42 protein-coding genes, 1 tRNA gene and 2 pseudogenes (2 of these 45 running past the window's edge) are annotated in these 57,671 nt (G+C 52.3%); 36 read left to right on the forward strand and 9 right to left on the reverse strand.

Annotated features, from left to right (window positions below):
- The 4 genes from EH206_RS20225 to EH206_RS20240 all read left to right on the forward strand — a co-directional run.
- Positions 1–867: the 3' portion of a carbohydrate porin gene (locus tag EH206_RS20225; protein WP_009114643.1), read on the forward strand. 696 nt of this gene lie to the left of the window's left edge; 867 of the gene's 1,563 nt are visible here — the last part of the coding sequence; its start codon lies off the left edge, out of view; it ends in the stop codon at positions 865–867.
- Positions 868–954: 87 nt separating this feature from the next.
- Complete coding sequence (locus tag EH206_RS20230) at positions 955–2,325, forward strand: sucrose-specific PTS transporter subunit IIBC (protein WP_009114644.1); 1,371 nt, start codon at positions 955–957, stop codon at positions 2,323–2,325.
- Positions 2,325–3,734, forward strand: coding sequence for a glycoside hydrolase family 32 protein (locus tag EH206_RS20235; protein ID WP_040343475.1), 1,410 nt, complete (start codon positions 2,325–2,327; stop codon positions 3,732–3,734). The genes EH206_RS20230 and EH206_RS20235 overlap by 1 nt, the downstream gene beginning before the upstream one ends.
- 34 nt (positions 3,735–3,768) lie before the next feature.
- Complete coding sequence (locus EH206_RS20240; RefSeq protein WP_009114646.1) at positions 3,769–4,791, forward strand: LacI family DNA-binding transcriptional regulator; 1,023 nt, start codon at positions 3,769–3,771, stop codon at positions 4,789–4,791.
- Positions 4,792–4,813: 22 nt separating this feature from the next.
- Here EH206_RS20240 and exbD read toward each other — a convergent pair whose 3' ends face one another.
- The 5 genes from exbD to pepA all read right to left on the reverse strand — a co-directional run bounded on the left by exbD (position 4,814) and on the right by pepA (position 11,553).
- Positions 4,814–5,236 (reverse strand): TonB system transport protein ExbD, encoded by a 423-nt coding sequence (gene exbD, locus EH206_RS20245; RefSeq protein WP_009114647.1) that lies wholly within the window; start codon positions 5,234–5,236, stop codon positions 4,814–4,816.
- 3 nt (positions 5,237–5,239) lie between these two features.
- Positions 5,240–6,307 (reverse strand): tol-pal system-associated acyl-CoA thioesterase, encoded by a 1,068-nt coding sequence (exbB, locus tag EH206_RS20250; RefSeq protein ID WP_009114648.1) that lies wholly within the window; start codon positions 6,305–6,307, stop codon positions 5,240–5,242.
- 329 nt (positions 6,308–6,636) lie between these two features.
- Entirely contained in the window at positions 6,637–9,492 is a 2,856-nt protein-coding gene (locus EH206_RS20255; RefSeq protein WP_009114649.1) for a valine--tRNA ligase, read from the reverse strand.
- Between the two features lie 12 nt (positions 9,493–9,504).
- Positions 9,505–9,954 carry a DNA polymerase III subunit chi gene (locus EH206_RS20260; RefSeq protein WP_009114650.1) on the reverse strand — a complete coding sequence of 150 codons (450 nt, stop codon included), beginning with the start codon at positions 9,952–9,954 and terminating at the stop codon, positions 9,505–9,507.
- An 87-nt stretch (positions 9,955–10,041) separates the two neighbouring features.
- Positions 10,042–11,553, reverse strand: coding sequence for a leucyl aminopeptidase (pepA, locus tag EH206_RS20265; RefSeq protein WP_009114651.1), 1,512 nt, complete (start codon positions 11,551–11,553; stop codon positions 10,042–10,044).
- Between the two features lie 283 nt (positions 11,554–11,836).
- Between pepA and lptF the strand changes: the two genes are divergently transcribed.
- The 7 genes from lptF (at position 11,837) to EH206_RS20300 (ending at position 18,385) form a co-directional block, all read left to right on the forward strand.
- Positions 11,837–12,937 (forward strand): LPS export ABC transporter permease LptF, encoded by a 1,101-nt coding sequence (gene lptF / locus EH206_RS20270; RefSeq protein WP_009114652.1) that lies wholly within the window; start codon positions 11,837–11,839, stop codon positions 12,935–12,937.
- Positions 12,937–14,007, forward strand: coding sequence for an LPS export ABC transporter permease LptG (gene lptG, locus EH206_RS20275; protein ID WP_009114653.1), 1,071 nt, complete (start codon positions 12,937–12,939; stop codon positions 14,005–14,007). Before lptF ends, lptG begins: the two co-directional genes overlap by 1 nt.
- A gap of 219 nt (positions 14,008–14,226) precedes the next feature.
- Positions 14,227–14,311, forward strand: a tRNA-Leu gene (locus tag EH206_RS20280).
- A 218-nt stretch (positions 14,312–14,529) separates the two neighbouring features.
- The gene (locus tag EH206_RS20285; RefSeq protein WP_009114654.1) at positions 14,530–15,774 is read left to right on the forward strand and encodes a tyrosine-type recombinase/integrase; all 1,245 of its coding nucleotides are present in this window, start codon (positions 14,530–14,532) and stop codon (positions 15,772–15,774) included.
- 396 nt (positions 15,775–16,170) lie between these two features.
- Positions 16,171–17,148: a toll/interleukin-1 receptor domain-containing protein gene (locus EH206_RS20290; protein ID WP_009114655.1), complete on the forward strand. Its 978-nt coding sequence runs from the start codon at positions 16,171–16,173 to the stop codon at positions 17,146–17,148.
- Positions 17,149–17,816: 668 nt separating this feature from the next.
- Positions 17,817–18,089 carry a type II toxin-antitoxin system RelE/ParE family toxin gene (locus EH206_RS20295; protein ID WP_009114656.1) on the forward strand — a complete coding sequence of 91 codons (273 nt, stop codon included), beginning with the start codon at positions 17,817–17,819 and terminating at the stop codon, positions 18,087–18,089.
- A gap of 8 nt (positions 18,090–18,097) precedes the next feature.
- Positions 18,098–18,385: a HigA family addiction module antitoxin gene (locus EH206_RS20300; protein ID WP_232216550.1), complete on the forward strand. Its 288-nt coding sequence runs from the start codon at positions 18,098–18,100 to the stop codon at positions 18,383–18,385.
- A gap of 131 nt (positions 18,386–18,516) precedes the next feature.
- Here EH206_RS20300 and EH206_RS20305 read toward each other — a convergent pair whose 3' ends face one another.
- The gene (locus EH206_RS20305) at positions 18,517–18,936 is read right to left on the reverse strand and encodes a GNAT family N-acetyltransferase (protein WP_009114658.1); all 420 of its coding nucleotides are present in this window, start codon (positions 18,934–18,936) and stop codon (positions 18,517–18,519) included.
- 350 nt (positions 18,937–19,286) lie between these two features.
- Here EH206_RS20305 and EH206_RS20310 point away from each other — a divergent pair, with 350 nt between their 5' ends.
- Positions 19,287–20,462: an STY4528 family pathogenicity island replication protein gene (locus EH206_RS20310; RefSeq protein ID WP_009114659.1), complete on the forward strand. Its 1,176-nt coding sequence runs from the start codon at positions 19,287–19,289 to the stop codon at positions 20,460–20,462.
- Between the two features lie 508 nt (positions 20,463–20,970).
- On the opposite strand, the gene EH206_RS20315 is transcribed toward EH206_RS20310, so the two are convergent.
- Positions 20,971–21,213: a hypothetical protein gene (locus EH206_RS20315; protein ID WP_136163964.1), complete on the reverse strand. Its 243-nt coding sequence runs from the start codon at positions 21,211–21,213 to the stop codon at positions 20,971–20,973.
- 308 nt (positions 21,214–21,521) lie between these two features.
- Between EH206_RS20315 and EH206_RS20320 the strand changes: the two genes are divergently transcribed.
- The 4 genes from EH206_RS20320 to dbpB all read left to right on the forward strand — a co-directional run bounded on the left by EH206_RS20320 (position 21,522) and on the right by dbpB (position 27,248).
- Positions 21,522–22,385, forward strand: a complete 864-nt coding sequence (locus EH206_RS20320) for a phage integrase N-terminal domain-containing protein (protein ID WP_009114660.1) — start codon at positions 21,522–21,524, stop codon at positions 22,383–22,385.
- A gap of 1,459 nt (positions 22,386–23,844) precedes the next feature.
- Positions 23,845–24,801, forward strand: a complete 957-nt coding sequence (locus EH206_RS20330) for a hypothetical protein (RefSeq protein WP_009114661.1) — start codon at positions 23,845–23,847, stop codon at positions 24,799–24,801.
- Between the two features lie 72 nt (positions 24,802–24,873).
- On the forward strand, positions 24,874–26,124 hold the full coding sequence (dpdA, locus tag EH206_RS20335) for a tRNA-guanine transglycosylase DpdA (RefSeq protein WP_009114662.1): 1,251 nt from the start codon (positions 24,874–24,876) through the stop codon (positions 26,122–26,124).
- On the forward strand, positions 26,121–27,248 hold the full coding sequence (gene dbpB, locus EH206_RS20340) for a DGQHR domain-containing protein DpdB (protein ID WP_009114663.1): 1,128 nt from the start codon (positions 26,121–26,123) through the stop codon (positions 27,246–27,248). Before dpdA ends, dbpB begins: the two co-directional genes overlap by 4 nt.
- 262 nt (positions 27,249–27,510) lie before the next feature.
- Here dbpB and EH206_RS20350 read toward each other — a convergent pair.
- Positions 27,511–27,756 (reverse strand): annotated as a pseudogene (locus EH206_RS20350) (ATP-binding protein); the annotation flags it as partial.
- A 74-nt stretch (positions 27,757–27,830) separates the two neighbouring features.
- On the opposite strand from EH206_RS20350, the pseudogene EH206_RS20355 reads away from it, so the two are divergent.
- The 9 genes and pseudogenes from EH206_RS20355 to dpdD all read left to right on the forward strand — a co-directional run.
- Positions 27,831–28,010 (forward strand): annotated as a pseudogene (locus EH206_RS20355) (transposase); the annotation flags it as partial.
- A gap of 584 nt (positions 28,011–28,594) precedes the next feature.
- Complete coding sequence (gene dpdE, locus EH206_RS20360) at positions 28,595–31,762, forward strand: protein DpdE (protein ID WP_009114664.1); 3,168 nt, start codon at positions 28,595–28,597, stop codon at positions 31,760–31,762.
- Complete coding sequence (gene dpdF, locus EH206_RS20365; RefSeq protein WP_009114665.1) at positions 31,759–34,323, forward strand: protein DpdF; 2,565 nt, start codon at positions 31,759–31,761, stop codon at positions 34,321–34,323. Before dpdE ends, dpdF begins: the two co-directional genes overlap by 4 nt.
- Positions 34,307–35,215: a protein DpdG gene (gene dpdG, locus EH206_RS20370; protein WP_009114666.1), complete on the forward strand. Its 909-nt coding sequence runs from the start codon at positions 34,307–34,309 to the stop codon at positions 35,213–35,215. The genes dpdF and dpdG overlap by 17 nt, the downstream gene beginning before the upstream one ends.
- On the forward strand, positions 35,215–38,286 hold the full coding sequence (gene dpdH / locus EH206_RS20375) for a protein DpdH (RefSeq protein WP_009114667.1): 3,072 nt from the start codon (positions 35,215–35,217) through the stop codon (positions 38,284–38,286). The genes dpdG and dpdH overlap by 1 nt, the downstream gene beginning before the upstream one ends.
- Positions 38,283–39,068: a hypothetical protein gene (locus EH206_RS20380; protein ID WP_009114668.1), complete on the forward strand. Its 786-nt coding sequence runs from the start codon at positions 38,283–38,285 to the stop codon at positions 39,066–39,068. Before dpdH ends, EH206_RS20380 begins: the two co-directional genes overlap by 4 nt.
- A 14-nt stretch (positions 39,069–39,082) precedes the next feature.
- Positions 39,083–43,612, forward strand: coding sequence for a protein DpdJ (gene dpdJ / locus EH206_RS20385; RefSeq protein ID WP_009114669.1), 4,530 nt, complete (start codon positions 39,083–39,085; stop codon positions 43,610–43,612).
- Positions 43,609–44,151: a phospholipase D-like domain-containing protein DpdK gene (dpdK, locus tag EH206_RS20390; RefSeq protein WP_009114670.1), complete on the forward strand. Its 543-nt coding sequence runs from the start codon at positions 43,609–43,611 to the stop codon at positions 44,149–44,151. The genes dpdJ and dpdK overlap by 4 nt, the downstream gene beginning before the upstream one ends.
- Positions 44,148–46,409, forward strand: coding sequence for a protein DpdD (gene dpdD, locus EH206_RS20395; protein WP_009114671.1), 2,262 nt, complete (start codon positions 44,148–44,150; stop codon positions 46,407–46,409). Before dpdK ends, dpdD begins: the two co-directional genes overlap by 4 nt.
- 48 nt (positions 46,410–46,457) lie before the next feature.
- Here dpdD and queD read toward each other — a convergent pair whose 3' ends face one another.
- A complete protein-coding gene (gene queD, locus EH206_RS20400) occupies positions 46,458–46,820 on the reverse strand; it encodes a 6-carboxytetrahydropterin synthase QueD (protein WP_009114672.1) in 363 nt (120 codons plus the stop codon).
- 336 nt (positions 46,821–47,156) lie between these two features.
- Between queD and EH206_RS23700 the strand changes: the two genes are divergently transcribed.
- From EH206_RS23700 to EH206_RS20460, 11 genes are all read left to right on the forward strand, one after another.
- Positions 47,157–47,432 (forward strand): AAA family ATPase, encoded by a 276-nt coding sequence (locus tag EH206_RS23700; RefSeq protein ID WP_071778496.1) that lies wholly within the window; start codon positions 47,157–47,159, stop codon positions 47,430–47,432.
- Between the two features lie 414 nt (positions 47,433–47,846).
- Positions 47,847–48,167 (forward strand): DUF4276 family protein, encoded by a 321-nt coding sequence (locus tag EH206_RS20410; RefSeq protein WP_050815627.1) that lies wholly within the window; start codon positions 47,847–47,849, stop codon positions 48,165–48,167.
- Between the two features lie 668 nt (positions 48,168–48,835).
- Positions 48,836–49,060, forward strand: a complete 225-nt coding sequence (locus EH206_RS20415) for a CopG family ribbon-helix-helix protein (RefSeq protein ID WP_009114673.1) — start codon at positions 48,836–48,838, stop codon at positions 49,058–49,060.
- A gap of 443 nt (positions 49,061–49,503) precedes the next feature.
- The gene (locus EH206_RS20420) at positions 49,504–50,760 is read left to right on the forward strand and encodes a tyrosine-type recombinase/integrase (protein ID WP_009114674.1); all 1,257 of its coding nucleotides are present in this window, start codon (positions 49,504–49,506) and stop codon (positions 50,758–50,760) included.
- 14 nt (positions 50,761–50,774) lie between these two features.
- Positions 50,775–52,055 (forward strand): hypothetical protein, encoded by a 1,281-nt coding sequence (locus EH206_RS20425; RefSeq protein ID WP_009114675.1) that lies wholly within the window; start codon positions 50,775–50,777, stop codon positions 52,053–52,055.
- A 266-nt stretch (positions 52,056–52,321) separates the two neighbouring features.
- Positions 52,322–53,484, forward strand: a protein-coding gene (locus EH206_RS20435) for an IS3 family transposase (protein ID WP_136163966.1) whose coding sequence is annotated in 2 segments (ribosomal slippage) — positions 52,322–52,580 and positions 52,580–53,484 — 1,164 coding nt in all. Because the reading frame shifts where the segments join, the coding sequence is not laid out codon by codon here.
- Positions 53,485–53,488: 4 nt separating this feature from the next.
- Positions 53,489–53,761 (forward strand): hypothetical protein, encoded by a 273-nt coding sequence (locus EH206_RS20440; protein ID WP_136163967.1) that lies wholly within the window; start codon positions 53,489–53,491, stop codon positions 53,759–53,761.
- A gap of 266 nt (positions 53,762–54,027) precedes the next feature.
- On the forward strand, positions 54,028–54,819 hold the full coding sequence (locus EH206_RS20445) for a class I fructose-bisphosphate aldolase (protein WP_009114679.1): 792 nt from the start codon (positions 54,028–54,030) through the stop codon (positions 54,817–54,819).
- Between the two features lie 14 nt (positions 54,820–54,833).
- Complete coding sequence (locus EH206_RS20450) at positions 54,834–55,385, forward strand: glycerol-3-phosphate responsive antiterminator (protein ID WP_009114680.1); 552 nt, start codon at positions 54,834–54,836, stop codon at positions 55,383–55,385.
- 20 nt (positions 55,386–55,405) lie between these two features.
- Positions 55,406–56,944 (forward strand): FGGY-family carbohydrate kinase, encoded by a 1,539-nt coding sequence (locus EH206_RS20455; RefSeq protein WP_009114681.1) that lies wholly within the window; start codon positions 55,406–55,408, stop codon positions 56,942–56,944.
- Between the two features lie 11 nt (positions 56,945–56,955).
- On the forward strand, positions 56,956–57,671 hold the 5' portion of the coding sequence (locus tag EH206_RS20460) for an SDR family NAD(P)-dependent oxidoreductase (RefSeq protein ID WP_009114682.1). The gene runs 46 nt beyond the window's last position; only the first 716 of its 762 coding nucleotides appear in the window; its start codon is at positions 56,956–56,958; its stop codon lies off the right edge, out of view.

Raw genomic sequence — 57,671 nt, forward strand, 5'->3', positions numbered from 1 at the left:
GGCGGGATCTATGACGTGAAGTGGACGGACAGCTTCAAAAGCAACTTTTCCCTTTACGGCCGCAGCCTGGGTGAAATCACCGCGCTGGACAACGATATTAAAAACTACGTCCTGACCGCCAATAACTATGTGGGTCCTTTCCAGTTTATGTTGAGCGGGTTAAAAGCGAAAAACAACGATGCGCGCGAAAACACGGCAAGCAACAGTGCCAATGCCGTCACCAATACCAATGCCGGCGATAAAGGCTATCATGCTATGGCCGCCTGGCATGGCGACAGCTTCTATGGGCTGCGTGAAGGTAGCTCGAAGGTGGCGATTCTCTACGGTCACGGTTTAGGCGCGGAAGTCAAGAATGTCGGTTCGGACGGTAACCTGAGCAATGAGGCTGATACCTGGCGTCTGGCTGTTTACGGCGCCACGCCATTGAGTAAAAACTGGACGTTCGCCCCTTCTATTCTTGCTCAGGCCAGTCAGGATCGCTACGTCGAGGGCGACAGCTATAAATGGATAACCTTCAACACCCGTCTGGTTCAGGAAATCACCGAAAACTTTGCCCTGGCTTATGAAGCCAGCTACCAGTATATGGATCTCGACCCTCAAGGCTATACGATAAGAGTCGATGGCAGCGACAGAAGATTCAATCAGGTCAGCGGCGGCTTCTATAAGCTGACCTTCGCGCCCACCTTCAAAGTGGGTGATATCGCCAATATTTTCAGCCGCCCGGAACTGCGTGTATTCGCCAGCTACATGGACTGGGACAAACGTCTGGATAACTACACCAGCGATAACTCCGACACCTTTGGCACCACCGGCTTTAAAGCGGGCGGCGAGTGGAACTTTGGCGTTCAGATGGAAACCTGGTTCTGATAGCCGGATAGCATCATCGCGCCGGTTACCTAAACCGGTGACCGGCGCTGAGGATACCGCGTATCCCAATAATAAATGAGGAATAAAATGGATATTAACGCCACAGCGACAGCACTTATCCCCCTGTTGGGCGGAAAAGAAAATATCGCCAGCGCCGCCCACTGCGCTACCCGTTTGCGTCTGGTGCTTAACGACGATAGTCTGGCCGACAAAAAAGCGATTGAGAATGTCGAAGGGGTCAAAGGCTGCTTTCATAACGCCGGGCAAATTCAGATAATTTTCGGCACCGGCCTGGTAAATAAAGTCTATGCCGAATTTATCAAAGCCGCGGGTATCAGTGAATCCAGCAAGTCCGAGGCCGCCTCTCTAGCCGCCCAAAAATTGAACCCGCTGCAACGTCTGGCGCGTCTGCTGTCAAACATTTTTGTGCCCATTATTCCGGCGATCGTGGCATCCGGCCTGCTGATGGGGCTGCTCGGGTTGATTAAAACCTATGGCTGGGCCGATGCCGGCAGCGCGATTTTCATTATGCTGGATATGTTCAGTTCCGCCGCCTTTATCATCCTGCCCATTCTTATCGGCTTCACCGCGGCGCGGGAATTTGGCGGCAACCCCTATCTCGGCGCCACGCTGGGCGGCATCCTCACCCACCCCGCCCTCACCAACGCCTGGGGGGTCGCCGGCGGTTTCCAGACCATGAGCCTGTTCGGTCTGGATATCGCTATGGTGGGTTATCAGGGCACGGTATTTCCGGTGCTGCTGGCCGTATGGTTTATGAGCATGGTGGAAAAGCGCCTGCGTAAAGTGGTGCCCGATGCGCTGGATATCATCATTACCCCATTTCTGACCGTGGTCATTTCCGGCTTTATCGCCTTGTTGATCATCGGCCCGGCGGGCCGTATGCTGGGCGACGCTATTTCCTTCGTCCTGAGCACCCTGATCACCCACGCCGGCTGGCTGGCCGGGCTGCTGTTCGGCGGGCTTTACTCCGCCATTGTCATCACCGGCGTGCATCACAGTTTCCACGCCATTGAAGCCGGTTTGCTGGGCAATCCCAACATCGGCGTGAACTTCCTGCTGCCGATTTGGGCGATGGCCAACGTGGCGCAAGGCGGCGCCTGTCTGGCGGTGTATTTCAAAACCAAGGATGTGAAGATCAAGGCGATCGTTATCCCCTCCTCGTTTTCCGCACTGCTCGGCATCACCGAAGCGGCGATATTCGGTATCAACCTGCGCTTTGTAAAACCGTTTCTGGCCGCGCTGGCCGGCGGCGCGCTGGGCGGCGCCTGGGTGGTCTTCAATCACGTCAGTATGACGGCGGTAGGATTGACGGGCTTTCCGGGATTGGCGATCGTCCAGGCTGGTTCTATGCTTAGCTATCTGATTGGTATGCTCATTGCCTTTGGCGCGGCGTTTATCATTTCATTCCTGCTGAAATATAAAACGGATAACACATAATTATGGAAACCCACCTGTTAAAACGCATGGCGCACGCTCTGATGTCTAATCAGGCCCGCGTCGGCGACGATCCTCACCGTCCGCATTGGCACCTGTCGCCAAACGTCGGGCTACTCAACGACCCGAATGGCTTTATTCATCATAACGGGCGTTACCATCTGTTTTATCAGTGGAATCCTTTAGCCTGCGCCCACGGCGCAAAATTCTGGGGGCACTGGAGCTCGCCCGACCTGGTGAGCTGGCGACACGAACCCGTTGCGCTGGTGCCCAGCGAAAGCTATGAGACGCACGGCTGCTATTCCGGTTCCGCCGTGGTTGATAATGGCGCGATTACCCTGATTTACACCGGCAATGTGAAATACGCCGACGGCTCGCGCAGCGCATTCCAGTGCCTGGCCAGGGAAAACGCCGACGGCGAGTATGACAAACTGGGTCCGGTACTGACGCTGCCCGAAGGCTATACCGGGCATGTACGCGACCCGAAAGTCTGGAAGCACGATGGCCGCTGGTACATGGTGCTGGGAGCGCAGGATAAGCAGCTCCAGGGTAAGGTGCTACTGTATCGCTCCGGCGATTTGCGCCGCTGGAATAAAATTTCCGAAATCGCCGGTTCGCGCCTTGGCGGACTGGGGGATTTCGGCTACATGTGGGAATGCCCGGATTTATTCAGGCTGAACGGACAGGATGTCTTAATCTGCTGCCCGCAGGGCGTACCCGCGCAAGAAGAGCGCTATCTGAACACCTTCCAGGCCGGTTACCTGGTCGGGACGCTGAATTATCAAAGCGGCGACTATCCGCACCATGGATTCAACGAACTGGATCTTGGCTTTGAGTTTTACGCGCCGCAAACAACATCAAGCGAGGACGGACGACGTTTGCTGTTTGGCTGGATGGCCATTCCCGATAAGGACGAGTTTTTTGCGCCGACGATCGCCCATGGCTGGATCCATACCATGACCTGCCCGCGGGAGCTGACGCTGCGTGAAGGTAAGCTCTATCAACAGCCGGTGCGCGAACTGCAACAGCTGCGAACGCAGCACTTTGCATGGCAAGGCGTCGCCGACTATGCGCCGCCGTTGCCGGTGAACAGCGCCGAAATCGCCTTGACCGTTAAGGGCGAATTCCAGCTCAACATCGCTTCCCTGATGGTGCTGTGCTGGAACGGCGAATGCCTGACCCTGAGCCGGCATAACCGCCGCACCGGCGAACCGGAACATCGCTACTGGCGCGGAGAATTGCACCAGCTACAGATATTGTGCGATCGCTCCAGTATCGAGATTTTTATCAATGAAGGCGCAGCCGTGATGTCCGCCAGCTATTTCCCCGACGGCGACGCCGCCATTACGTTCAGCGGACCGGGAAGATTGGCATTGCAGCACTGGCTGTTGGCGCCATCCGTGATAAAATGACGCCCCTTTTCTCTGACAGCGGACCGATCCCGCGGTGAAACAAACTAAACGCATAACAATCAGCGACATCGCAGCACTCGCGGGGGTATCGAAATCCACTGCGAGCCTGGTGCTGAACGGCCGCGGTAAAGAGTTCCGCGTTTCCGATGCCACCCGCGATCGCATTCTGGCCGTCGCCCGCGAGCAGCGCTATCAGCCCAGCATCCATGCCCGCTCCCTGCGTTCGTCGCGCAGCAATACGCTGGGGCTGGTGGTGCCGGAAATGACCAACTATGGTTTTGCCGTTATCTCGCGCGACCTGGAAATGCTGTGCCGCGAAGCGGGGCTGCAGCTTCTTATCGCCTGTACGGACGAGAACGCCAGTCAGGAGATGATGGCCGTCAACAGCCTGATACAGCGCCAGGTGGACGGGCTGATCGTCGCATCCAGTATGCTCAGCGATGCCGAATACCAGAAAATCAATCAGCAACTGCCCGTTATTCAGTTTGACCGGGTGATTGGCGAGTCCGACCTGCCGCTGGTGATCACCGAGTCGATAGAGTCGACCGCGACGCTGGTCGAGCGCATCGCCCGCCAGCACGGCGACGAGTTCTATTTTATTGGCGGTCAATCGCGCATTTCTCCTACCCGAGACCGTCTGGCCGGCTTTCAGTTGGGATTACAACGCGCGGGTATCGAGTGTCGGCCTGAATGGATTATTCACGGCAATTATCATCCCAGCTCAGGTTATGAAATGTTCGCCCAGCTCTGCGCCGAGCTGGGCCGGCCGCCCAAAGCGCTGTTTACCGCCGCCTGCGGCCTGTTGGAAGGGGTGTTGCGTTACCTGAACCAGCATAACCTGATGGAGAGCGATATCCGGCTGTGCAGCTTTGACGATCACTATCTGTTCGACTGCCTGCCGTTGAAAATCGACACCATTGCCCAGGACAGTGAAAGTCTGGCGGGAAACAGCTTTGAGATGATTACCACGTTGATCGAAGAACGCGCGCTGACGCAGGCTAAGCGCTATATTCCGCCAATGCATATCCACTGGCGGCACCCTGACTCACGTCAGTGAGTCAGGAAAACGCGCATGATGACTATTTAGCCGCCGACTCCGCGCCCACCAGCCCCACCTTGAGATATCCGGCTTTGCGTAGCGCATCCATCACTCTCATCATGGTTTCATAATCCACGCTTTTATCCGCCTGAAAGAAGATGGTGGTTTCTTTATTGCCGCTGGTGGTGGCGTCCAGCGCCTGCGCCAGCGACTCTTCGCTTACCACGTCATCGCCAACATATAATTGCTTATCGGCTTTCACCGTCAGGTAGACCGGCTTTTCAGGGCGCGGCTGCGGCGCGGCGGACGAAGCGGGCAAATCAACGCGAACGTCCACCGTCGCCAGCGGCGCGGCCACCATAAAGATAATCAGCAGAACCAGCATGACATCGATAAACGGCGTCACGTTGATATCGTGCATTTCGCCGTTTTCGCTCACATCATCGTTTAAATGCATGGCCATGACTTATCCCGCCCGCAGTTTTTGCGCCGATGAAGAGGCCCGGTTGTCGTTGCTGGCCGCCACATCAAGGTCACGACTTAACAGCAGCAGCACCTGGGCGGCGACATCGCCCACCAGCGCTTTATATCCCGTAATCCAGCGGGCAAAGATGTTATAAATAACCACCGCCGGGATAGCGGCGACCAGGCCGATAGCCGTCGCCAGCAACGCCTCGGCGATGCCCGGCGCGACGACTGCCAGATTGGTGGTTTGCGTTTGCGCGATGCCGATAAAGCTGTTCATGATGCCCCATACGGTGCCGAACAACCCGATAAACGGCGCCACCGCGCCGACCGTCGCCAGATAACCATTACCGCGCCCCATATGGCGGCCGGTGGCGGCAACGCGGCGTTCCAGGCGAAAAGCCGTACGCTCTTTAATCCCGTTGTTATCGTCGGAACGTTCGGACAGCTCCAGTTCATTCAGCGCATCCGTCAGCAATTGCTTCGCCACGCCCCCGTTCTTGAACGCCTCCGCCGCATCTACGGCATCCCCCAGCGTTTTGGCCTGTTCCAGCGCCAGATATTCACGACGGGCGCGACGCTTGGCGCCCGCCAGCTCCACGCTTTTACTGAAGAAGATCGCCCAGGTAATGACCGAAGCCAGCAGCAGGCCGACCATCACCGTTTTCACCACCAGGTCGGCATGCTGATACATGCCCCAAACGGACAAGTCCGTGGTCATCAGGTTATTGGTACCCGGCGCGGCGCTAGGCGGCAAGGCGAGAGATGAAGCGGGATCCTGCGTTGCAGGGGTTGCAGGGGTTGCAGGCGCAGCCGGTTCAACTTGCGTGGCGGGCGCTTCCTGCGTTGCGGGCGCTTCCTGCGTTGCGGGAGCGGACGATGTTGCGGCATCGCCGGCATTTCCATCTGACAATGGGGTTGTAGCAGGCGCCGCAAACGTATGCCCGCCGAGCCCCGCAGTCAACAGCAGGGCAACCAGCACGCTGCGGAAAAGTGCGCTGAACGCGCAACGTTTTTTTTGCCAGGCTGATGATACCTGTTGGGTAATGCTACTGACAGCCGTATTCACGCTGTGCCTCCACCATTAATCCATCACTAATGACACAAGAAATCAGCCTGAAATAATATCAAACCCTGAGCGAATTGATAGTCGTTCTCATTATTATTTATGCTTGTGGAACTATTTTTTTTACGCCATTACATGATTGAATTAAGCATTTGCATTACTGGTAATCGCATAAAAGATAAATAATAACAAATAGCCGGAGAGCCTGGCGGCCATGGAGAGAAGCCGCTGCGCGCATGGCGGTTAGCGGCCCTAAATCTGTCAGCGCCCAAACGCCCGATGCGTAACATCGGGCGTTTTGACCGACTGCGGTGAAGAAAATCCTCTACGCATTACAGCGCGGCGATGGTGGCCTGCTGTTCGAGCAATTTCGCTTTTGCTGCCGCATAACCGTCGAGCTTTTCACGCTCTTTCGCCACCACGGCTTGCGGCGCGCGCGCCACAAAACCTTCGTTGGACAGCTTGCTTTCGATGCGGCCGATTTCAGTTTCGATTCTGGCCACTTCTTTTGCCAGACGCTCCAGCTCCGCCGCTTTGTCAATCAACCCCGCCATCGGGATCAAAAGCTCGGCGCCTTCCACCAGCTTGGTCACCGACACCGGACCTTTATCGCCCGCCGGCAACAGCGTAATGCTTGCCAGACGCGCCAGCGTCTGAATAAAACCGCGGTTCTCCTCCACCCGGCGCGTCGCCTCGGCGCTGGCGCCGCGTAACAGCAGCTCCAGCGGTTTCCCCGGCGCGATATTCATTTCCGCACGGATATTACGCACGGCGATAATCGCCTGTTTGATCCATTCCAGATCGTTCAGCGCCTGGGTATCTTCCTGCGCGGCGTCGAACTCGGGGAAAGGCTGCAACATGATGGTGTCGGCGCTAATGCCTTTCAGCGCTTTCACCCGCTGCCAGATGGTTTCGGTGATAAATGGAATGATCGGGTGCGCCAGACGCAGCAAGGCTTCCAGCACGTTCACCAGCGTATGGCGCGTACCGCGCAGCTCCGCCGCCGTTCCGCCGTTCATCACCGGCTTCGCCAGTTCCAGATACCAGTCGCAGAACTGGTTCCAGGTGAACTCATACAGAATATTGGCGGCGATATCGAAACGATAGCTGTCCAGCGCTTCGCGGTAGGCTTTAACCGTACGGTTGAATTCGGCCAGGATCCAGCGGTCGGCCAGCGACAAGACTTTATCTGCGCCGTTAAAGCCGCAATCCTGACCTTCGGTATTCATCAGCACGAAACGGCTGGCGTTCCACAGCTTGTTACAGAAGTTGCGGTAACCTTCCAGGCGTTTCATATCCCAGTTGATATCGCGCCCGGTCGAGGCCAGCGCCGCCAGGGTAAAGCGCAGCGCGTCGGTGCCGTGCGGTTCGATGCCGTTCGGGAACTGCTTTTCGGTACGCTTGCGGATTTTTTCCGCCAGCTGCGGCTGCATCATATTGCCGGTGCGTTTTTCCAGCAGGGCTTGCAGCGAAATCCCGTCCACCATATCCAGGGGGTCGATCACGTTGCCTTTGGACTTGGACATCTTCTGCCCTTCTTCATCACGGATCAGCCCCGTCATGTAGACCGTGTGGAACGGCACCTGCGGCTTGCCGTCTTCATCCTTGATAAAGTGCATGGTCAGCATGATCATGCGGGCAATCCAGAAGAAGATAATGTCGAAGCCGCTGACCATCACGCTGCTCGGGTGGAAAGCTTTCAGATCCGGCGTCTGTTCCGGCCAGCCCAGCGTGGAGAATGTCCACAGCCCGGAGGAGAACCAGGTGTCCAGTACGTCTTCGTCCTGATTCAGCGCCACGTCGTCAGCCAGATTGTTTTCGCGGCGCACTTCCGCTTCGTCGCGGCCGACGTAAACCTTGCCTTCGGCGTCGTACCAGGCCGGAATGCGGTGCCCCCACCACAGCTGGCGGGAAATACACCAGTCCTGAATGTCGCGCATCCAGCTGAAGTACATGTTTTCGTACTGCTTGGGCACAAACTGGATACGGCCGTCCTCAACCGCTTCCACCGCCGGTTTGGCCAGCACCGCCGCCCGCACGTACCACTGATCGGTCAGCATCGGCTCAATCACCACGCCGCCGCGGTCGCCGTACGGCACCGTCAGGTCGTGCGCCTTGATCTCTTCCAGCAGGCCGAGATCCTCAAAGGCCGCCACCACGGCTTTACGCGCGGCAAAGCGCTCCAGACCGCGAAACGCCGGCGGAATATCGCTGCTGTATGCGGTGCTGGCTTCGCCGTTGGTATCAAACACTTCGGCCTGCTGACGGATATCGCCGTCAAAGGTCAGAATGTTGATCATCGGTAGCTGGTGGCGTTTACCCACTTCATAGTCGTTAAAGTCGTGGGCCGGGGTGATCTTCACGCAGCCGGTGCCTTTTGCCATATCCGCGTGTTCGTCGCCGACGATCCGGATGCGACGCCCCACCAGCGGCAGGATCACTTCCTTGCCGATCAGATCCTTATAGCGCGGATCTTCCGGGTTCACCGCCACGCCGGTATCGCCCAGCACGGTTTCCGGACGGGTGGTGGCCACCACCAGATAGTCTTTACCATCGGCGGTTTTAGCGCCGTCGGCCAGCGGGTAGCGCAGGTGCCACATGGAGCCTTTCGATTGGCGGTTTTCCACTTCCAGGTCGGAAATGGCGGTGCGCAGCTTCGGATCCCAGTTCACCAGGCGCTTGCCGCGATAAATCAGATCTTCTTTATACAGGCGGACGAACACTTCCTTCACCGCGTTGGACAGACCTTCGTCCATGGTAAAGCGCTCGCGCTCCCAGTCGACGGAGTTGCCCAGACGGCGCATCTGGCGGGTAATGGTGCCGCCGGACTCGGCCTTCCACTGCCAGATTTTATTGATAAACCCTTCGCGGCCGTAATCATGGCGGGTTTTACCCTCTTCCGCCGCGATCTTGCGCTCCACCACCATCTGGGTGGCGATACCGGCGTGGTCGGTGCCCGCCTGCCACAGGGTGTTTTTCCCCTGCATACGCTGATAGCGGATCAGCGTATCCATAATGGTTTGCTGGAAAGCATGGCCCATATGCAAGCTGCCGGTGACGTTGGGCGGCGGGATCATGATACTGAAGCTTTCTTTGCTGGTATCGCCGTTCGGCTTGAAATAGCCTTGTTGTTCCCAGCGCTCGTAGAGCGGCTGCTCGATATCTTGCGGGTTATATTTCGTTTCCATTATGCTCAAAATTCAGTGGGTTGGCGATTTGGCCGTGGTCAAATGAAAGCCGACGCCGCGATAGGCTTTATAACGGTCGCGCGCCAACTGTTTCAGGGATTCTTCGTAAGGGACAAAGTCTATCACTTCATGGAAAGCGGTGGCAAAATCTGCGAAATACGGCAACAGGCTGATCAGCAGATCCCGTGGGGCGTTTCCCCGCCGCTCGGGCCAGGCCAGTTCGACCGGCGCCCCCTGACGCGGCCCCTCGCCCGCCAGATTGTGCGGCACAAACGAATGGGGATCGCGCTGCCACAGCGCTTCATCCAGGCGCACGGCCTGCTGCTCGTTTTCGCAGGCGATCAATACCCGCTTTCCCGCGCGCCAACGTTCCGCCGCCACATCGCATGCCAACGCCTCATGGGCGCTGAGCTCACCGCTTTTGTCGTCGTGTTCGAGAAGATAGAACGTTGCGTTTTTCATTATTTACACTATTGATAAGGGCCGGATATCCCGGCCCGGTATAACTGGTTTATTCAGGCGCGGTTTACTGTGCCTGACAGATTACCATCATTCCACGTCGTTCAGCCCGGCGCGATTGAGCAGAAACTGCGACAACAGCGCCACCGGACGACCGGTCGCGCCTTTGGCCTTGCCTGAACGCCACGCCGTACCGGCGATATCCAGATGCGCCCAGTTGTATTTGCGCGTAAAACGCGACAGGAAGCAACCCGCGGTAATCGCGCCGCCGGGCCGGCCGCCGATGTTGGCCATATCGGCGAAATTGGATTCCAGCTGCTCCTGGAACTCATCGGTTAACGGCAGACGCCACGCCCGATCGCCGGACTGCTCGGACGCGCCCAGCAGCTCGTGCGCCAGCGGATTATGGTTCGACATCAGCCCGGTAAGGTGGTGGCCCAGCGCAATCACGCAGGCTCCGGTCAGCGTGGCGACGTCGATAACCACGTCGGGTTCGTAACGTTCAACGTAGGTGAGCGCATCGCACAGCACCAGACGGCCTTCGGCATCGGTATTCAGCACTTCCACCGTCTGGCCGGACATGGTGGTCAGCACATCGCCCGGACGGTAGGAACGCCCGTCGACCATATTTTCACAGCCGGCCAGCACGCCGACGATATTCAGCGGCAGCGCCAGCTCCGCCGCCATGCGCATCACGCCGTAAACCGTGGCGGCGCCGCACATATCATATTTCATTTCGTCCATGCTGTCGGCGGGCTTGATGGATACGCCGCCGGAATCAAACGTCAGCCCCTTGCCGACCAGCACAATCGGCCGGGCATCCGCCGAGGGATCGCCTTTATATTCAATGACGGACATTAATGATTCATTCTGCGAACCCTGGCCGACCGCCAGATAGGCGTTCATACCCAGCGTTTTCATCTGTTGCTCGCCAATCACCCGGGTAATAATGTTCTGGCTGTAGGTATCGGCCAGTTGACGCGCCTGTGACGCCAGATACGCCGCATTGCAGATATTGGGCGGCATATTGCCGAGGTCTTTCGCCGCCTTGATGCCGGCGGCGATAGCCAGGCCGTGCTGAATGGCGCGCTCGCCGCCGGTCAGCTCGCGGCGCGTCGGCACGTTGAACACCATTTTACGCAGCGGACGACGCAGCTCGACCTTATTACTCTTAAGCTGATCAAAGGTATAGAGCGACTCTTTCGCGGTTTCGACCGCCTGACGCACTTTCCAGTAGGTATTGCGGCCTTTCACGTGCAGTTCGGTCAGAAAACAGACCGCTTCCATTGAACCGGTTTCATTCAGCGAGTTGATGGTTTTCTGAATCACCTGTTTGTACTGCCGTTCGTCCAGTTCACGCTCTTTGCCGCAGCCAATCAGCAAAATGCGTTCCGACAGGATGTTGGGTACATGGTGCAATAGCAATGATTGACCTACTTTGCCTTCCAGTTCACCGCGGCGAAGCAGCGCGCTGATATAGCCGTCGCTGATTTTATCCAGCTGTTCGGCAATCGGGGACAGGCGACGCGGTTCAAACACGCCGACGACAATGCATGCACTGCGTTGTTTTTCCGGGCTACCGCTTTTTACGCTGAACTCCATGTACTCTCCTGAATCTTAAAGACAAAGACGGCATCAACGGCTAGAATGTGACACTCCGTAATACTTTCCCGCCGTTGCGTTAACATAACCTGTGTTAATCTTAACGACGTAACGAATCTGCTTCGATGACTATAAGCAGGTTCTGATACAACAGCGCCAACACAGTATGTTGTAATACAGTTTTAGCTACGAAAGGTTGCCACAAATGAGTATAAATGGCGAGTTAGCGAAGAAACTATCGACTTTCCTGCAAAAAGACAAGTTTTCACAGGCGTAATCAAGCGTGATCATCATTCGATATCTGGTACGGGAAACAATCAAAAGCCAACTGGCCATCCTTTTCATTCTGTTACTGATTTTCTTTTGCCAGAAATTAGTGCGGATACTGGGCGCCGCGGTTGACGGCGACATTCCGACAAATTTGGTTATCTCCCTGTTGGGATTGGGCGTGCCAGAGATGGCGCAGCTCATTCTGCCATTAAGTTTATTTCTTGGATTATTGATGACGTTCGGCCGCCTGTATGCTGAAAGTGAGATCACGGTGATGCACGCCTGCGGCATCGGCAAACGCGTATTGCTGAAGGCCGCCGTGGTGCTGGGACTGCTGACGGCGGCGATGGCCACCATCAATGCGCTGTGGCTCAGCCCCTGGTCGTCGCGTCATCAGGAAGAAGTTCTGGCCGAGGCGCGAGCCAATCCCGGCATGGCCACGCTGGTGGAAGGCCAGTTCCAGTCCACTCAGGGCGGCAGCTCGGTGCTGTTTGTCGGCAACGTCAGCGGCCAGACCTTTGAACACGTTTTTCTGGCGCAGCTGCGGCCCAGCGGCAACGCCCGACCTTCCGTAGTGGTGGCCGACCGCGGACGCATCTCTCAGGACGGCGACGGTTCCCAGGTGGTGACGCTGGACAACGGTTCCCGCTATGAGGGCACCGCCCTGCTGCGTGACTTTCGCATCACGGATTTCACCAACTATCAGGCCGTTATCGGCCATCAGTCCGTCACGCTGGATAACAGCGACGCGGAACAGATGAATATGCGTACGCTGTGGCGTTCGGACGATCACGACGCCAGAGCAGAGTTTCACTGGCGCCTGACGCTGATTCTGTCGGTGCTGATCATGGCGCTGATAGTCGTGCCGCTGAGCGTGGTCAATCCGCGCCAGGGCAGAGTCCTGAGCATGCTGCCCGCCATGCTGCTGTACCTGATTTTCTTCCTGCTGCAAAGCAGCATTCGTTCCAACGCCGGCAAAGGCAAAATCGATCCGATGATATGGACATGGTTGGTCAACCTGGCCTACCTCGGCATTGCCGTACTGCTGAACGTCTGGGATACGGTGCCGATGCGCCGGCTCCGTTCTCGTTTGATACTGAAGAGGGCGTTCTGATGTTTGGCGTACTGGACCGCTATATCGGTAAAACGATTCTTACCACCATCATGATGACGCTGTTTATGCTGGTCTCCCTGTCGGGCATCATCAAATTCGTCGACCAGTTGCGCAAGGTCGGACAGGGGAACTATTCGGTATTCGGCGCCGGGCTCTACACGCTGCTCAGCGTGCCGAAAGATATCGAAATCTTCTTCCCGATGGCCGCGCTGCTCGGCGCCCTGTTGGGGCTGGGAACGTTGGCCACGCGCAGCGAACTGGTGGTGATGCAGGCATCGGGATTTACCCGACTGCAAATCGCCGGATCGGTGATGAAAACGGCGATTCCCCTGGTGCTGCTGACCATGGCGATTGGGGAATGGGTCTCGCCAAAGGGCGAACAGATGGCGCGTAACTACCGCTCCCAGATGGTTTCCGGCGGCTCGATGATCTCCACGCAAAACGGCCTGTGGGCCAAAGACGGCAACGACTTCATCTTTATCGAGCGCGTGATCGGCGATAACGAAATTTCCGGGGTCAACATCTACCATTTCGACAAGGAAAACAAGCTGCTATCCGTGCGCTACGCGGCATCGGCTTCGTTTGAGGACGGCGTATGGAAACTCACCCAGGTGGATGAGTCCGATCTGAGCGACGGCAAACAGATCGGCGGCAGCCAAACCCTGAGCGGCGAATGGAAAACCAACCTGACGCCCGACAAACTCGGCGTGGCGGCGCTCGAACCGAATTCGCTTTCCATCCGCGGACTGCGTGACTACGCCGACTACCTCAAACAAAGCGGACAGGAAGCCAGTCGTTATCAACTGAATATGTGGAGCAAGATATTCTCCCCGATATCGGTCGCGGTGATGATGCTGATGGCGGTATCCTTCATCTTTGGCCCGCTGCGCAGCGTATCCGCCGGGACCCGCATCGTCATCGGCATCAGCTTTGGTTTCCTGTTCTATGTGCTGAATGAAATCTTCCGCCCGCTCAGCCTGGTATACGGCATACCGCCGGTATTGGGCGCCATATTGCCAAGCGCCGCGTTCCTGGTCGTCAGCGTGGTGTTGCTGCTGAAACGCCGCTAGGCCCGAACCGGCAAAGTCACTGAACGGTTATCGCTTCAGTGACTTTGCATTGGCAGGCAGGTTGCAGCGCGGCCCGACGCCTCTCCCCCGCGTTGAAAACGCGATAACGCCTTGTGCCAAAGATGATTTTTTCAGCACTTGACCCAACGGCGGGCGGATTAAAGTTGCGCGCAAGTCGGCAAACGGTATAATGCACCCGTTTTCCGCATACCTCTTCGTGCCGAAGTGGCGAAATCGGTAGACGCAGTTGATTCAAAATCAACCGTAGAAATACGTGCCGGTTCGAGTCCGGCCTTCGGCACCATTAGTACACAATCAGGTCACCCAAGGGTGGCTTTTTTTGTGTCCATAATCTTCCACTGAGTTCCATAGTCGTCTGTTAAATAAAGAAAATATTTCACTCCTTTCTGACTCGTCGATTTCTCCCTCTTCCATACTGGTCGTTTTTCATCCATTGACATCCGGTCCATTTGGGGGCTTTAATGGGGGCTCTTTCGGTTCGATTTACACGAGGCCCCCAAAATGCCTTTATCAGATCGCGCTGCCCACAACGCCAAACCGCTCGAAAAACCCTACAAGCTCAGCGATGCCCACGGTCTATATCTGCTGGTAAAACCGGCCGGGTCGAAATTATGGCAGCTTAAATATCGCTACCAGGGTAAAGAAAAAAAACTCTCCTTCGGCGCTTATCCGCTTATTGGTTTAGCCAAGGCCCGTGAACTGCGCGAAAAAGCCCGCGTTTTACTGGCAGATGGCCTCGATCCCGCCGAAAAGCGCAAAGAAGAAAAGCTGGCCAATGCGCCGGCGAATACCTTTGCCTCGGTGGCCCGCGACTGGCATGCCAGCAACCAACGCTGGTCGGTGGACCATGCCGCCAGAGTGATGCATTACCTTGAGGTCTACCTCTTCCCGGCCCTGGGCGATCGCGATATTACCGAGTTGAAAATACGTGATTTACTGGAGCCGTTAAAAGCGGTAGAGGCGACCGGGAAACTGGATGTGGCCTCCCGGTTACAACAGCGGGTCACCGGCGTAATGCGCTACGCCATGCAGAACGGCTTGATTGACTATAACCCTGCCCAGGATTTGGTCGGCGCGATTGCCACCCGCAAGGCAAATCATCATCCCGCATTGCAGTTGGAACAATTGCCGGATTTCTTAGAACGTCTGGATGATTATGGCGGCAGGAAATTAACGAGGCTGGCGGTGCAATTGGCGCTGGTGATCTTTATCCGCTCCAGCGAACTACGTTTTGCCCGCTGGCAGGAAATTGACCTGAAACGGGCGATGTGGACCCTGCCGGCAGAACGCGAGCCTATTGAGGGGGTGAAGTTCTCCCAGCGCGGTTCTAAGATGCATACGCCGCACCTGGTGCCGTTGTCACGCCAGGCGGTGGTATTGCTTAAGCGGATTAGGGCGCTATGCGGTGATAACCAGACGCTGGTATTCCCGGGCGACCATGATCCTAAAAAGCCGATGAGTGAAAACACCGTTAATAAGGCGCTGCGGACCATGGGATACGATACCAAGACCGAAGTATGTGGGCATGGCTTTCGCACCATGGCCTGTAGCGCGTTGGTGGAGTCGGGCCTGTGGTCACGGGATGCGGTGGAGCGGCAGATGAGCCACCAGGAGCGCAGCGGGGTCAGGGCGGCTTATATCCATCGGGCCGAGCATATTGAAGAGCGTAAGCTGATGGTGCAATGGTGGGCGGATTATCTGGATGCGAATAGGGAGGGGTACGTGGTGCCGTATGAGTTTAAATAAACTCACAATGGGCTGCCCCAAGGTGCTCGAGCACTTCAGGCTTTAAGTTTAAAGACATTTCCCTAAGCCGGCATAGGTGTATGGAACATCAGGGGGCTGATACAGTGCAAATGCATTCTGTTACTCGGTGTAACGGGACTTTTCCATCGGCATCGCCCCGTCAACGGAATGGTTTTATCATGCCGGATTTCCAGTTTTGGCTGTATCAGGATATTGGGGTAGGGCCACGACTCCACTATTGGGGGTTAACAAATCACGCTATGATACGCGAAACTGCTGGTGATAACTTTATGACAATACACATTTTGCCTTTGCTATCGACAATTGTGATTTTTTTCCACCACAGTGGCAAAATAGCCGTAATTGACAGTTATACCTCTGGAGCATTTCAACATTATGACCAGCCTTGTTTTTTCCTATTCCCATGCGGATGAAGCATTACGCAATGAACTTGAAAAGCATCTGTCACCCCTGAAGAGAACAGGGAAGATCACTACATGGCACGATCGACGCATTGCTCCTGGGCAAGAGTTTGAACGTCAGATTGACCAGTATTTTGCCGAAGCTGATATCATTTTGCTGCTGATTAGCAGCGATTTCATTGCTTCAGATTATTGTTATCAGGTTGAGATGTCTAAGGCGCTTGAGCGTCATAAGCGTGGTGAGGCGGTGGTGATTCCGGTGATTTTGAGGGAGTGTGCCTGGCACTCGTTGCCGTTTGGAAGCATTCTCGCGGCTACTATAGACGGTAAACCAATCACTAAATTTGCCAGCCATGACGAGGGCTATGTTCAGGTCGTCGGCGCCGTTACACGGGCCATTACTAATATGGAAGTGAAAAAGCCGCAACAGGGTGTGAATGTCCATTCTCCGGCCACCACGCATTCAGTGTTTCAGACATCTGATATTATTTTTACGCCGCGTTCTGGCAATCTTGCTCTGCCGAAGAGCTTTACGGACCTCGATAAAGATCGCGCCTACCGTGAAGGTTTTGAGTACGTCACACATTATTTTGAAAACTCACTTGCCGAACTTAAAAAGCGCCATGCCGGGTTAGACGTTGATTTCCATCAACCTGACGTAGATTCCTTTACTTGCGCAGTTTATATTAACGGTAGCAAAGTTGGTCAGTGTGGTATCTGGCGTGGCAGTCGTCATATGGGATTGGGAGATATCTGCTACAGCCAAAGCGGTGTGACCCATAATAGCTTTAATGAAAGCCTGAGTATTGCTGATAATGGGCAGACCCTAGGCTTTCGTGCTCTGATGGGCTTTGGCTACAGCAATGCAAGAGATTCATTGCTTACCAACGAAGGAATGGCTGAGCATCTCTGGAAGATGTTTTTTGACCCAATCCAGCAACGCACCCGTTAAACACTGCAGTAACAACATTCTGATATGGGTTGAATATTTAAATGTATAGTGAGAGCCCACTGAGTTTAGGGATCACTACCGTGACGGGAGAGTCTCATTCCTCCCGATTCGCTTGCTGGGGGCGAATAATTTTGCCTTCGACAGTGAGCAGCCAGTAGTAGGCCAGCTTATCCATTCTTCTAGACATCCACCCCATCGCCCTAGGCCATCACGCACCGGCCTCATGATACAAAGCTGATTCACCGCAAACAATACAAGCCAGCGAGCTTTCCAAGAAAGCGGGTACCGCGTCGTTCCTATTGTTAGGTGAGAACCGACACAGGATGAGTCAAATTTACGTCGTTGTTGCTGACGTTGTCAGCACAGCCCAGGCAGCCCCGGTCTTCAAGGCTGCGGCGTGGTTTCCACAACGACCGGTCCAGTCCGCTCAGCATCAATTCGAGGACGAAGTACCCATCCGGTACTGATGCTCTCTGTTTTTATCCTACATTCTGGGACCTTTGCTGTTCCGTCATCAGTATGACGGTGCTGGCATATCCTCAAGGAGAATTTATGATTATTCCCCTCGATTCCTCTGCACTGCGCTTTCAAAAACAGGTCGCTGTTGTGAAAGTGCCAGCCCTGAGTAACTTGAAAAGTGTAAGGAGATACCTTACAATGGAGGCGATATGATCCGGAGCTTCAAGCACAAGGGGTTGCAGGTTTTATATGAGCGCGGCGATCAGTCGGGTGTACGTCCCGACCATATCCCACGCCTGCGGCGTTTGTTGATGTATCTGGACTACGCCGGTGCGCCAGGTGATATACCCGGCTTTGGCTTGCATCCCTTGAAGGGCAAGCGCAAAGGCTTCTGGTCGGCCAGCGTCTCAGGCAACTGGCGTGTGACATTTCGCTTTGTCGAGGGTGACGTCGAATTGATCGATTATCTTGATTATCACTAAGGAGGCCCATGATGCCGATGTATAACCCCCCCCATCCGGGGGAATCGCTGCGCGAAGACGTCTTGCCCGCCATTGGCCTGACGGTCTCTGCGCTGGCGCGGCATATCGGTTATTCACGCGGACAGTTGTCTACTGTGTTGAATTGTCATGCCGCGATCACCGCGGATCTGGCTTACCGTCTGGAGCTGGCGGGTATTGGTTCTGCACGCGTCTATCTGGCTGCGCAGGCGGCATACGATCTGTGGCAAGCGGAGCACCGTGAGCATCCCCCTATTAAGCGTCTTATATTCGCTTAGTGGTCTTTGTCATAACCAGGCCCCACGAGTGAGCTGTCCCTGCGCGTTGGCATCCGTTCCAACCGCTTGGGATCAGTTCATTGGTGGGGTCTTTTTTATCGTTGAGGCTATTCAAATTTTAGCCAATCCTCTCAGGCTGTAAGCGGCTTTGTGAAAAAGTACCACTGGTGGTGCTCTGGAATATCGTTCAGGGTCATCTGCAACTGATAGCCCTGTTTTTCATAGAATGGGCGCGCCTGGAAGCTCAGTGTATCTACCCGGGCATAGAGGCAACCGCGTGCCACAGCTTCTTGCTCTGCTGCCTGCATCAGTTTGCTACCCATTCCTTCACCCCGCAGGCTCTCGTCAACCCAGAGATAATCAATATCCAGCCAGTTACCAAAAGTATTACCTATCAGTCCTGCCACCTTGTTACCGGCATCATCGTGAGTAAACACCGCTAATGGTAAGCGATCAACGCTACCGATATGTTGACGATTGAAATTGAACAGCGGCTGGCGGATATCTTGGATATCTTCTGTACTAGGGGTTGGGGTGACGATAAGACGCATAGGTTCCTCCTTGTTATTCATCTAGATTAAATAAGAGCTGCAAAGGGGTTTGAAGCCAGCGCGAAGGTTTCAAACGCTAGGCACAGGGTGTATTAGCCCCCTGATGATCCAGACATTTTGACCCGCTTAACGGACTGGCTCTAGCAGGAATCGCGCGCGGGAAGTCACCTCAGTTGTACCGACAACAGGGGGTGCCGGGATCATAAACCAAGCCGGATGGCGATCCCAGCATGGCCGCAAACCGATCAACACGGTTGTGGTGTAGACCGCATTGTTGGCTGACGAGTGGATAAGCCTGCGATGAGATACGGGGCAACGGACCGCTGTGGCCCCAATCCCGGAGACTTCTTATGGCACACCATCATGACCACCACAACACACAAGAGCACGATACCCTGTTTACCACGCCGACCGCACTTATGCTCGATACCCGTCTCACGCCCCTGGAGCGTAACGGCTGGCAAGTTTTGCGCATGCTGCGTGCGGCGGAGGGTCTTAGCCCGTTGACGAGCCTGGGGCAATTGCGACGCTATCTAACCTCCACGCCGTTAGGGCAGCGCGCTGGCTATGAGACGGCCTGGCGCGTCCTCGTAGTATTGCGGCTCACTGGCTGGATCAGCCTGGTGGGGCAGCATCGGGACCCCATGACCGGCCATGTCCTCAGCGAGCTGTATCAAGTCCATGAAAGCACGCTGACCTTCCATCAGGCGTGCGCGCTCGATGCAGGCCTCCCGGAGCTTCTGCAAACGTCCATCGGCCACGAAAATAATCAGGTCGATCGCGTCGCCATGTACATCAAGAAGACGCTTGAACACGCGCCCACCGCGGCCCCGACCCATGCCGAAGACCAAGGCAGCGATGATGATGAGCCGCCGGCACCACGCATGCCTCCTGTCCGGGAAGATGAAAACACAGCACAAGCGCCTGCATCCGGAGATTCCATCAGCACCACAGCAGGTCCGCAGCAGACCGACTCTGCCCAGCAGACAACTCCCAAGCAAGATAGTACGTATAGTAAGTATTTAAATAAAAAAGAACGTACGTACCGTGCACGCGCGCACGGCGAGGCCGGTCCGGTGTCACCGCCAGTAGCATTGCCGCCTTGCCTGGGCAGTGCCAAGGCTGAGCAGCAAAACGATGTGCAGGCGGCCTTGCATCGGCTGCCGCCCCAGTATCGCCAGGACGTGCTGGATGAATTGCAGGCACGCAGCCAGAGCGGCACCGTGCGCAACGTCATCGCTTACTTCTTCGGCCTGGTCAGGCGGGTGCTTGCCGGCGAGTTTCGCTTATGGGCAGGCCGCAAGGCCACACAACCGGCCAGCCATGCGCAACAGGCTGCTCCCTGCATGATGGCGACAATCCAACGCGCCGAAATTCGCCAGGAGCCAGCCCCTAAACTCGCATCACGCGAAACCGCGCTCGCGCATATCGCAGACATCCGCAAGATGCTGAACATGCCGGTGAACGCCGGAGACCTTGCCGCTCAGGTGATGCAGGCCAAGGGGTGGCGGACCCACCCTGCCTGATGCCCGCCATGCCTTCGCGGCCTGCGGCCTAGACCAAGAGGCTCCGCCTCTTGGAACGCCGTTCTCGCCGAAGGGCAGGGGTGCAGGGGACGAACATCCCCTGCACCCAGTTATAGGCTGATGCGCTATATGGGCGTCAATGGTGCGCTGCGCCGGGTGCTCACCCGTTCAGTGCTCGCCTACGGCTGCGCTCCGCTGCGGCTTGCGCGCCCGCCATTGACTCCCACTTCGCGCGAATTTTTCCTGATTGTCGGGCAATTTCTTTGGATGCCGTCGCATGGGCTTTACATTCAAGCTGCCTGCGCAGGCGCGGCATGAGCACCATGTCGTCCTGCGCAGGTAGCCGACAAGGCCGAAGGCCGCGTCAGTGCAACAGACGGGGTAATGCGCATTCCTGCCGCTGATCCTTTTCGCTTTGCACGGCTCCGATGCGACGCCATGGGCCGTCACTGCACGCCGCAGTGACGGCCCTGATAATTGCAGCAACAATGCGGGTTGGCGCCGTATCCTATTTCATGCTGCGCACATGATGATGCCCTGACATGCTGGCATAACCATAACCCACCGGCAGGTTTAGATGCCGGGATACTTGGCGCAGGGCAATAAGCGCCACATCGGCTGAAGTTGCCACTTCACCGATGCCGTACCCACCCGGTTGCCCATCCCTGGCGTGTTTCGGCTCAACTTTGCGCGCCGTCCCTACCCATGGGGAAGCCTGACTTATCCCTGGATTGATATACCCAGCCATCATCACATCGCGCCTACCTGCGCTTCTTTTGTCGTTTCAGTTCGACGTTATAAATGTCTATCTGGCGTAACCGCCCATCTTATTCTCATCACTTCATAGGAGGTCATTATCCAAATTGTTTGTATCGCTATTCCTTGCGGTAAACACCGTCTGGTCTTCCCACAGGAAGCGGGACGGCGGCCTCATTCGAGGTAACAGGTGATCTGAGCACCTGGCCCATGCCCTTCGGGGATCTCGCTTTAGCGAGTTGGCAATAACACTCACCTTTTTTAGCTCAGGACAAAAAATACTCGGTTAAACAGGAGATATCGATGGATGATCTCACCTATACGCTGCGACAGCTTTGCCAGCGAAATCGCGATGGCAGCCATGCGACGCAAGCCGATCGGATGCGGTCACTGACCCTGGTCAGCCGCCAGCTACGCGAGGCGGGATTTAGGCAGATGCGGGCAACATCGCTTAAGGGTAAGCATGTCGCGGTATTACTGGAGCGTTGGCAGGGCGAAGGATTATCAGCAGGCACCCTCAAAAATCGCCTGGCGCATTTGCGATGGTGGGCCGAGAAGGTCGGCAAGGCCGGTGTTATCCCAGCAGATAATACGCAACTGGGTATCCCTGAGCGGCGATTTGTCGCCAGCGAGAACAAGGCGTGTGACTTAGGTGATAGTTTGGATAAAGTGAATGATCCCTATGTACGCATGAGCCTGCTTTTGCAAAAGGCCTTTGGTCTGCGCCGCGAGGAGTCCATCAAGTTCCGACCCGGCTATGCTGACCGTGGGGATTGTCTCGTTCTCAAGAGAACATGGACCAAGGGCGGGCGTGAACGAACGATACCTATAATCACTGCTGAGCAACGAGACGTGCTCGATCAGTCGCATAGATTGGCTGGCGCGGGTTCGCTGATACCAGCATATAAAACCTATATACAGCAGCGCCATGTTTATGACGGTCAATGTAAAGCGGCAGGGCTGGGTCATATGCATGGACTGCGACATCATTACGCCCAGGCCCGATATCAGGCATTGACGGGATGGCCAGCTCCGGCGGCAGGTGGCAAGTCTAGCCACATGCTATCATCCTCGGAGCGTACCCAGGATGCGAACGCACGCCAGACCATAAGCCGAGAGCTGGGGCATGAGCGTACTCAGATCACGGCTGTGTATTTGGGGCGGTAAGAAGGCATATCGTCAGTCTGGCAATTACTCAAAACTATTTTTTGGCTATTCCATACTCATCCTGAGTAGCATTAAATCAACCATGCCCCTCGTCAAATCACTTTATTACCGGGAGGAGTATTTTTACCCTCAATAAGATGGCGTAATTGTGACGGTTTTCTGGCAGTCCGTTGATAATTTATTTATTAAGCGATCTAATAATATTCACTCATCTTGCATCAAGATAAGTTCATTAGGTACCTCAGAGATTGTTCTTCTAATAAAAGTCAATAAAAAGCTTATCAGATAATAATAAATAAGAGTGAGATCTGAATAGCCTGATTTTTGACTGCTATGAGTTTATAACACTTTGCGTTACAACCAAATTTAAAAATCTTATTAAAATAATTTTCCATCAAGTTTTTTCCAATCCAACTATATTCAAGATATCTCCATATTAATTGACGAGTAAAATTTTTAGTGGTTTTCATTCAATTTAATTTTCATGACATTCTCATCGGAAAATTTATTTGACTAAAAGTGATAATTTTTATAGTATTTTAATCCCATTAGCGAAAAATTTAAAACACCTTTACTGGACTGCCTTAGGATCGTGAACACTTCTGACCTATAGTTGGACTGTCCCCAAAGCGTGGCAATCCATGGCAAGCAATCTCAATAGTATCCACGTTATTTATTTCTAGTGGTTAGCTTGTTAATATATTTCAAGGCAATTTGTGCATCGCGGAGGATCTTTACGAAAGGTATCTTGGTTGAACCCAAAAGTTTGAGGTTTGATTGATCACTTGGGGTAACAGATATTGCGGTTGCTGCGAAAGAAAACTTGTTGCTGGATTGTGGTGGCGGGTTGATTTTCTGGATGCGAATAGTGTAAGTCCTTAGGATTTTTCGAATTGTTTTTTGTATTCAGAATAGTAGATGTTGATGCTGAGAGGACAATATGCAGTATAAAATGGTCGTTTGCTTTCTAAATTTTTCGATGAGTAAAAAATTTCTTATAGACTTATATAAATAATATTCCTAAAAGAAAGCAAAACATAAAGCCCAAAAGTAAAAAAGGATGCTTGCAAAAGTTTCAATAATTTTTTATAAATCATATATGCTGACCATCATGGGGTACATCATGCAATCTTTCGATACGCAGGTAGCTATGGCTATTATATCACGCTCTACAGGAGGATTTAGCTACGATACTCTAGCTAGGGCATTGATTTCAAATGTAAATTATCCATATAGTCAACATTTTCTTGATGAGTGTAGAAGCTTTTGCCTGCAACTAGAGGAGAAGGGATTGTTGAGGAGATGTCCTCACTGTGTGAATGTGCGGGATGAGTATTTCGAATACGTTCATCATTGATAGCCCATCCCTGAAAGTTTTTTCAGGGATGAAGAATGCGTTTCTTGCAACGACCCCTTTTCTGCGGTAGCTTTGCTACGAAGAATTTTTTGAGGGTAGGTTGTGAACCATATCAATCTGATAACTACATGCACGAATGGAAAACATGGTGATAGCTATAATTCACTGAATTTAAGTGACTATTCGTCTGGAAAAACATTTTCGAATGTACTTATTCATTCTTGGTGTAGCGCCTCAAAAGAAGCGCTTTCAAAATCAGCATCCATTTATGTTGAAGATCTTTACAAAGGTGGACATTGGGCAACTGCGAAAGCCATATATAAAAAATATCCTATTGATTTATGGGTTCTCTCTGCAGGGCTTGGTCTTCTACATAGTAAAGACAAGGTTGTGCCTTATCAGGCGACATTTGCTACAGGTTATCAAGAGTCCATCCCCTTGTATTCAAAGGATTATTCTGGGAAGGCCTTTCATAGGACATGGTGGAAAGAAATTACCGAAAGATCTGCTTTCAAATCTGATCATCCGACATCGATAACGGAATTGATGAAAAAGAAACCACAGGAGTATTTTATTATTTGTGGGTCTCCTGATTATATTAATGCTATTGAGCTTGATATTATTAATGGTCTGGAATACTTGGATGTGTCGCACAAACAGCTTTTAATTATCACATCAAAAAAAATAAATTTTAGATTGAAAGAGTATCTCTTAAAAAGTGATAATCGTATAGCCGAGTGGTTGAATTGCAATATGTTGATGCTTAATATAAAACTAGCTCAGCATGTTATAAGATATTTTACATCCTATCAGCGAGATGATTTAAGTATTCTTTCTCAAGAATTGTCGCGGGAATTTAATTTCTTGCCAGAGCGTAAAGTGATTCAAGGGATAAAGCGTAATCCTGATGAAGTGAAAAAATATATTTTTGACCTTTTACAGCAACAACCAGGAATCAGCGCAACGAAGGCATTGCGTGCTTTTCGTGATTCAGGCAACAGTTTTGAAGAGAAACGTTTTCGCACTTTGTTTCAGGCTGTTACTGCTAGCAATGCCTAATGTCTAGGCTAGAGTTTTGTGGTAGAATCTCGCTTTTTTTGAGGCTATGCAGAGGCGTCGCAGGAGAGCAGGTTGTCGAAGCTAAAATACTTTTTCCCTGATAGTCAGGATTTTATCGATCCAAGTTTCGACTTCGTACGTGAAACGCGCAATGAGCATCGCGTACGCCAGCGTGATGACCATTATCCACACGAAGTTTTTCCCCATCCTTACGATGGGATGCTGGTTTCAAAAGCAGTAGTTGATGGCCTTGGTGGCGGTGAAAGTAAATATACACGCGCTCAGCGATTACGTTATTTCCGTAATGGTATGAAGCACTTTTTTCGATTGCCGGATAGAATGGAGACGATGGGTGACTGCGGTGCATTTACTTACGTCAATCAGGAAGTGCCACCTTACCGTGTCGAAGAAGTCATCGAGTTTTACGAGACATCCCGCTTTAACTACGGTGTCTCACTAGATCATATTGTCTTTGGATATGAAAAACCTGGTGAATTTTTTAGCGGTGATGTTCTGGCTGAATGCTGCCGTCGCCAGGATATCACCTTGACTTTGGCTCAGGACTTTCTGACGAAAGCAAAAAGAAGTTGTTTTCAGCCCTTTGGTGTCGCTCATGGTTGGAGTAAGCATTCTTATCGGCAGTCTGTTAAAGCACTGCTGGCCATGGGGTATAAAAATATCACCATGGGGGGTATGGTTCCCCTAAAAACGGCACAGATCCTGGAAACGCTGGAAGAAATCAAGCCGCTATTGAAGAGCGATACGCAGGTACACCTGCTTGGCATTGCGCGTCCGGAGAGTTTTGCTGATTTTATCAGGTTGGGTGTCACTAGCATCGATTCTACTACACCGCTTCAGCAGGCGTTTAAGGATCGTAAAAACAACTATCACACGCCTGATGGTCCCGCCTACACTGCTGTTCGCGTTCCGCAGTTTGATGCTAACCCGAGCCTAAGTCGCAAAATCAAATCCGGCCTAGTTGATCAGGATCTGGCACGTAATTTAGAGAAAAATGCGATGCATGCTCTCTTCGAATACGACAAAGGGGCGATGTCACTATCACAAACGCTTGATGCGATTTTGGCATACGAGCGACTGCATGCCGGAGAGAAAGAAGCAGAGAAAATCCGTGTTGACTACATGCGGACGCTAAGCGATCGTCCTTGGAAGCAATGCCAATGTAATATCTGTAAAGCAATTGGTATAAATGTCATTATTTTTCGCGGTGCTGAACGTAACCGGCGTCGTGGTTTTCACAACATTCAGGTGCTGTACAGTCGTTTACAGCGCACATTGTCATCACGCTCAGAGGAATTATCATGAGTGAGTATCGTGTTCCTGCCTTGCGTATCAGACAAGGGGAGGAAAGGCAGTTGTACAGTCTCGCGATTGAGGGTAAAGATATTAGTAAAATTGCTGCGATTTCGCGAATCCGTCGTGGTGAAGAAAGCTTAGTTGGATATCAGCGCCCAGAAGTTCGCAATCATATTCGGGAGATCCAACGCTATATTGAAAGTTCCAACCCCATGATACCTAACCCGGTCATTATCGCTTTTGATAAGCGCGTCCGTTTTGAGTCGATGACTGCGGGTGGTGATATGGGGCACTTAGTGATCCCTTATTCCGAAGAGGAAGATTACGAAAAACCTGGTTTTATTGTTGATGGGCAACAACGCACAGCAGCTTTGCGCGACGCGGATATCGAATCGTTTATGATGCCCGTTTCGGCTTTTATTGCTAACGACGCTGAAGAGCAACGTGAGCAGTTTATGCTGGTTAACTCTACTAAACCGCTACCAAAAACGTTGCTGTATGAACTGGCACCACACACTCATGGTCGTCTGCCTTCAGATTTACAGGTACGAAAATTCCCTTCCCTGCTGACTCAGCGTCTTAACTTTGGTGAAAGCCCACTTGCTGGCCGTATCAAAATGGCAACCAATCCAGATGGTGTCATCGCTGATAATTCAATGATCAAAATGATAGATGCTAGTCTGCGAGAAGGAGCGCTTTACCGCTTTCGTGACCCTGCCACTGGACTGGGGGATGAGGCGAAAATGGTGAAGTTGTTGAATAACTTCTGGTCTGCAGTTGAGATTGTCTTTACTAATGACTGGGATAAAAAGCCACGCTACTCCCGTCTGCTGCATGGTGTAGGTATAATGGCGTTGGGCAGCCTGATGGACGAAATCGACCAGGTTCATCAGGAGTATACCGGCGAACCTGGCTGGAGCGAAATCCCTCCGATGAAACGTTTTGTAGATGAACTAAATATTATTAAACCGCTTTGCGCCTGGAGTAGTGGCGTCTGGGACTTCGGCACAGATATCGACGGGCAGCGCATCACCCGTAAATGGAATGAATTGCAGAACCTGTCGAAGGATATAGCGTTAGTAACCAATTATCTAGTCAGCAATTATACTCGCACCGTGAATGCGAATATCTAGGTTAAAAAGGGGCTACGCCCCTTTTTTATGAGGTAACAGCGGTGGTCTGAAGTGCGTGCGCGATAAACGCATTAAGCATCGATCCAACTCCTTTACCGGCAGGATAAATCAAATCTCTCCGCCAGGCCGTTACTGCGTACAGGGCCTGATGCTTAGCGCTGGCTAAAGCAAAGATGAAGTACTTGCGTATTACGGTGATTCCGACCATTGATTTCGGTGATTCCGATCGCTCTTTTCCCGCGCGCTTTTTCTCTCTTCTTTTCTACCCTATGTGATCGGTTTGCGCCAGTTTTCTCATCGATTCACCCTTCAGTTCTATCCGATGTCCATTGTGCATTAGCCGATCCATCAGGGCGTCGGCTACCGTCGGATTACTGATCATTTTGTACCACTCGCTGACCGGTAATTGGCTGACGATCACCGTGCTGCCTTCGCCGTAGCGATCTTCCATTACTTCCAGCAGATCCGATGATTGGCGCGCCGATAACTTGTCCAGTCCCCAGTCGTCCTGTAGTCCCCCTAAATTTAGTCTTACCGCTTAATGGAGTTCCCTGGTTAAAATACAACCAACGGAGGCTCATCATGAAGAAAGCGCGTTTCACCGAATCTCAGATCTTGCGGGTCCTGAAAGAAGTTGAAGGTGCCCGACATGTGAAGGATGTGTGCCGCGAAAACGGTGGGTCGGAAACCAGTTACTACAATTGGAAAGCCAAATACGGTTGTATGGAATGCTCTGATATCAAGTGCATGGAAGAACTGGACGGCTGAGTAAGTCGCAAACTGCGTTACCTGATGTGGCGGCATTGGAAAAAGCCGTACAAATGGGCAAGAATGCTAATGAAAGGCGATCTGAATGAGGAAAGGGCATGGATATCGGCGACGAACCAACGCGGGCACTGGTGGAAAGTGGGGGGTAAGTCATATGAATCAAACACTGCCGAAGAAAGCCTTTGAGCGTGCAGGACTGTTATCGCTGCTGGAGTTGCACAAACAGTTCCAGCGTTGTAAATGAACCGCCGTATACGGAACCGTACGTATGGTGGTGAGAGAGGACGGTGGGAGTAAGTCCGCCCCCTACTTGATTCTCGAAAATAGTTAAAAACCATTAAACCCCCTTTTGATAAACAAAGAAGCAAAACACAGTTTTAGCTCCCTCTGTTATATCTATATCTAAAAATTAACAACAAATGATTAACTTTCTTGACAGTTATCAGGAAGGGCAGCAATGTATGACATTATCCTTATAGTTAATAGCGTTATACTTTTCACTTCCTTAAAAAATAAATAAATAATTTCAATAAGTTAAAAAATTCCGTTACGAATAGCTAAAACTTATGGATGGATATATGCCCCTTGAAGCAGGCGATCTCGTTTACTCGCCTTATGGAATTGGCAGACTCATTCGCATTAATCATGATGATGCGCTTATTCAGTATTTTGACTCTCCAGTAAATTATCAAGGTATAGAGCAAACTGTCGAAATAAAATATCTTAAAAAAGCCGAACTCTATGCGGAAAGTCTGGTATATCGTTACGACTACGAACTTGCCCACTGGCAGATTGCGCGTGTTATTGGTGCTGTTCCGGGCGGTGTGCGCCTGCATTTTCCTAATAAGCAGCAGGAAGACATCAGCTTAAATGACATCTTTGTTCGGTGGGATCGTCCCATCAGCGATGCCGCCGCCCTTCTGGCCGAGCGCATTACCTATACTCCCTTCTGGCAGGATGCCCGCCTGGCTTATCAGCATCAGATGCTGAAACAGCGCAACGCCTGCGCCGGGATCACCTCTGCGCTGTCGTCCAGTATTGAACTTGAACCATACCAGTTGGCCGTCGCACGTCGGGTGTTATCTGATCCCATCCAGCGCTATCTGCTGGCGGATGAAGTCGGCCTCGGAAAAACCATCGAAGCCGGGCTGATCGTGCGCCAACACGTCATGGAAAATCAGTTCACCCACTGCGTGGTGATCGTGGCGCCCAGGGTTCTACACCGCCAGTGGCAGCAGGAACTTTCCGCACGTTTTCACCTGGAGGAACTGCTGAATGAGTCGATCCATATTATTGATATGGCTGCCTTTTGCGCGGAGAACCCCCTGCCGTTTCGCCCCGATATGTTGGTGATTGACGAAGCACATCAGGTCGGTGCCTTGGCATGGGACGCAGAGCATGAGCAGCAGTATGCCAGCGTGAACCACATGGCGCAGCAAAGCGAAAAACTATTGCTGCTATCGGCGACACCCATAACTGGCAATGAAAAGAACTTCCTCGCCATGTTGCATCTGCTGGATGCTAAAAATTACCCGCTGACTGACACTGGCTTGCAGAAATTTCAGCAGCGTATCCAGCAACGCGAAGAGATAGGTGCACTGTTCTACGCGTTTAACTGTGATAACGATAACATGACGCTGGAAGAGAATCTGGAAGCGTTGATCAGACTATTTCCTGAGGATGAGATACTGAATGGGATGGCTACACAATTGCTTCCCCATTTAGACATGATGCAACCGCTGCGGACTGAGACGCGCGACCTGCTGATCAATAAAATCCGCCATTACATCGGTAACCGTTACCGTCTGCATCATCGCCTGCTGCGCAACCGCCGCAGCAACCGCGGTATCAGCGTCCTGATGCCTGGTTTGTCCGGCCTGTCGCTAAAAAAATACACCACGGCGAAATCTAGCAACGACATGATGATCGCCTGGCGCGAATCGGCAGTAATGATGCATCCACAGGACCCGACGCTGGCTGCAATTTATCAGTTACTGTTTGAAGCCGCTATCGCTACGCCAGAACTGCTGGCTCGGCTCGCAACTTGTCGCTTACAGCAACAGACGCTAAGTGCCGCGCAGGGCTTCCTCTACAGCGAATCACAGCTTGCGCTGTTGCAGCATCCGCTGTTTGATGGCGAGAAGGATATCCTGCTTGAGCTGATAGACCGCTGTAAAATGGAGCGTGATAGCAAACGTCAGCGCTTAATTGAAGTATTGGAAACACTTCTGGGTAGTAACGCCAGAGAGATCCCATATATTGTGGTGTTCTGTGACCAGCCATGGGTAGCCGACCAGGTATTTACCGACCTGATGATGCCATTCATTGGCAAAATACAGCGCCATAACCCCGATAAAGAAGTGCGTTTTGGTAACGAACGTAAATGCCAGATCCTAGTGTGCGATCGCCAGGCTGAAGAAGGGGTTAATCTGCATGGTGGGCGCAAAATTGCACTGCATTACGACCTGTTACTGTCGCCTAACCGTATGGAACAGCGCCTTGGACGACTAAACCGTTACTGCGCGAATGAGAATGCGACCACCATCCTCAGTATGGCGCTGGTTAGTGAGGCTGACGATCTGCAAAACCAGTGGCTTATCATCCTTAACGAGGTTTTCGACGTCTTTGAGGAGTCGATTGCCAGCCTGCAATACCTGGTTGATGAGGAGTTACAGTGGCTTAGCGCCCATCTTTACCCGCTGGGTGAAGAGAGCATGATGCAACTCAGCGTGCGTCTGGCTGGTGAAAATGGCCGCCTGGCATTAGAAAAACAGCGAATCGAAATGCAGGAAGTCCTGCTGCAAATCGATGGCGATATCATCGAAGCCAGAGAGTACGCCGATGCACTGGCGGAGATCGATGAGCATGAAGAGGAATTCCGCCGCTGCGCTCGTAATCTGATGGGTAAAGTGTTGCGCTTCGATTTTATCCCAGATGAAGAAATCCCGGCGGCTTTCCGCTACCGCTTCAACCCGGGGGACTGGGCGACGGGCACCTTAGTCAGCCCGCAGCGCTTACAAAAACACTGCCTGCTAGGCTTTGATCTAAACAAACCTGGCGGAAGTTCGCCTATGACCTGGCCACTGAGCTACAACCGCGCAGATACCACCCAGGGCAAAATCCGCCCGGCGCGCCTTGGCGAACCTTTCCATGATGCTATCCTGCGACTGCTGGATTTTGAAGAGCGCGGCATTGCCAGCGCAGTTCTGCGCATCACACCCGGCATGGGCGATGAGCAAAAAATATTTTTCCGCTACGATTTCCTGATTGAAGCCAACGTCAACACCCCGGCGCAGCAGCGCCTGGCCGACCATCTGATGCCGCCGGAAACCATTACCTTTTGGCTGAACCAAGCCGGCGAGCTGATCACCGATGCAGACGTGATGACTATATTGAATGAGCCCTATTCCCCGCTGAAGCGCGGCGGACGCCACCTTAACCTGAATGAGCAGCGCTGGGCGCAGATTGCCCACTGTTTAAGCGCCAAAGAGTGGCGCAACTGGTGTAACGATAGCTATAGCATTGCCCAACGACTGGCGGTGGAACAGTTCGCCACGCAACAGGCTCTCAGCTTAAGCCGTCTGGAACATTATCTGAGCAGCGCCGCGCTGCACCACGCTGACCAGCAGGAGACCGGGCAGATACTGCGCCAGGGCATTGCACAGTTGAAGATGACCTGCCTGGCGACGCGCGCGTTAATTATCGCGTCAGAAGCCCTACTTCACAAGGACCCACAAATCGGATGAAGCTGGCACAACTGATTGATCACTTAGGGGTTTGCTCAGCGCTGAGAGAGTGTCTGCTGCCCGAAACATCCGCCGGGCGACTCGATCGCCGGGCGTTGATTCGTGACTGGCTATGCCGAGAAAAATATGCCCACCACAGCGATAACGAACTGACCGTCCCGGATGACAGCCACGCCGGTTGGCCAGAACAGGAGGAGTGGGAGGCTTGCGGGATCCGTTGTCATCGGATAAGGCAGAGCTTTCTGCTGAGAGTTGGGTCTGCATGGAGTCCGCAGTGGCTTGAACAGGGCAACATGCCTTTTCTTGCCTGTGACGAGCAGCAATTATGCCGTCAGGACACCCGTATACCTATGGACTATGTCCTGCGTCGTTACTTCAGACAGGACAACTATACCCACTATCAGGCACCGGGACAGCGTGATGCGGTACGCCGGGCCCTGTTTGCTCCGCCAGGCAGTACACTGCTGGTGAATTTGCCCACCGGCACTGGGAAGACACTGGTGGCGCAGGCGCTGATGTTAACGGCTCCGCCGCAAGGAGCATTATGCCTGCTAATTGCCCCGACAACTGCGTTGGTGATGGAGTTAGCTAGCCGTTTCGGGGAGTTGCTGACTGAAGCAGGGAATAAACCAGAATCAGTCACCGCCTGGTATAGCGGTTTACCGGTACAGGATAAATACGATACGTACGCGCGTGTCCGCGCAGGTGAGCAGCGACTAATTGTCACCTCTCCCGAAGCGACCTGTAGTTCACTGCAGTTCGCATTGTTTGAAGCCGCAAAACAGGGGGGCTTGCGTCATGTCATTGTTGATGAAGCGCATATTGTCGCTACTTGGGGTAATGGCTTTCGTCCACACTTCCAGCAACTCGGCGGATTGATCCGTGGTCTGAAACGCATCAGCCGTGCAGCGCATCATCCAGCGTGCTCCACACTGTTAATGAGCGCCACCATTACTGAAGCCAGCCGCAAAACCCTGCGCGACACTTTCGACCAGCAGATGACGGAAGTTCACGCCAACCATCTTCGCCCGGAACCTTCTTACTGGTGTTATCAGGCGACAAACCCTAGCGACAAACGGGATAAAGTACTGCAGTCGCTGGCGCATGCGCCGCGCCCACTGATCCTCTATGTGACGCAACCGAGAGAGGCAGAAGAGTGGGCGCAGTTGCTTCGTTTGCAGGGGTACCAACGTTTTGCAACATTTACCGGTGATACACCGGATGATACACGCCAGAGTCTGCTCAGAAAATGGGATAAGAATCAGCTGGATATCATGATTGCTACATCGGCATTCGGCGTAGGCATGGATAAAAACGACGTGCGTACAGTGATCCACGCTACCGTGCCGGAAAACATGGATCGTTTCTATCAGGAAGTGGGGCGTGGCGGTCGCGATGGCTATGCCTGTACCTCACTGCTGATTTACAGTCATCAGGACATCAGCCAGGCAGAATACCTGTCCTCACAAAAGTTGATTGGTCTTGAGTTGGGGCTGGAACGCTGGAAAAAGCTATGGAGCAGGGCCGAATCTTTGGGCGACAATCTGTATCGTATTGATATAGAGAGGATCCGTAACGGCCTTAATTTTCGTAGCAAAAAAAATAAATTTTGGAACCTACGTACAGTCCTCATGATGGTGCGAGCAGGCGTGCTGGAACTGGATACCGAACTGCAAAACCCACCAGATAAAAATTTGTTTGCTGATGTCAGACGCTATGAATCGGCAAAAGAGCAAATCATCCGACAGAACGAGAGCTCGCTGGTGGTACGCATCATGATCAGTAACCATACCGGAGAAGAACTGTGGAAAACACGCATTATCCCCTCCCGTGAAAAGACGCTTGAAGCAGCAACGGCTAACCATAATGCGCTAATCAACTGGCTTCAGGCGCCACTGCGAAGGCCACTGTGCGAGACGCTGGTGGATCTCTACTCCCTGACAGAATTTATCCCAGGCCATGCTTGTGGCGGCTGTCCTGCCTGTCGCGATCGTCAGATGCTTAACAGCGACTATTTGATCCCGCCGCCGTTGTTGCTGAACCCGACAGCATCGGCGGCGCAGCATGCGTTGGGCCGCTGGCAGGCGCTGAGCGGCCTGCCGTACTCAAGTTGCTTCATTACTTACAAACCGGTGATCGGCGATGAGTGGGAACTTGAGGGCTGGTATCAGACCGTTGCGACGCTGCTGGTGCAGTTGCATCGAGCCGGCATTATCCAGCGAGTCAGGGCAGAAAGTGAGCTGCTGTACAGTGTGTTCTCCGCTATTCCCCTTGGTGAACGCCTTACCCTGCTGAGTGAAGAGTTGCCAGAAAGCGGCGAATCAGTAGCGGATAATGATGTCATGGGTGATCTGGCAGAACTGGTGTTGCCGGCGGCAGAGACGTGTCGCAATGGCTACCTGCCGCCGTTCAGCCCGGCCCCGCTGCAACTGACGCTTATCCCCCATGATATGCCTGATCCCTGTCACTCCCGCGGGGCGTACTACGTTCACCTCGATAATCACAATTGGATCACCCTCGAACAACTTCAAAGGAAACTAGACTGTGTCGATTATCAATAACGCCCACGGCGGCAGTCAGTATGCCGTGTTGGTCGCATTTTATCAGGTGCTGAAAGTCAGCCCAAAAAACACGTTACCGCGTGAAAAATTGATGGCGCTCTGCGCACCGGCAGCGTTGCAAACCGGCGATTCAGAAAATGCGAGCGGGAAAGCGCCAAAAGAACTAAATGCGTGGTTAGACTTAGGATTACTAAAGGAAGAACCCGGTAGCAACACGACTGAAATCAGCTTCAATACGAGCTATTTCAGCACAAAAGATATGCCCCTGCGCCAGGCCGCACGCCGTTGCTTGCAGGCCGTGGAGAACAACCGAGACTTGAACTCACGCGATGAGCGTGCCGTCGATCTCACCCTTCTGGCTGCATTGTTGCTGGCGCTAGATGTCTATCACAACCCCGAGATCAGTAAGCGCAATTTGGAGCAGTTGGTAAATCATTTACTGCCTGATTTTCGTATCAACAGCTCTAACGAAGCGCCAGTGGTTCCTGCATATCTCAGTTGGCTGGGCTTTGTTCAGCAGATCACCCGCGAAAGCTATGCTATCGACCCCACTAATGCTATCCGTGAAGAGCTGCCGTTTCTGATGCAACTCGGTGAACAACTGTCTATCGCTGAAGTGCTACAACGTCTTAATCGAGCGTTACCGGTGCTGGACGGCGGTAGCTATCGCCAACAAGTCGAAGAGCGCATCAGCCGGAAGGGGTGGCAACCGCTTAGCGCAGATCGCCTGTCGACATCGCTGTCGCGTGCACTGCTACGGCTTCAGCTATCTGGGATAATCAATATGGATGAGAAGGCTGACGCCAGTGGCGCAATGCAGTTAACAGGAATAAAAGGCAGTGTGTTGCGTACTGTAACCCACCTCACCTTGACACGGACGGGAGCCTACTGATGCCACAATTACAGAGCTACTGGCCTGACGTAGAGAATGTTACCGCCTGCATCCTGACCGAAGCTGAATCTCTGGCTGACAGTCAGTTGCTGGCGGTGCATGAACCGATGCGCCTCGATCGCATCGAATTCCATAGTGGGAAGGTCACACAGGTCCGAGAGAGCGCATTGCTGGACTTTCTGCTGGATCACAATCGCCCACTGCCGTTGATTGGTGCCTCTGGCGTGGGGAAATCCCACCTGGTGCGCTGGGTCCATGCACAGCTCAAACGCCGGGAAGATCGCGCGAGCTACCACATCATCCGCATTCCGAAAAATGCTTCGCTGCCGCGTGTACTCACCACCATCCTTGACGGTCTTGAGGGTAAAGAGTATCAGAGGATCCGCGAGAAGGTTAATGGGGTCGGGCAGCAACTGATCCCTGAAAACGTTGCTGAACATATCGCTCTCAAACTGCGACAGGCGCTGAACGCTGCATTCGCAGCCGTCCCGGAGGAGCTTCAGCGGGCACAGATGGGAAAAATTCAGCTGGACGAAAGCAGAAGACAGCAGTTGAAAGATATCCAGCAACACGCCGCATCAACCTGTCTTCCCGCGCTGTTTTTTGACAGCGTGATGACCCAATATTTCACCGCACCTGACGCCTGCCTGAACAATATAGCGCTGCGTTTCTGCCAGGGTGCTGACAACGACAGCATTGCCAACCTGCGCTATGAGATGTCTGCAGAGGACTTCACCTTTAGCAGCCTGAACCTCAGGCAGGTTTCACCGGCAGTGCTGCCTTATCTGGTCAATCAGCAGTTACTTACTAGTGATGAAAAAAAACAATCAGCTGCTCGGGTTGTCAACGAGGTGATCCCACAGGCACTGGGAGACACCTTCGGAGAACTGTTCAGCTTTAACCGGGCCAGCTTCCAGGAGCTGATGCGTATGATCCGCAGTCAGCTCTTGGCAGAAGGTCGGAGCCTGATCCTGCTGGTGGAAGATCTGGCTGCCACCTCAGCGATTGAGGATGTGCTGATCGACTGCCTGCTGGAAGAAGAAGAGTACGAAGGCAAAAGGGTATTGTGTACCCTGCATTCGATTATTGCAGTGACCGAGGGCCACGACAGCTTTAAACGCCACCGCAATACGTTGGGCACCCGTGCCCGCTATGAATGGGTGATCCAGCAGCAGCACGCCACCGAAAGCGATGCCGCACTGAAAAAACGCGTTGTCGACTTCTGTGGTCGCTATCTTAACGCCGCCCGACATGGGGCTGTTGCGCTGGAAAAATATCACCACCAGCAGGACGGTCAGCGCTATCGAGATATCCCGGTATGGCAGGATCAGGAAATACTGGAAAATGAATCTGCTGCGCCCGTGCTGGCCAGTTTTGGTTGCAGCAGTTATGGGCATCCGCTGTTTCCGTTTAATCCGGCAGCTATTGGGCAGTTGGTTGAACGCCACTGCAGAGTCAAAGATCAAGGGCTGGTTTATATTCCGCGCAATATTCTTCGTGAGATCCTGCGCGAGCCGCTGAAGTACTACCGCCAGAGTTACCTGAACGGAAAGTTTCCGCCGTCAAAGTATGAAAGCATTGTTTGCAACCAGGAACTGCAGTTGCGCGTGCGTGTGGAGGGTATTAGCCAGCCTGAACGAGTCAATTCGCTTCTGGCGGTATGGGGCGGTAATAGTGCAAGTCTGACAGGGCTAAATTCCGACATTTGTAGAGAGTTCGGTCTATCGCATGCAGCGGCATTGCTGAGTAACGATCAGGGCGGTAATACAGTTGATGATGATAACGACAAACATGAAGTAAGTGACGTAGTTGAGATTGAAGAAGATAACAATTCAGAAGATCAAGTAATTGTTAACTGGAAAGCGACGCTGGAAAAATGGAATCAGGGTGGAAATCTCGAACAGAAAAAAGCCCTTCAGCTACGTAAGTTAATCCTTGAAACTTTGTTTTCGCGAATCGACTGGTCAACCGAGTTATTGGATATTTCACTCACGGCCAGCTCAGCAACAATAGTAGGGCGGGTCCGCCTGCCACGAGTACTGGTGACTAAACAGTCCCGTCCACTTATCGAAATAGAAGATACGCCCGAGTTATACAGCGCCTGCCTAGCAATGGTGCGTTTCGACTACTACCAGAGTTGGGCCTACGATGGCAGTGAAATAGACTATGCGGCCTACCATAGCTTTTTTGATGGCATTGAATCCGAGTTCAAACTCAACGTATTGCATGAAGAACGCGAGGAGCTTTTCAGTATTGTCAAAGACCTACAGTTAAGTGGTGCATTTCTCGGTCAGGATGGATTATCGTCTCCAGTCTCGACCACTCTGGTGCAGGCTCTTTTAACCGAACAGCATCCCGCAGACAATAGTCATCCACTGCTGGATGAGTTCTTAACCCAGGCACGAGCCGCCGTGATCAATGACCATCAGAAACTGCGTGAGCGCTTAATCGCGCTCACTGCGGCAAAAAAAAACCGTGGTCAACCTTATGCCATCAACGGATTAATGTTGGTGGAAGCCGCCAAGAGCCAGCAAATCGTCGCCGGGAAACAACCAGGCAAGATCCACGAAGTCAAAAACAAACTAAGTGGCTACCGTACGTTGCTACTAAAGACTCAGGAGGGCATTACTGAACGCCTGAGTGACAGCAACACCGCCACTCTGGCAACGGTAAATATCTGCGACACGATGAGGGAGATCATCGAACTGGCGAACAGCTCGGACGCGGTGCGCCCGGCGGATGAAACAGTACCAGTTCTGCTGAAACTGTTGAAGGGCTGGAAAGAGCCTGAGCTCAAAAACCTGATCAGACAGCTGGAGAAACTGACGCTACCTGCCGATAACCCTCAGGTGCTGATGAGAGAAATCCTCGCCGTCAACGGCAAGCAGTATGAGGCATTTCGGCTGCTGCTGGAGGCCTGGAGCAAGTTTGAAGACGCCACCGGCAACTATCTGCAGCAGCGTCACCACGATGAGGGAGGCGAGCAGATTGAAGGTGCCGAAAACGAGATCGCGCAGACCCTGACCAAGCTAACTGAGCAGTTAACGCAACTGGAGAAGAACTTAGCATGAGTGAAGCAAGCATCAGTGAAGCGGTAACAGCCAGCGCGCCGGAAGAGATCAGCGTTTTTGCACGGCGCAGCAGCGAATTCAAAATGCAGCTTGAGCGCCATCAGCAACTGGAAAAAGCTCAGGATATACGTGACAGTCTGCTGCAGGTGGCGCGAAAAATCGATGTGCCCGCGAAAAAACTGGCGCAGATCCTCACCAGCTATTTGCTGTTGCGAGAAGTCTGCGATAGTAAGAGTGGTGAACCTATTGTTGGCTTGTTTGACCGCGAGACATTTGGCCATCCACAGGCCTCGCTGGCGGCCTTTCTTCAGCAGTACGAGGCGTATACATACGATGTTGCTCAAGCTCAGGAATTAGCTCTGCTAATCCAAGAAATTGATCGCTTAGCCAGTGAACTCAGTAATCACACCAGCACTGCCTGGCGCCATTATACCCGCACGTTAAAAGCGCAGTGGGAAGTGGATCAGAAGCTGTTCAGCACTTTGGCGCATCAGCAAGAACAAAGAAAAGTACAACAGAACTATAGCGACTTGGCTGCTCGGTTCACCAACAGTTGCCGTATATTGCCAAAAAATCGTGAGGAATTTGAGGCGGTGATTGCACTGCATGAGCAACTCTGCGTGCAGCGCGAGGCGCTCAACTTGGATGTGCCGGAAGAAGTCAATCTCTTCCTCAAAGCTGTGGCCGGGCAAGGTGCTTCGCTCAATATGCTAACGCCCAATGTGCTCAGTTGGTTGGCTAACGAAGATGACCCGACGCGCTATTGTATTAAGCGCCTGTAAGGAGTCGTAGTTCAATGGAACAGATTATTCGCGCCGCACTCGATGAGCTGGAATCGCAGGAGTCGGTTCTGCTCACCTGGGGTAACACTCAGGGTTTTTTCAGCCAGACCGAGCTCAGCAACATTATCACTCGGGTATTACAAAACCACCCCCTCGACGCCAGCGGCCTTACCAGCTTTGGCGTAGCGAAAGTTATGATCGATCGCGGATTGTTGCTGCGCCACCAGCAGAACGGTGCCTCCGTGTTCCGTACCCGCATGGCGGAGTCAGTGCGGCTTTACAGCCAGTTGCGCCAGATGTTTCCCAAGCACGGCCGGGGTGATAACTGGCGTACCGCGCCGACACTGGTGTCCGACTATCGCTTCCTGCGCCGACAGCGCAAATACCCGCTACGCAACCTGCAGGCCGCTGAGGTTCTGCAGCAGCTTGATGAAACAGCCGGTTTTACCCCTACCCACCGCCAGCTACTGTCGGCACTGATCAGCCACTCGAGCGGAATGTACAACCTGGCGCGCTTTCAGCAGGATGCCTGTATAAACGTGCTGCGCGGCGTGCAGCAGAGCCAGCACCGTTCAACCGCCACCATTGTGTGCGCCGGGACCGGGACCGGTAAAACGCTGGCGTTCTATCTGCCTGCTTTGACCTTTATCGGCAGCGAACTGGTCGCCAAAAGAAAAGATGCGGTTAAGGCGCTGGCTATCTACCCGCGCAACGAACTGCTGAAGGACCAGTTTATCGAAACGCTGCGGCAGACGCGCAAACTGAACGGTGAACTGGTAGAAAAGGGCGTGCGCAAGGTGCGGATCGCCGCGCTATTCGGCATGGTGCCGCTGAATAAAGACGCGATTTATCGCGACTACATGAAAAGTGCCTGGAGCCGGCATCGCGACGGCATGGCCTGCCAGTATATTCCCTGCCCGACAGAGATCTGCCGCGGCAAAATGGTCTGGCGCACCGCCGATCTTGAAAACAGCATTGAGCGCCTGCGCTGCGACAACTGTAGCCAGACCATCGAGCCTGACGAAGTGATCCTGACGCGTAAGCGCATGAGGGTCGAACTGCCTGACATTCTGTTCACCAGCACCGAGATGCTGAATAAACATATGGGCAACCCATTTCTGGCATCACTGTTTGGCATAGGCAAAAATGTCGTCCCGCCGTCGATGATGTTGCTCGATGAAGTACACACCTATTCCGGCGTCAGTGGCGCACAGAACGGTATGCTGATCCGCCGCTGGCGGCATCTATCCGGCGCAACACCGCACTTTGTTGGGCTGTCCGCAACCCTGGAGCAAGCGACGCGCTTTATGGCTTCGTTAACCGGGCTGGAAGAGCGCCTTGTGGCGGAAGTCAGCCCGACTGAGGACGATATGGAGACGGAAGGCGCGGAGTATATGCTGGCGCTACGCGGCGACCCGGCTTCCCGCTCTAGCCTGCTGTCCACCACCATTCAGGCCTCCATGCTCACCAGACGTATGCTCGACAACGCCGCAGCGCCGGTCAGCAACGGCATGTACGGCACACGGAGCTTTGTTTTTACCGATGATATGGACGTCATTAACCGCCTCTACTTCCAACTGCTGGATGCCGAAGGCCGTTACTCAAACGGCAATATCAATGCTAATAAAGAACCGCTAGCGATGCTGCGCGGCGATGCGCCGAATGACGAAAAATTTACCTTTGGTCAGCAGTGGCCGCTGGCCAAAATGATCGGCCATACCCTAGACTCAGCTGACCGAAGCAATGTTAAGCGCACCTCTTCGCAGGATGCCGGCGTTGACCACGCTGCGGACCTGATTGTCGCTACCGCGTCACTGGAGGTCGGCTTTAACGACCCGGACGTCGGTGCCGTTATTCAGCATAAAGCGCCACGTGATAACGCCCAGTTTCTGCAGCGTAAAGGGCGCGCCGGGCGTCAGCGCGCCATGCGCCCGTGGACCGTAGTGGTGCTGTCCGACTACGGTCGCGACCGCATGGCATTTCAGTGCTACGAAAACCTATTTGAACCGGTGCTGAAAGCGCGCCAGTTGCCGGTCGGCAACAGCTACGTACTGCGTATGCAGGCGGCCTTCGCCACTATGGACTGGCTCTCCAGCCGCAATGAGTATCTCAATCAGTGGAATCGAGGTATCTGGGATGACCTGTCAGTTCCGCAGGACAAAGGTAAGCCATCTAAAGCTCAGTCAAAGCTGGCCGAGCTGATTGAAGACCTGCTGGACACCCAGAAAACTCAGCAGACATTTAACGCATGGCTAGCTGAAGCGCTGGGGATTAAGGACAATGACTTGTTGCAGTCCTTATTGTGGCAACCACCGCGCGCGATTATGACCGCGTTCCTGCCTACGGTACTGAGAAGGCTGCGATCCAACTGGTCCCGCCTTGGTGTTGAGCAGACCGATAACTGCCGCAAAAGCACGCCGATGCCGGACTTTATTCCGTCCGCGTTGTTTAACGATCTCTGCCTACCGGAGTTGCAGGTTAACCTGCCGGATGAAGCCGGTCAGGGGCCTGAAGCGCACAGCATGCCGATTTTGCAGGGGATGAAAGATTTCGCCCCGGGCCGCATCAGCAAGCGCTTTGCCTTCAAAAACATTCGCGAACGCCACTGGGTTGTGCCGGAAAACCTCGATCTGAAAGACGGCGCGCATCCCTTCCCTATTGACGACTACTGCCCGCCAGATAAACGCGAACCCATGCCGGATGGCTATATCACCATACGCGGCGGCATGCAGACTATCCCCTGCTTCCGCGCCTGGGAAGTGACGGCCAGCACGCCGCCGGATGACTTTAAACTGAGTGAAACCTCAAACGCGTTTCTAACCTGGCACACAGAGATCCGTCCTCCTCAGAGCGGCATCCCAGCGGACGTACCATCTAATAACGTCTGGCAGAACATTTTCCAGCAGGTTGAATTTTACACCCATCAGCAGCACTGCCCGATCGAAGCCGTGCGCTTCGCCACCGGCTCACGCGCCAATATTAAATTCAGCGACCAGCGCGAAGACCTGCAGATTGATTTCAAATTTGAACACCAGGGCGAACCCGTTGCGTTTGGCTTTTCGTTGTGGGTGGATGCGGTAAAATTCCAGTGTCGGCTACCCAATTTTGACCTCGCCAGCATCAGCAACAACCGTGAACTGATGGCTGGACTGCGCACGGCGCGCTTCCTGTATGAAGTCAGCCACGACGAGGCCATCAGCGTTAATCCTTTCCTCGGCGACTGGCTGGCAGAAACCGTTCTGGCAGGCATCGGCAGCGAAGCTGTATTGAAAAATTGCACGCTGGAGCAAGCGTTTCGCGCACTGCAACACAACAGCGCGGGGATTGCCCTGCTTGACGTTCCGGCACGCATCTTCCAGACGCTGTATGATGCGCAGACCGGCGCAGAGGTCGAGCAGGATCTACAGCAAAGTTTGCGTGAACTGCTGTCCCAGGCCCCTGTGATGGCAAAAATTGCCGACTGGGTGGAATTGCTGTGGCAACCGCTGGAGAACAGTTGGCTGGAGTGGCTCACCCTCAATTTCACCAACACGCTGGGCGCGGCGCTGCTGCAAACCGCCATGCAGTTGTGTCCGGACGCCGACGATAACGACCTAATCCTCGACCTCAACAGTGGGCCGGTGCGCACTATACTGCTGGCGCCAGATCAGCGCGAGATCTGGCTGTCTGAAACCACCGTCGGCGGCGGCGGTATTATCGAGAAGATCCAGCAGATTTACCGTGAAGATCCGCGCCGATTCTTCGAACTGCTGAACTTCAACCTCAGCCCCGGCAACTACGAAACGATGGACAATAACGTCTGGCACCTACTGCAAAACTTGGCAAGCCCGGCATCATCTCTGCCCGCGCATATGAACGAGATGCGCCTTGCCAGTAACCATGCCAGCCAGGTCCAGGCGCAGCGTAACCTGTTGGGCGAGCTACAGCGCAGCGGTTTTATGACCAGTCACAGCTTCCTGTCGGCGATCAACACCCGCCTGTTACGGCCGGGGACAGATGCCAGCAGTGACGCCTTTTTACTGCAACTGCACCAGGAGTGGCGACAGCAGGAGCAGCGGTTGGGTATTGAACTGCCGCAGCGCGTCTATGCCTTTACCCGTAGCCAGTCCAGCGCGCTCGACCAGCAACTGCGACGGGCCAGCCTGGGGCAGCACAACCTGGAGAGCTGGCGTTTCAATACATGCAATGGTCTGCTGTGGCCACGCGGTCATACCATCCGTGATAGCTGGCTGACCTGGTACAACCCTTACAGCTTTGCCGGGCCGACCGAGCGCCTGCTGCTGGCCCACGTGGTACAGCACCGCTGTGCTCAGGTGGTGCTCAGTCAGCCAGACTGGATGCAGCAGTGCCAACAGCATCTGGAGAATAACGGCAAATGCGAGTTGCTGGCCGAACAGGGCGATGCGCTGAATGAGGCCATCTCCACTCTGCTGGTCATCCCGGTGGAAATGTACGGGCTGTTCTTCTACCCGCGCGTCAGCGCCTTGCGCCGTCACAATAATGACACCTTCGCCATGATTGAAATTCCGGAGGCGATTCAATGAATACCCGTCGTATCTTTAAATCCAGAACCTCGCGTCAGAGTGAAGTTATGGATGTGCTCAGCTCCTTGCTGGTAGCTGAGATCGCCCAGCCCAGCGCGGAGCTATGGATTGTCTCGCCGTGGATCACCGACCTCGACTTGCTGGATAACCGTGCCGGCCGTTTCGACTACCTCGAACCTGCTTGGGGGCAGCGCCAGGTACAGACCTCAGAACTGCTGGCGCGCGCGGTCGCCAACGGCGGCACGCTGAAGGTGATGACCAACGAGACCCAGCATAACGCACGTTTTATCCGCCAGTTAACCGAACGCGTCGCCAACTACGGCATGCTGGATAACCTGTTCATCGGCCAGAAAGAGGTGCTGCATACCAAAGGGTTCCTCGGTGATCATTTCTTCCTAAGCGGATCGATGAACCTGACGATCGGCGGGATCGTGATCAACGACGAACAGATCAACCTGACCACAAACAAAACCGCCATCATGCAGGCGTTGCTGGCGTTTAACGACTTTTACCAACCGGTACAGGGAGGTGTGCAATGAACAACTCTGACAGCGAGCAGTTCCTGCGCACCTTTTTCCATAGGGAAAAAAATATTATCTCCTGGGAAAAAATCACGGGCGGCCTGCTGGAAGCGTCAACCTTACGGCGGCTGACCCCCTGGCTTGACGATGTCCGCAACGGACGTTTCCCGGTGATCCTGCCTCGCGTAGTGAAGGGCAGCAACGATAAAGTCACCTGGTATGCAGTGGCCGATGAGGAGCGGAACTATGCGGAACTGCGCGAGCTGATAGATGCGCACGTCGGCACCTCGTGGTCCGACTTTAACCGCCAGCGTACGATGCTGGATCCGAGCGACCCGGTGGAAAAAGCGCTGATCGACCACTATGGCGACAGCGTGTATAAATTCAGCTCGCTTTCGCAGTCAAGTATCCCGGAGATTTTCAACGGCATTGAGCGCCTGCGCCAGCAACTCGCCAGCCGCCCGAGCCGCCACCTCACTCTTCTGCGCCCGCGTGGCCGTATTCTGCGTGATATCCGCGCCGCTCTGCGCCGCCGTGATGTGCCGCAGACGCGTTTCTACCTGCAGGAACTGCGTGATGCAGGCGGCATCGGCCATATCAACGAGCTATTTATCGAACTGCGTTGCCTGGCGCAGGAAGGAGATGCCAAAAGCCTGCTCGACTCTACCGAGCTGCGCCAGGTACTGGATGTGCCGCATCCGCTGGTACTGGCCGAAGAAGTTATGGTGGTCTTGTATCAGCAACTGTTGCTTGAATATGAGCAGGATAACGACATTGCCGCGCAACGCCTGGCCTTCAGCAATTCGCTGGCGAAGAGCGTACCGCGCCTGTTTCAGGTCACCCAGGGCATTAACACGCCGGCGGCGGTTAAAAGTACCCTGCTGTGGCTGCTTTCTGACACTCAGAGCGATCCGGCCCGGCTGACGGAGCAGGCTCAGCAACTGGTTGCCGGCATGAAAGAAGCAACGGATGATGACCGCCTATGGGTCACCCAGTTGCTCGCAGCCCTTCCCGCCGTGACAGTGCCTGTCACAACAGCAGCTACCACAGACGATCTGATTGCTCGGGCCGACGAATATCCTGAAAGCGTGCTGGAAGAACTGGTGTTGCTGCCAGTCAGCGTACGCGGTGTAGCTATTGCTTTAAAATGTGCCTGGGCAGTGGGCAGCGCAGAAGCGGCAATGAAGGCCGTCGGCTACCTGCAACGGCTGGCACAACAGGAGCGTGACCTGCTGCTGGCAAAACCGACCTTCCAGCGTTACTACACAGCGCTACAGCTGCTGCTGCCTGCCACACGTACAAAACAGGATACAGCTGGGCTGGATAACTGGCAGGACTGGCTGCAGGAAGTGCTGAATAACCCGCAGTGGCCGGGCGCGATTGAGGCAGTAGAACAGGCCAGCCACCAATGGTCCGCCGCTGCTTTCCAGCCCGAGGCATTTGTTTCGCTGCTGGATAAAAGCAACAGCCGCGCCAGCATGGTGTTGCGCGATGCCATTCCGGTGCTGCTGGAGTGGCTGGATAACCATCAGACCAGTGCTTCATGGCAGTCCGTTCGGCTGGCGTTGCTGCAACAACTGGCGCTGGACGACAACAGCTCACGCGAAGATATCTTCACCGCCTGCGATTTGGCTCGTGGCTATTTAGCGGGCGATAGTAATGCGCATGACTATCGCGAGCTGATAGAAAACCTGCAGATGATAATCGAGAGTTCCGGGACGGCCAGCGCCAGCGCTTGGCTGGATATGCTGGAACTGTTCTTGATCCACCCTACTGCTGACCAACCTGCCAGGGAGCGATTATTCAATCTGGTACTCAGCATGTTTTACAGTAACCCAGCCCGCTATAGTGAGCTGCAGTGGAACCTGTTGGCTCAGTTTGCCGAAGAGAGCGGCCTTGCCTGTGAAGTTCCTCCGCAGATCGCAGAGGGCGGTGAAGAGAGAGCAGATGAGGTACGTGCAGGAGCAACACTGAATCACAAGGTGGTAGGCATTTATACATTGACCGAGTCGGTAGCGCAGCGCGTGAAACAACAACTACTTGCCGATTACCCTCAGGCTGATATTCGCCTCAACAACGATAAAGGCGGCTCGACCATGCTGCGTTCATTGGCTAAAGATGCAGATGTATTTGTCTTTGCCTGGCTAAGTTCTAAACACTCTGCTTATTACGCTATAAAAGAAGAGCGCGGGGAAAAGCCTTTCCTGCAACCTTCCGGCAAAGGCAGCACCAGCATGCTGGACTGCATTCGTAGTTATCTGAAAGAGTATTGGTAAAAAAATTTTAGGTGGCGTGAACACGCCACCAGTCACTTCAGTCGCGGGCTATTCACCGCGATAAGTACAACCCGCAGTGCAGGTTTCCTTAACGGTAATAGCGCTCAGGATAGGGAGTTGCGGTTTAACCTGATTCCATATCCATTCAGCCAGTACTTCGCTGGTTGGGTTCTCCAGACCAGGAATATCATTGAGATAGTAGTGATCGAGGCGATCCAGAGTGGTTTTAAAAATGGCTTTCAATTCTGCAAAATCGATAATCCATCCGGTGTGTTTGTCCACCTCACCAGTGATTTCGAGGCGAACAACAAAGGAGTGTCCATGGAGTCTTCCACATTTATGACCATCGGGGACATGTGGTAGATTGTGTGCTGCCTCAAATGTGAAATCTTTAAATAATGTAGTCTTCATAGTTCCCTCATCTATTTGTTATAAAATAACAAGGTGAAGGTTAATAGGAAAGATGTTTCATATAGTGCCGCACATTGCCCATTTAGGTCGTGCACACCTGCTAAAGCAGTGCTACACACTACCAGTGTCCACGATACGTCCGCCAATGCCTCAATTCATCAGTGTTGGGACATCTCTGTTTCCACGCGCTTACGTTCGGACGGCAGAAATTTGGCCGCTGTGCTGTTTGATTTACAGGAAAATGATCTGCCACGTTATCGCATGATTGTACGCCAGATCTAGCGCGTTTTCCCGACGCTGGGTAACTTCGTTCTTGAACCAGTTGCCGGGAAAGTTTTGCTATGCTGGAAAAGCAAATTCAGCGATAAGGTCTTCGGCTCGCATCTTACATCTGATGGTTCATTACGTCTGTTCTACCTGCTGACACTGTTAAGCCTGCCTGAAACTCGCCTGCCGGATATTTTGTTTTTCGATGAGTCTGAACTTGATCTGCATCCGAACGCCATTACACTTGTGTCGGAAATGATGAAACGCGTCCCCAAGAACCATCAGCTATTATCGCGAGGAAGTCGCCTTACATGTTGGACTGATTTGAACTGGAAAACATCATAGTCACCAGTGCCGAAGACGGCGCGACGACGCTGCACAATCTGCCGAGAGAACAGTACCAGCAATGGCTGGATGATGAATACCAGATTTCTGAGATCTGGCTGAATAAACCTGTGGGGGTCTCCTCATGATGCGCGAGTGCGTCGTCTGTGAAGGGCAGAGGGAAGTTAAGTTTATTCCAACCTGTGTGGCTCCGTATCTAAATGACGGGAGCTTTTATTTTTACCCAACAATATTACAAGCCCTCTCCGGAAATCATCGTGGCGGTCGGATCACCGTACAGCGTCTGGTCAATTTTATGCGACACCAGTACCATGAGACCGATCGTATTACGACGTTTGTCGATTATTAGGTTTCCATGACGCTGAGGGTCGTACAGCGTCGCAATTGGAAAACGCGGTTGTTGAAGGGTTGAGCATGGATGTAAATATTGAACGACGCTTTATTCTTTCTTATGTCCAGCTACATGAGTTCGAAGCGCTGCTATTTTCTGATGTGGGAAAGTTTGAGTACGTTCTGGACGGATGGAGTGACGATGTTCGGCATACTCTCGCAGCTATTCGTAACCAGTTCAACACGCCTGAAGATATTAACAATCATCCTACCATCGCGCCGTCTAAACGCATTCTTCGAACCTTCGCGCCTGGAACGTACAGTAAAACGGTCCATGGTCCGATAATTGCCGAGGAGATCGGTATCGACATCATCCGTCAACAGTGTCCGGGTTTTAACCTTTAGTTGGAAAAACTGGGGTTCTGGAAAGTACAAACCAGTTAAAGCGATAATTTCAGAAGAGTAATTTCTATATAATGAATATCTGAAAATAATGCCGAACTAATCTTCGTATTAATTACATATAATTTTAATGATTTTAATTCATTATTATTTGTTACCTTAAGATATTTACTTAACCGAGGTCTTGAAAAGCAAGAAATGATCTGTTTCAAACCCTCTGCGCCCAATTCAGGAAGCCTTTTATTGGCCAATTTGTGCTCCTTCTATATGCAATACCCTGTGTTGACTAAACAACTAGGAAAGGTTAATATCATTCTTGTAGACCCCCGGTGCGACCTCTGCGCAAGTATGCCCCCGGTGGCTTGTTTTTTCTAGATACTTGCCTGCTTCTATTCAACCTTCATTTCAATGTCAAATATTTTGATAGTTGGCTGTTCCGGGTTTTTCAACTCAGCTAAACCAGACAGCTTTCTTTTTTGATATTTTACTCAGATTCTATCAATTCGCCTGTTTAGATCCTTAGGTGTCATGTTTTATTTATATAAGTTCATGATGAAAGGCATTGCCTATGTCATCGGTCAGCCGTTTATTATGCTAATAAAATAAGTGGATCGATGCACTATTGTGATCGATAATGATGTCCATGAAGAATCATCCGGGAGAGGGCGCTGATGACCCGCATCGTGATCGATTTACCTGAAGAAGATCTCCGGCAATGGGATAATTTGGCCGCTATTCGCCATCTCTCCCGGGCAGAGTTAATCAGGCAAGCCTTGTCTGGCTATCTTGCAGATAATCGTGCCAGTAGTGATAATGATGCCTTTGGTCTATGGGCTAATAGCAACACTGACGGCATCCTCTATGAAAGTCAGGTCCGCAATCATGACTGGGAATGAGTGTTCGATGGGCTTCGTTTGACATCGCTACCAGTTTTAAAATGGCGCTGAAAAAGTCCTCGCAATCTGGTTTGACCAGTGCTAGATTCAGCGTAGAAACAGGTTGGCGTTACCCCTGCTTAACAAATTGGGGGCCTTTTTGGGGGCCTCGATTGAAAGGATTTCTAACTAACTTACTAAAATTAAATAATTATTTCGTTGTTCGAGTCCGGCCTTCGGCACCATCGTATGAAAATCAAGTCACCTCAGGGTGGCTTTTTTTATGTCCGTAATCGTCCAGAGACGCCTATATCTATCTATAAAATAACGATTTTTATTTCACGCTCCTTTCTGCGATTTTGTCTGTTTTATCCACAGTGGTCTTTTTTCGTCCATTGACATCCAAATGATTTGGGGGTCAAGATGAGGGTCAATTCACTTCGATTATGAGTTGACCCCCAATTATGGCGCTGACTGACATTGTTGCCCGTACCGCCAGGCCTCGCGAGAAAGCCTACAAACTCGCGGACGCGCACGGCCTGTATCTTTTGGTGAGTCCTAACGGCTCTAAGCGCTGGTATCTCAAATACCGCTTTGCAGGTAAGGAAAGCCGGATTGCGTTCGGTGCCTATCCGCTGACCTCGCTGGCGAAGGCCAGAGAGAAGCGTGACGAGGTGCGATTGCTGCTGTTGGAGGGCATCCACCCAACGGAAAAGCGTGAAGAAGAGAAAGAGCAGGCGCAAGAGGCGTTGAATACCTTTGCGAAGGTCGCGCAAGACTGGCATCGAAACATTAGTCAAAACCGATGGTCGGAAACGCACGCCGGACGAGTATGGCGCGATATGGAACGTAATATTCTGCCTGCTATTGGGCATCGCCATATCGCCGACCTGAAAACCAAAGACCTGCTTGAACCGCTTAAAACCGTGGAACAAAACGGCCATCTTGATTTAGCATCGCGGCTGCGCCAGCGCGTCACCGATATCATGCGTTACGCGGTGCAGAACGATCTGATAGAGCGCAACCCTGCGCAAGATCTCTCCGGGGCGATAGCCTCCCCAAAAGCCACCCACCGGCCTGCGTTGAAGCTGAACAAACTGCCGGATTTTCTGGCAAGGATTGAACGCCACAAAGGGCGGGCGTTAACCAGACTGGCGTTAAAACTTACTCTGTACGTTTTCATCCGCTCCAGTGAGCTACGTTTTGCCCGCTGGCCGGAAATCGATTTTAAACGCGCCATATGGACGATACCGGCTGAACGCGAAGCCATCCCCGGCGTGAAGCACTCACAGCGTGGCGCAAAGATGCGCTCTGAACATCTGGTGCCGTTATCCCAACAGGCTTTGGCGCTGCTGGAAGAGATTAAGGCCATCAGCGGCGCTCATGAACTGATCTTCCCCGGCGATCACCGGCCAACCAAACCGATGAGTGAAAACACCGTCAACAATGCATTGCGGGTAATGGGCTACGACACCACCACCGAAGTATGTGGACACGGTTTCCGCACGATGGCCTGTAGCGCACTAGTTGAGTCCGGCCAGTGGTCACGGGATGAGGTAGAGCGGCAAATGAGCTATCAGGAACGTAATGGCGTTCGTGCTGCTTACATCCACAAGGCGGAACATCTGGATGAGCGCAGGCTGATGCTGCAATGGTGGGCGGGTTATCTGGATGCCAATCGGGATGAGTATGTGGTGCCGTATGAGTTTAAAAGAATATAGTGAAGGAGTATTCAATGTTAAAGGACTTACATTTTCGTTTCACAGGATTTCATGGTAGCCGAGGTAGATGCCATATAAGACTGATAAGAGCGGCTCGTGATAAACCTCTAGTTATTGTTTGTAGTCAATATATTAATTATTACGGTACATCTGTAACAAATGCAGTTGAAACCATAGCGAAAAAATTATTTTATGATATCGCTAATAAACACATTGAGGGAGATGATATATGTTCCCATCTATGTATTCATAGATGGTGGGACAGCGATGCTAATTTATTTGATAAATTACTTTCTTTCATTTCCCCACGGAAATATAAGTCTAGATTTTCTTCGCTACGAATTGATTTAGTAGAGTCTTTTTCCAAAATAGTATGGGTGGAAAATTACCCTGAAACATTCTCAGTATATAGTGGAAGAAAACACTTGGCTATTGTAAAAATGAGTAATAATGGATATCCCAATTGGTTTGGGATTAATGATAATTTATTTTTTAAAGAAACTGGATTTACTATCTCTGAAGTTTTGCCTGATGATGCTGAATTAGATTTAAATAAGGTAGAATTGAAGATAGACTACGCTAAATATGATGTTGATGAACTGGGTAATTGGCAAGGTTATAGTATCCGTCGTTGGACCAAAAAAATTGTTGAACAACTACCTGAAAGACTATCAGCGTTTCGGTATGAACATTCTATAGATAATGAAGAGGATATTAGTGAACTATCTATACAAGATCAAATTAGTAAGTTTTTTTGTGTAGAATTGCCAGCGCCAGAATTATTTGAAAGAGAGTTTAAATTCTCCAAGATTTTAGGCATCAACGTTAAGGGGAAAGAAAAATCGACTGATTTTGTTATTTATAAACCAAATAGGGAGATAGATTCTCTTTTGGAAGTTAAGCGGACTTCATTTTACAATAATAACCTTGTGAATGAGATAAAAAAAGATATTGCTAGGCTTATTCTTTTGTCTGACAAACTACATTGCTATTGTTATTTTTTATTATATGGTAATATTGATTTATTGAAAAAAGAACTTTTAAAGCTTGATAAATATTTATCTTTAAATGACGAAATCTCTTTTATGAAAAAGGAATTTTTAATTAATGGCGGGGATTTTAAATCTGAATATGATGAACTTATTAAATTCAGGAATATAAATAAAGGGCATACTATTCTGCAAGGGAAAAAATTCAATCAAAAAAATGGAGTATTTCTTTGGCAGGTTACTGTTAATAAAGAGATGTTAACATTGCATAGAGGTTATGAATTTATATTGTGGAACTACAAATAAATTATTTATTTTTATTAGAAGGATATTTTAATTTTTGAGAGTATTTCATACCGCGCCAGCCCCTTTTTGGGGAGGGGCTGGCGCTCATTTTTCTTATGTGGATGATTTTCCCTGCGACTCATAATATCCAAGTATCATTTCTGCCAGATCGTCTTCCACCGTATAGAAATAGCAGGCCGGGACGTTTAGCACCGATGCTAAACGTGATCTTACCCACGAATAGTGGACACGCTGTTAAGCGAGTAAAATCGTTAACAAGGTGAACCATGACGCAAGCAAAATCTGTGAAGAAGACATCCCGTAATCAATATACCCCGGAGTTTCGCCAGCAGGCGCTGGCGCTGGCTGATCGCATCGGCGTGGCCAAAGCCGCCCGGGAGCTCGGCCTGCACGACTCTCAACTCTACGCCTGGCGCAGTAAACAACGTCAGCAGGGCTCCACCTCTGAGCGTGAGCAGCAACAGGCAACAGAAATCGCCCGCCTCAAGCGTCAACTGGCCGAGCGGGATGAGGAGTTGGCCATTCTCCAAAAGGCGGCCACGTACTTCGCCAGACGCCTGAAGTGAAGTACGGTTTTATACACCAACATCAGGCGGCATTCTCAGTGAAAAGCCTGGCCCGGGTGTTGCGTGTCTCGCGCAGCGGCTGGTATGCGTGGCTGAAGCGCCGGCAATCCCCTTCGCCGCGGCAGATGCGCCGCCAGCAGTGTGATGAGTGGGTGGCGCAAGTTTTTATACAGGCAAAACAGCGCTATGGCGCGCCCCGTCTGACGCAGGAGTTGCGTGAAGCCGGCCATGGCTGGAACCGTAAAACGGTGGCGGACAGTCTGCGACGTCAGGGATTACGGGCCAGAGCGGCGCGCAAATTCAAAGCCACGACAAACAGCCGGCATAACCTGCCGGTGGCGCCGAACCTGTTGCAACAGGACTTCAGTGCCACGGGGCCGGACCAGAAGTACGTTGGGGATATCACCTACCTGTGGACAGAGGAAGGCTGGCTGTATCTGGTGGTGGTTATCGACCTGTATTCGCGTCGGGTGGTGGGTTGGTCGATGTCGGAACGAATGACAGCGGAGCTGGCGTGCAATACGCTGAAAATGGCGCTGTGGCGGCTAAAGATGCCGCGAGGCGTGATAGTTCACTCTGACAGAGGGAGCCAGTATTGTTCCTATGATTATCAGGGTGTTATCAAAGACAATGGACTGATATGCAGTATGAGCGCGAAGGGCTGTTGCTACGATAACGCCTGTGCGGAAAGCGTCTTCCACAGCCTGAAAGTGGAGCTAATCCACGGTGAGAGATTCAACACGCGGGAGGAGATGAAATCGGCGGTATTTGAGTATATCGAGATAGACTACAATCGGCACCGACGGCATAGTGCCAACGGCGGGCTAAGCCCGGTGCAATTTGAGGAAAGAAATCTCGCTTAAGGCAGTGTCCACCGTTGCTGGGCAAGATCAGGTTCGTACAGCCCAACCTGAAGCAAAACTGATGGTGACGGCATGGTATTACCCCGAACGGCTCAAAATATTGGCGATGACGTTGTTCGGGAATTACCCTGAAGTATCGCTGACGGAGCGCCAGAGCACGACGAGAAAAATAGCACTACACCAGCTGGAAAAACACAAAAATAATGAATATCAGAACGAACCTAACAAACGCTTTTTTATCAATCGGATGTTAGCCCAAATCGCATTTATTTCCTGAAATTCGCCTGCGTAAAATGATGTGATGAATATCTCAATTTCAGTTTTCTGGCTGGACAGAAGGATTAATGGCGTGCTAGTAATTTAATCAAGCAAGAGAACGGATTTAAATTAAACAGAATTTAAGCCCCTCTCAGAATGCTAAAAAATTTATTTGATAATGATTTGGATTCCTGAACCATTATCATAAGGGTACGTGAATAGAAAGCCCTCAGAGACGCGAGTCTCTGAGGGCTTTTTTTGTTTTTTCTATCTAAGGAGTAAAAAATGTCTAAAGAACGTCGTCTCTCCAGGATTTTCGCAAAAGATGGTAAATCCGTTACGTTAGCGCTGGATGGCTACTATTTTTCGACGAAAACAAATGGTATTGATAATACGATAAACCAGCTTCCTGCTCTGGTTGAACGAGGCCTGGATTGTGCTCTGGTTACCTATGGCATGTTGAAAAATTTCCGTGAATCATTAAATAGCGTTCCCGTCGTATTACGCGTCGATAGCACGGTCAGTATTTTTGATAATACGGTTCCCGATACTACTCCCGTTTTTTCCGTCGAAGATGCGCTGAAAGTGGCTGCTGAAGGCGTGGTCTGCATGACTTTCCCCGGCGCATTCAACGAAGAGAAAACGCACATCATGGCGATGCAACTGGCGCAGGCGACTGACCGCTGGAATGTACCGCTGATTGTCGAGTCTCTCCCGTACGGTTATCCCGTTACCAGCGATGACTCAAACAACCCGGCCATTATCGCCGCATCGGCCAGAGCGGCCGTAGAACTGGGCGCTGACGTTATTAAAACACGTTTTACCGGTACCGCAGATGATCAGCTGATCGTTGAAGCGGCCAGGGTGCCGGTTCTTGCGCTCGGCGGGCCAAAAACCGGTATCGACGGTTACTTTAAGTTTGTCCAACACTGCATGCAGGTCGGCGCAAAAGGGGTGGCGGTGGGTCGCAACATTACGCAGGATCCACAGCCAGAAAAAGTGGTAGCAGGTCTGAATGCCATCATCCATGAAAACGCTACAGCGGAAGATGCATACAGCCTCTATGTGGCTAAATAACATCGGATATTAATATGTTTTTAAATAACGCCATCATTCCTTCAGTCAGAAAATATAAACACTTTGAGCAGGCATTATCTTGCCCATCGGAATATGTTCTGTTGTCCGAAGCTAATATCGGCAACCTGCAGTCTCTGATTGGTAAATGCCATCAAAGCGGCAAGAAGGTATTGGTCCATCTGGAATTACTCGGTGGGTTTAAGCCGGACCAGGCGGGAATCAATTTGCTGAAAAGCTATTACAAGGTTGATGGTGTTATTTCTTCCAATCTCTCGGCCCTACGATATGCCAAAAAAGAGGGATTGTTGACAATTTTTCGGGTTTTACTTATCGATTCTCGCTCACTGGACCAGTCAATCGATATTGTTAAACATAACCCACCGGACGCAATAGAAATCTTACCTGCTGAATATGCCTGCCAGTGTCTGGAATTGATTAGCCGAAATTTAAAAGGCTTTGACGTGATATTCATCGCCGGAGGCTTTGTTAAGCGGAAATACCTTGTAGAAAAAATATTCCATGCCGGATTTAAAGGGATCACCACCAGCGAACCCGGCTTATGGTAACAAATAAGGAGTCCACGGTAATGAAAGATGAATTCGTAATGGGCATCGACAATGGCGGAACCGTCACCAAGGCGGCAATCTACGATCGCGACGGTCACGTGGTCGCCATCGCGTCGAAATCCACGCAGATGCTAACACCCAGGGAATACCAAACCGAACGCGATATTAACGAACTGTGGGCGGCAAACGTCGAGGTGATCAAAAAGGCGATTGAGCAGTCGGGGATCGACGCCAGCCAGATTAAAGGCATTGCCGTTACTGGCCACGGTAACGGGCTGTATCTGGTCGATGAGGTCGGCAATCCCGTGCGTAACGGCATTATCTCTACCGACAGCCGGGCAAAAGAGTACGTGGAGAAGTGGCAAAACTCGCCGGAGTTTCTTTCCGACATTCTGCCGAAAACCATGCAGTCCATCTGGGCCGGACAACCTATCGCCCTGCTGGCATGGCTGAAGGACAACGAACCCGAAACGCTGCAAAAAGCGCGCTACATTTTTATGGTGAAAGACCTGATCCGTTTCTACCTGACTGGCGAGGCTTTCCTCGAACTTACCGATATTTCGGGAACTAACCTGATCAACGTACGCGATCGCGATTACGACGACGCGCTGCTGGCATGGTGGGGTCTCGCCGATCTGCGTGACAAGTTACCGCCCATCAAGCTTTCCACTGATTGCTGCGGCAAGGTAACCGGCGAAGTGGCTCGTCAGACTGGGTTACGCGCCGGAACGCCGGTTTCTGGCGGTGTGTTTGATATCTCGGCGTCGTCAATCGCTTCCGGCATCAACAGCCTCGACAAGCTAGCGGTCATCACCGGCACCTGGAGCATCAACGAGTACGTCACCGACCATCCGGTTATCGACAAAGATCTGTTTATGACCTCAATCTACCCGATTGACGGCAAATGGCTGATCACCGAGGCCAGTCCGACCTCCGCCAGTAACCTGGAGTGGTTTATTAATAACTTTATGGAGAGCAACCGGGAGGCCGCCGCTACGCAGGGCTCATCCGTGTATGATCTGTGCAATACGCTGATCTCCTCCACCACGCCTGATGAAAGCCATCTGCTGTTCTTCCCGTTCGTGTTTGGTTCCAACACGATTCCCGATGCGTCGGCGGGCTTTATTGGCGTAAACAGTTTCCATAAAAAAGCGCATTTCCTGCGGGCGATTTACGAAGGCGTGGCCTTCAGCCACCTCTATCACACCGAGCGTTTACGCAATATCAACCCGAATTTAAGCAGCACCATTCGTATCGCGGGCGGGGTCACCAACTCTCCGGTCTGGCTGCAGGTGTTTGCCGATATCTTCCAGTCCACGCTGGAGATTGTCGACGTCAAAGAGCACGGCACACTGGGAACCGCGATGACCGCCGCAGTGATGGTCGGCTGGTTTGACGATGTATTCGCCGCCTCGAATGAAATGGTGCACGTCTCGCGCACCGTGACCCCGAATCCGGCCAATCACCAGGTGTATCAGGACAAATACCAGCTCTACAAAAACCTGTTATCTGAAATGCAGTCTCCGTGGAAAAGCTGCAGCAACTACATCACGCATTAAGTGAGGAAAAAATGGATCTGAATTTAAAAAACCGTACGGCCATTGTTACCGGCGGCGCGACAGGACTGGGCAAAGAGTTTGTCCTTTCGCTGGCGAAAGAAGGGGTCAACGTCTGTTTCACGTATATGCATGACGAAGAGTGCCCGGAGCAGTTGGTTGAAACGGTGAAGTCCGCGGCTGACGTCGAGGTCATCGCGGTGAAAACCGATCTTTCCGATGAACGGAGCCGGGAGAATCTGTTCGCAACCTGTATCGAAAGGCTGGGGAAAGCCGACATTCTGGTGAACAACGCCGGGATCTGGCTGAGCGGCTACGTCACCGAGATTACTCCGCAAGACTGGGATCGGGTAATGAACGTGAACCTGAAAGCGGTCTTCCACTTAAGCCAGCTGTTTGTGAACCACTGCCTGCAGAAAGATCAGGCGGGCAGCATTCTGAACATTACGTCGCAGGCGGCATTCCACGGCTCCACGACCGGTCATGCGCACTATGCGGCAAGCAAAGCGGGCCTGGTGGCGTTTTCTATCTCGCTGGCACGGGAAGTCGCCAAACAGAAAATCAATGTCAACAACATCGCCGTCGGGATTATGGATACCGCGATGATCCGTAAAAACATTGAACAGAATCCTGACTATTACGTTAGCCGCATTCCGGTGGGTCGGATGGCCCAGCCTCATGAAATTGCCGACATCGGGGTCTTCATGGTTTCTCCTAAAACCAGCTATAT

This window comes from Brenneria nigrifluens DSM 30175 = ATCC 13028, from assembly GCF_005484965.1.
GTDB lineage: Bacteria > Pseudomonadota > Gammaproteobacteria > Enterobacterales > Enterobacteriaceae > Brenneria > Brenneria nigrifluens.

What these genes read in the sequence shown, in the direction of transcription:
- EH206_RS20290 (WP_009114655.1), top strand. Translation starts at nt 16,171, where the DNA reads ATGACCAGCCTTGTTTTTTCCTATTCCCATGCGGATGAAGCATTACGC.
- EH206_RS20320 (WP_009114660.1), top strand. Translation starts at nt 21,522, where the DNA reads ATGGATGATCTCACCTATACGCTGCGACAGCTTTGCCAGCGAAATCGC.
- EH206_RS20230 (WP_009114644.1), top strand. Translation starts at nt 955, where the DNA reads ATGGATATTAACGCCACAGCGACAGCACTTATCCCCCTGTTGGGCGGA.
- pepA (WP_009114651.1), bottom strand. Translation starts at nt 11,553, where the DNA reads ATGGAGTTCAGCGTAAAAAGCGGTAGCCCGGAAAAACAACGCAGTGCA.
- EH206_RS20285 (WP_009114654.1), top strand. Translation starts at nt 14,530, where the DNA reads ATGCCTTTATCAGATCGCGCTGCCCACAACGCCAAACCGCTCGAAAAA.
- dpdH (WP_009114667.1), top strand. Translation starts at nt 35,215, where the DNA reads ATGCCACAATTACAGAGCTACTGGCCTGACGTAGAGAATGTTACCGCC.
- EH206_RS20255 (WP_009114649.1), bottom strand. Translation starts at nt 9,492, where the DNA reads ATGGAAACGAAATATAACCCGCAAGATATCGAGCAGCCGCTCTACGAG.
- dpdF (WP_009114665.1), top strand. Translation starts at nt 31,759, where the DNA reads ATGAAGCTGGCACAACTGATTGATCACTTAGGGGTTTGCTCAGCGCTG.
- EH206_RS20300 (WP_232216550.1), top strand. Translation starts at nt 18,098, where the DNA reads ATGATGCCGATGTATAACCCCCCCCATCCGGGGGAATCGCTGCGCGAA.
- EH206_RS20310 (WP_009114659.1), top strand. Translation starts at nt 19,287, where the DNA reads ATGGCACACCATCATGACCACCACAACACACAAGAGCACGATACCCTG.
- EH206_RS20315 (WP_136163964.1), bottom strand. Translation starts at nt 21,213, where the DNA reads ATGATGGCTGGGTATATCAATCCAGGGATAAGTCAGGCTTCCCCATGG.
- lptG (WP_009114653.1), top strand. Translation starts at nt 12,937, where the DNA reads ATGTTTGGCGTACTGGACCGCTATATCGGTAAAACGATTCTTACCACC.
- EH206_RS20410 (WP_050815627.1), top strand. Translation starts at nt 47,847, where the DNA reads ATGGATGTAAATATTGAACGACGCTTTATTCTTTCTTATGTCCAGCTA.
- EH206_RS20425 (WP_009114675.1), top strand. Translation starts at nt 50,775, where the DNA reads ATGTTAAAGGACTTACATTTTCGTTTCACAGGATTTCATGGTAGCCGA.
- EH206_RS20455 (WP_009114681.1), top strand. Translation starts at nt 55,406, where the DNA reads ATGAAAGATGAATTCGTAATGGGCATCGACAATGGCGGAACCGTCACC.
- EH206_RS20420 (WP_009114674.1), top strand. Translation starts at nt 49,504, where the DNA reads ATGGCGCTGACTGACATTGTTGCCCGTACCGCCAGGCCTCGCGAGAAA.
- dpdJ (WP_009114669.1), top strand. Translation starts at nt 39,083, where the DNA reads ATGGAACAGATTATTCGCGCCGCACTCGATGAGCTGGAATCGCAGGAG.
- dpdK (WP_009114670.1), top strand. Translation starts at nt 43,609, where the DNA reads ATGAATACCCGTCGTATCTTTAAATCCAGAACCTCGCGTCAGAGTGAA.
- EH206_RS20415 (WP_009114673.1), top strand. Translation starts at nt 48,836, where the DNA reads ATGACCCGCATCGTGATCGATTTACCTGAAGAAGATCTCCGGCAATGG.
- exbD (WP_009114647.1), bottom strand. Translation starts at nt 5,236, where the DNA reads ATGGCCATGCATTTAAACGATGATGTGAGCGAAAACGGCGAAATGCAC.
- dpdD (WP_009114671.1), top strand. Translation starts at nt 44,148, where the DNA reads ATGAACAACTCTGACAGCGAGCAGTTCCTGCGCACCTTTTTCCATAGG.
- EH206_RS20260 (WP_009114650.1), bottom strand. Translation starts at nt 9,954, where the DNA reads ATGAAAAACGCAACGTTCTATCTTCTCGAACACGACGACAAAAGCGGT.
- EH206_RS20380 (WP_009114668.1), top strand. Translation starts at nt 38,283, where the DNA reads ATGAGTGAAGCAAGCATCAGTGAAGCGGTAACAGCCAGCGCGCCGGAA.
- dpdE (WP_009114664.1), top strand. Translation starts at nt 28,595, where the DNA reads ATGCCCCTTGAAGCAGGCGATCTCGTTTACTCGCCTTATGGAATTGGC.
- EH206_RS20295 (WP_009114656.1), top strand. Translation starts at nt 17,817, where the DNA reads ATGATCCGGAGCTTCAAGCACAAGGGGTTGCAGGTTTTATATGAGCGC.
- dbpB (WP_009114663.1), top strand. Translation starts at nt 26,121, where the DNA reads ATGAGTGAGTATCGTGTTCCTGCCTTGCGTATCAGACAAGGGGAGGAA.
- queD (WP_009114672.1), bottom strand. Translation starts at nt 46,820, where the DNA reads ATGAAGACTACATTATTTAAAGATTTCACATTTGAGGCAGCACACAAT.
- EH206_RS20445 (WP_009114679.1), top strand. Translation starts at nt 54,028, where the DNA reads ATGTCTAAAGAACGTCGTCTCTCCAGGATTTTCGCAAAAGATGGTAAA.
- EH206_RS20450 (WP_009114680.1), top strand. Translation starts at nt 54,834, where the DNA reads ATGTTTTTAAATAACGCCATCATTCCTTCAGTCAGAAAATATAAACAC.
- EH206_RS20305 (WP_009114658.1), bottom strand. Translation starts at nt 18,936, where the DNA reads ATGCGTCTTATCGTCACCCCAACCCCTAGTACAGAAGATATCCAAGAT.